Source organism: Pantoea sp. S-LA4 (assembly GCF_054482835.1).
In genome coordinates this window covers 173015-230040 of the sequence record NZ_JBTLRC010000002.1, presented here as the reverse complement: position 1 = coordinate 230040, position 57026 = coordinate 173015, and the positions used below count along the sequence as shown (strand labels likewise).

General features: G+C 56.9%; 57 protein-coding genes and 2 tRNA genes (2 of these 59 running past the window's edge). 21 read left to right on the top strand and 38 right to left on the bottom strand.

From position 1 onward, the window contains the following. On the top strand, positions 1-201 hold the end of the coding sequence (gene nrdG / locus ACX3P5_RS01980) for an anaerobic ribonucleoside-triphosphate reductase-activating protein (protein WP_233985444.1). It extends 267 nt beyond the left edge of the window; the window shows 201 of its 468 coding nt (coding positions 268-468); the start codon falls outside the window, past its left edge; its stop codon occupies positions 199-201. Here the strand turns inward: nrdG and ACX3P5_RS01975 are convergent. Next, complete coding sequence (locus tag ACX3P5_RS01975) at positions 193-828, bottom strand: NAD-dependent epimerase/dehydratase family protein (RefSeq protein WP_233985445.1); 636 nt, start codon at positions 826-828, stop codon at positions 193-195. The two genes, nrdG and ACX3P5_RS01975, sit on opposite strands and share 9 nt — an antisense overlap. Positions 829-972: 144 nt before the next feature. On the opposite strand from ACX3P5_RS01975, the gene ACX3P5_RS01970 reads away from it, so the two are divergent. Then, positions 973-1494: a type 1 glutamine amidotransferase domain-containing protein gene (locus ACX3P5_RS01970; RefSeq protein ID WP_233985446.1), complete on the top strand. Its 522-nt coding sequence runs from the start codon at positions 973-975 to the stop codon at positions 1492-1494. Between the two features lie 34 nt (positions 1495-1528). On the opposite strand, the gene ACX3P5_RS01965 is transcribed toward ACX3P5_RS01970, so the two are convergent. Next, complete coding sequence (locus tag ACX3P5_RS01965) at positions 1529-1957, bottom strand: YhbP family protein (protein WP_233988227.1); 429 nt, start codon at positions 1955-1957, stop codon at positions 1529-1531. An 85-nt stretch (positions 1958-2042) separates the two neighbouring features. Between ACX3P5_RS01965 and ACX3P5_RS01960 the strand changes: the two genes are divergently transcribed. Continuing rightward, positions 2043-2342: a GIY-YIG nuclease family protein gene (locus tag ACX3P5_RS01960; protein ID WP_458968210.1), complete on the top strand. Its 300-nt coding sequence runs from the start codon at positions 2043-2045 to the stop codon at positions 2340-2342. On the opposite strand, the gene ACX3P5_RS01955 is transcribed toward ACX3P5_RS01960, so the two are convergent. Beyond that, positions 2326-2832, bottom strand: coding sequence for a GNAT family N-acetyltransferase (locus ACX3P5_RS01955; RefSeq protein WP_458968209.1), 507 nt, complete (start codon positions 2830-2832; stop codon positions 2326-2328). The two genes, ACX3P5_RS01960 and ACX3P5_RS01955, sit on opposite strands and share 17 nt — an antisense overlap. After that, positions 2826-3350, bottom strand: coding sequence for a ubiquinone anaerobic biosynthesis accessory factor UbiT (gene ubiT, locus ACX3P5_RS01950; RefSeq protein WP_458968208.1), 525 nt, complete (start codon positions 3348-3350; stop codon positions 2826-2828). Before ubiT ends, ACX3P5_RS01955 begins: the two co-directional genes overlap by 7 nt. Positions 3351-3554: 204 nt before the next feature. Between ubiT and ubiU the strand changes: the two genes are divergently transcribed. From ubiU to ACX3P5_RS01935, 3 genes are all read left to right on the top strand, one after another. Beyond that, complete coding sequence (gene ubiU, locus ACX3P5_RS01945; RefSeq protein WP_094122284.1) at positions 3555-4550, top strand: ubiquinone anaerobic biosynthesis protein UbiU; 996 nt, start codon at positions 3555-3557, stop codon at positions 4548-4550. Positions 4551-4559: 9 nt separating this feature from the next. After that, entirely contained in the window at positions 4560-5438 is an 879-nt protein-coding gene (locus tag ACX3P5_RS01940; RefSeq protein ID WP_233988228.1) for a U32 family peptidase, read from the top strand. Positions 5439-5554: 116 nt separating this feature from the next. Then, complete coding sequence (locus ACX3P5_RS01935) at positions 5555-6565, top strand: luciferase-like monooxygenase (RefSeq protein WP_094122282.1); 1011 nt, start codon at positions 5555-5557, stop codon at positions 6563-6565. Here ACX3P5_RS01935 and ACX3P5_RS01930 read toward each other — a convergent pair. Next, positions 6527-7486, bottom strand: coding sequence for an AraC family transcriptional regulator (locus ACX3P5_RS01930; RefSeq protein ID WP_458968207.1), 960 nt, complete (start codon positions 7484-7486; stop codon positions 6527-6529). The genes ACX3P5_RS01935 and ACX3P5_RS01930 overlap by 39 nt on opposite strands. Before the next feature lie 185 nt (positions 7487-7671). Between ACX3P5_RS01930 and ACX3P5_RS01925 the strand changes: the two genes are divergently transcribed. After that, complete coding sequence (locus ACX3P5_RS01925) at positions 7672-8418, top strand: SDR family NAD(P)-dependent oxidoreductase (RefSeq protein ID WP_458968206.1); 747 nt, start codon at positions 7672-7674, stop codon at positions 8416-8418. Between the two features lie 57 nt (positions 8419-8475). On the opposite strand, the gene ACX3P5_RS01920 is transcribed toward ACX3P5_RS01925, so the two are convergent. The 17 genes from ACX3P5_RS01920 to rlmE form a co-directional block, all read right to left on the bottom strand. Next, the gene (locus ACX3P5_RS01920; protein WP_233985453.1) at positions 8476-10392 is read right to left on the bottom strand and encodes a DEAD/DEAH family ATP-dependent RNA helicase; all 1917 of its coding nucleotides are present in this window, start codon (positions 10390-10392) and stop codon (positions 8476-8478) included. A 16-nt stretch (positions 10393-10408) separates the two neighbouring features. After that, positions 10409-10465 carry a protein YrbN gene (yrbN, locus tag ACX3P5_RS01915; RefSeq protein WP_098053093.1) on the bottom strand — a complete coding sequence of 19 codons (57 nt, stop codon included), beginning with the start codon at positions 10463-10465 and terminating at the stop codon, positions 10409-10411. Positions 10466-10570: 105 nt separating this feature from the next. Further along, a complete protein-coding gene (gene nlpI / locus ACX3P5_RS01910; RefSeq protein WP_233985454.1) occupies positions 10571-11455 on the bottom strand; it encodes a lipoprotein NlpI in 885 nt (294 codons plus the stop codon). A gap of 129 nt (positions 11456-11584) precedes the next feature. Beyond that, complete coding sequence (gene pnp, locus ACX3P5_RS01905) at positions 11585-13720, bottom strand: polyribonucleotide nucleotidyltransferase (RefSeq protein WP_094122277.1); 2136 nt, start codon at positions 13718-13720, stop codon at positions 11585-11587. 311 nt (positions 13721-14031) lie between these two features. Then, positions 14032-14301: a 30S ribosomal protein S15 gene (gene rpsO / locus ACX3P5_RS01900; RefSeq protein ID WP_003851063.1), complete on the bottom strand. Its 270-nt coding sequence runs from the start codon at positions 14299-14301 to the stop codon at positions 14032-14034. A 131-nt stretch (positions 14302-14432) separates the two neighbouring features. Further along, on the bottom strand, positions 14433-15377 hold the full coding sequence (truB, locus tag ACX3P5_RS01895) for a tRNA pseudouridine(55) synthase TruB (RefSeq protein ID WP_458968205.1): 945 nt from the start codon (positions 15375-15377) through the stop codon (positions 14433-14435). After that, positions 15377-15784 (bottom strand): 30S ribosome-binding factor RbfA, encoded by a 408-nt coding sequence (rbfA, locus tag ACX3P5_RS01890; RefSeq protein WP_233988229.1) that lies wholly within the window; start codon positions 15782-15784, stop codon positions 15377-15379. The genes truB and rbfA overlap by 1 nt, the downstream gene beginning before the upstream one ends. Positions 15785-15849: 65 nt before the next feature. After that, positions 15850-18543, bottom strand: coding sequence for a translation initiation factor IF-2 (gene infB / locus ACX3P5_RS01885; RefSeq protein WP_233985456.1), 2694 nt, complete (start codon positions 18541-18543; stop codon positions 15850-15852). 17 nt (positions 18544-18560) lie between these two features. Then, the gene (gene nusA / locus ACX3P5_RS01880) at positions 18561-20048 is read right to left on the bottom strand and encodes a transcription termination factor NusA (protein WP_031375412.1); all 1488 of its coding nucleotides are present in this window, start codon (positions 20046-20048) and stop codon (positions 18561-18563) included. 24 nt (positions 20049-20072) lie between these two features. Continuing rightward, positions 20073-20525 (bottom strand): ribosome maturation factor RimP, encoded by a 453-nt coding sequence (gene rimP, locus ACX3P5_RS01875; RefSeq protein ID WP_031375413.1) that lies wholly within the window; start codon positions 20523-20525, stop codon positions 20073-20075. Positions 20526-20736: 211 nt separating this feature from the next. After that, positions 20737-20813: transfer RNA gene (locus tag ACX3P5_RS01870), tRNA-Met, on the bottom strand. Between the two features lie 59 nt (positions 20814-20872). Continuing rightward, positions 20873-20959: transfer RNA gene (locus ACX3P5_RS01865), tRNA-Leu, on the bottom strand. Positions 20960-21008: 49 nt separating this feature from the next. Next, positions 21009-21347 (bottom strand): preprotein translocase subunit SecG, encoded by a 339-nt coding sequence (secG, locus tag ACX3P5_RS01860; RefSeq protein ID WP_233985457.1) that lies wholly within the window; start codon positions 21345-21347, stop codon positions 21009-21011. Between the two features lie 217 nt (positions 21348-21564). Beyond that, positions 21565-22899, bottom strand: a complete 1335-nt coding sequence (gene glmM, locus ACX3P5_RS01855) for a phosphoglucosamine mutase (RefSeq protein ID WP_233985458.1) — start codon at positions 22897-22899, stop codon at positions 21565-21567. After that, on the bottom strand, positions 22896-23735 hold the full coding sequence (gene folP / locus ACX3P5_RS01850; RefSeq protein ID WP_233985459.1) for a dihydropteroate synthase: 840 nt from the start codon (positions 23733-23735) through the stop codon (positions 22896-22898). Before folP ends, glmM begins: the two co-directional genes overlap by 4 nt. A gap of 80 nt (positions 23736-23815) precedes the next feature. Beyond that, the gene (ftsH, locus tag ACX3P5_RS01845) at positions 23816-25744 is read right to left on the bottom strand and encodes an ATP-dependent zinc metalloprotease FtsH (protein WP_094122268.1); all 1929 of its coding nucleotides are present in this window, start codon (positions 25742-25744) and stop codon (positions 23816-23818) included. A gap of 113 nt (positions 25745-25857) precedes the next feature. Further along, complete coding sequence (gene rlmE, locus ACX3P5_RS01840) at positions 25858-26487, bottom strand: 23S rRNA (uridine(2552)-2'-O)-methyltransferase RlmE (RefSeq protein ID WP_031375418.1); 630 nt, start codon at positions 26485-26487, stop codon at positions 25858-25860. Positions 26488-26614: 127 nt separating this feature from the next. On the opposite strand from rlmE, the gene yhbY reads away from it, so the two are divergent. Next, positions 26615-26908: a ribosome assembly RNA-binding protein YhbY gene (gene yhbY / locus ACX3P5_RS01835; protein ID WP_008925418.1), complete on the top strand. Its 294-nt coding sequence runs from the start codon at positions 26615-26617 to the stop codon at positions 26906-26908. A gap of 106 nt (positions 26909-27014) precedes the next feature. On the opposite strand, the gene greA is transcribed toward yhbY, so the two are convergent. Beyond that, positions 27015-27491 (bottom strand): transcription elongation factor GreA, encoded by a 477-nt coding sequence (greA, locus tag ACX3P5_RS01830; protein WP_094122267.1) that lies wholly within the window; start codon positions 27489-27491, stop codon positions 27015-27017. Between the two features lie 248 nt (positions 27492-27739). On the opposite strand from greA, the gene dacB reads away from it, so the two are divergent. Beyond that, the gene (dacB, locus tag ACX3P5_RS01825) at positions 27740-29173 is read left to right on the top strand and encodes a serine-type D-Ala-D-Ala carboxypeptidase (protein ID WP_233985460.1); all 1434 of its coding nucleotides are present in this window, start codon (positions 27740-27742) and stop codon (positions 29171-29173) included. Positions 29174-29424: 251 nt separating this feature from the next. Here the strand turns inward: dacB and ACX3P5_RS01820 are convergent, their stop codons facing one another. Then, positions 29425-31680 carry a TonB-dependent siderophore receptor gene (locus ACX3P5_RS01820; protein WP_233985461.1) on the bottom strand — a complete coding sequence of 752 codons (2256 nt, stop codon included), beginning with the start codon at positions 31678-31680 and terminating at the stop codon, positions 29425-29427. 252 nt (positions 31681-31932) lie between these two features. Here ACX3P5_RS01820 and fes point away from each other — a divergent pair, with 252 nt between their 5' ends. The 3 genes from fes to ACX3P5_RS01805 all read left to right on the top strand — a co-directional run bounded on the left by fes (position 31933) and on the right by ACX3P5_RS01805 (position 37378). Continuing rightward, positions 31933-33150: an enterochelin esterase gene (gene fes, locus ACX3P5_RS01815; RefSeq protein ID WP_336755935.1), complete on the top strand. Its 1218-nt coding sequence runs from the start codon at positions 31933-31935 to the stop codon at positions 33148-33150. Between the two features lie 99 nt (positions 33151-33249). Further along, entirely contained in the window at positions 33250-33459 is a 210-nt protein-coding gene (locus ACX3P5_RS01810) for an MbtH family protein (RefSeq protein ID WP_233985463.1), read from the top strand. Next, the gene (locus ACX3P5_RS01805; RefSeq protein WP_458968204.1) at positions 33452-37378 is read left to right on the top strand and encodes an amino acid adenylation domain-containing protein; all 3927 of its coding nucleotides are present in this window, start codon (positions 33452-33454) and stop codon (positions 37376-37378) included. Before ACX3P5_RS01810 ends, ACX3P5_RS01805 begins: the two co-directional genes overlap by 8 nt. A 53-nt stretch (positions 37379-37431) precedes the next feature. Here the strand turns inward: ACX3P5_RS01805 and ACX3P5_RS01800 are convergent, their stop codons facing one another. The 3 genes from ACX3P5_RS01800 to fepD are packed head-to-tail and all read right to left on the bottom strand — an operon-like array spanning position 37432 to position 40192. Beyond that, positions 37432-38229 carry an ATP-binding cassette domain-containing protein gene (locus tag ACX3P5_RS01800; protein ID WP_458968203.1) on the bottom strand — a complete coding sequence of 266 codons (798 nt, stop codon included), beginning with the start codon at positions 38227-38229 and terminating at the stop codon, positions 37432-37434. Further along, positions 38226-39206 (bottom strand): iron-enterobactin ABC transporter permease, encoded by a 981-nt coding sequence (fepG, locus tag ACX3P5_RS01795; protein ID WP_233985466.1) that lies wholly within the window; start codon positions 39204-39206, stop codon positions 38226-38228. Before fepG ends, ACX3P5_RS01800 begins: the two co-directional genes overlap by 4 nt. After that, on the bottom strand, positions 39203-40192 hold the full coding sequence (fepD, locus tag ACX3P5_RS01790; RefSeq protein ID WP_233985467.1) for a Fe(3+)-siderophore ABC transporter permease: 990 nt from the start codon (positions 40190-40192) through the stop codon (positions 39203-39205). The genes fepG and fepD overlap by 4 nt, the downstream gene beginning before the upstream one ends. Positions 40193-40337: 145 nt before the next feature. Between fepD and entS the strand changes: the two genes are divergently transcribed. Then, entirely contained in the window at positions 40338-41588 is a 1251-nt protein-coding gene (gene entS / locus ACX3P5_RS01785; protein WP_458968202.1) for an enterobactin transporter EntS, read from the top strand. A gap of 30 nt (positions 41589-41618) precedes the next feature. On the opposite strand, the gene fepB is transcribed toward entS, so the two are convergent. Further along, positions 41619-42578, bottom strand: a complete 960-nt coding sequence (gene fepB / locus ACX3P5_RS01780) for a Fe2+-enterobactin ABC transporter substrate-binding protein (protein ID WP_458968201.1) — start codon at positions 42576-42578, stop codon at positions 41619-41621. Positions 42579-42755: 177 nt separating this feature from the next. Here fepB and ACX3P5_RS01775 point away from each other — a divergent pair, with 177 nt between their 5' ends. The 5 genes from ACX3P5_RS01775 to ACX3P5_RS01755 are packed head-to-tail and all read left to right on the top strand — an operon-like array spanning position 42756 to position 47612. Beyond that, entirely contained in the window at positions 42756-43934 is a 1179-nt protein-coding gene (locus tag ACX3P5_RS01775) for an isochorismate synthase (protein ID WP_458968200.1), read from the top strand. Positions 43935-43944: 10 nt separating this feature from the next. Further along, a complete protein-coding gene (locus ACX3P5_RS01770; RefSeq protein ID WP_458968199.1) occupies positions 43945-45561 on the top strand; it encodes a (2,3-dihydroxybenzoyl)adenylate synthase in 1617 nt (538 codons plus the stop codon). Between the two features lie 19 nt (positions 45562-45580). Next, complete coding sequence (locus ACX3P5_RS01765; protein WP_094122259.1) at positions 45581-46435, top strand: isochorismatase family protein; 855 nt, start codon at positions 45581-45583, stop codon at positions 46433-46435. Then, entirely contained in the window at positions 46432-47190 is a 759-nt protein-coding gene (gene dhbA / locus ACX3P5_RS01760) for a 2,3-dihydro-2,3-dihydroxybenzoate dehydrogenase (RefSeq protein ID WP_233985472.1), read from the top strand. The genes ACX3P5_RS01765 and dhbA overlap by 4 nt, the downstream gene beginning before the upstream one ends. Positions 47191-47192: 2 nt before the next feature. Beyond that, positions 47193-47612, top strand: coding sequence for a hotdog fold thioesterase (locus ACX3P5_RS01755; RefSeq protein WP_233985473.1), 420 nt, complete (start codon positions 47193-47195; stop codon positions 47610-47612). A gap of 81 nt (positions 47613-47693) precedes the next feature. Here ACX3P5_RS01755 and cgtA read toward each other — a convergent pair whose 3' ends face one another. The 3 genes from cgtA to rplU form a co-directional block, all read right to left on the bottom strand. Beyond that, entirely contained in the window at positions 47694-48866 is a 1173-nt protein-coding gene (cgtA, locus tag ACX3P5_RS01750) for an Obg family GTPase CgtA (RefSeq protein WP_233985474.1), read from the bottom strand. Between the two features lie 242 nt (positions 48867-49108). Next, on the bottom strand, positions 49109-49366 hold the full coding sequence (gene rpmA / locus ACX3P5_RS01745) for a 50S ribosomal protein L27 (RefSeq protein WP_031375434.1): 258 nt from the start codon (positions 49364-49366) through the stop codon (positions 49109-49111). 15 nt (positions 49367-49381) lie between these two features. Next, positions 49382-49693 (bottom strand): 50S ribosomal protein L21, encoded by a 312-nt coding sequence (gene rplU / locus ACX3P5_RS01740; protein WP_031375435.1) that lies wholly within the window; start codon positions 49691-49693, stop codon positions 49382-49384. A 256-nt stretch (positions 49694-49949) separates the two neighbouring features. Between rplU and ispB the strand changes: the two genes are divergently transcribed. Both ispB and ACX3P5_RS01730 read left to right on the top strand, forming a co-directional pair. Next, complete coding sequence (gene ispB, locus ACX3P5_RS01735; protein WP_458968198.1) at positions 49950-50921, top strand: octaprenyl diphosphate synthase; 972 nt, start codon at positions 49950-49952, stop codon at positions 50919-50921. Positions 50922-51161: 240 nt separating this feature from the next. Beyond that, positions 51162-51455, top strand: coding sequence for a helix-turn-helix domain-containing protein (locus ACX3P5_RS01730; RefSeq protein ID WP_233985476.1), 294 nt, complete (start codon positions 51162-51164; stop codon positions 51453-51455). 66 nt (positions 51456-51521) lie between these two features. Here ACX3P5_RS01730 and murA read toward each other — a convergent pair whose 3' ends face one another. The 7 genes from murA to mlaF all read right to left on the bottom strand — a co-directional run bounded on the left by murA (position 51522) and on the right by mlaF (position 56331). Further along, positions 51522-52784: a UDP-N-acetylglucosamine 1-carboxyvinyltransferase gene (murA, locus tag ACX3P5_RS01725; RefSeq protein ID WP_233985477.1), complete on the bottom strand. Its 1263-nt coding sequence runs from the start codon at positions 52782-52784 to the stop codon at positions 51522-51524. Positions 52785-52851: 67 nt separating this feature from the next. Beyond that, complete coding sequence (ibaG, locus tag ACX3P5_RS01720) at positions 52852-53109, bottom strand: BolA family iron metabolism protein IbaG (protein ID WP_010251880.1); 258 nt, start codon at positions 53107-53109, stop codon at positions 52852-52854. 113 nt (positions 53110-53222) lie between these two features. Beyond that, positions 53223-53528, bottom strand: coding sequence for a lipid asymmetry maintenance protein MlaB (gene mlaB, locus ACX3P5_RS01715; RefSeq protein ID WP_233985478.1), 306 nt, complete (start codon positions 53526-53528; stop codon positions 53223-53225). Further along, positions 53528-54163, bottom strand: coding sequence for a phospholipid-binding protein MlaC (gene mlaC / locus ACX3P5_RS01710; RefSeq protein WP_233985479.1), 636 nt, complete (start codon positions 54161-54163; stop codon positions 53528-53530). Before mlaC ends, mlaB begins: the two co-directional genes overlap by 1 nt. 15 nt (positions 54164-54178) lie before the next feature. Then, entirely contained in the window at positions 54179-54724 is a 546-nt protein-coding gene (gene mlaD / locus ACX3P5_RS01705; protein WP_233985480.1) for an outer membrane lipid asymmetry maintenance protein MlaD, read from the bottom strand. Between the two features lie 4 nt (positions 54725-54728). Beyond that, positions 54729-55511 (bottom strand): lipid asymmetry maintenance ABC transporter permease subunit MlaE, encoded by a 783-nt coding sequence (gene mlaE / locus ACX3P5_RS01700; protein ID WP_233985481.1) that lies wholly within the window; start codon positions 55509-55511, stop codon positions 54729-54731. Positions 55512-55515: 4 nt separating this feature from the next. Continuing rightward, positions 55516-56331: a phospholipid ABC transporter ATP-binding protein MlaF gene (gene mlaF, locus ACX3P5_RS01695; protein WP_233985482.1), complete on the bottom strand. Its 816-nt coding sequence runs from the start codon at positions 56329-56331 to the stop codon at positions 55516-55518. A gap of 227 nt (positions 56332-56558) precedes the next feature. Here mlaF and ACX3P5_RS01690 point away from each other — a divergent pair, with 227 nt between their 5' ends. Beyond that, a protein-coding gene (locus ACX3P5_RS01690) for a calcium/sodium antiporter (RefSeq protein ID WP_336755943.1) crosses the window boundary here: on the top strand, positions 56559-57026 show its start. Its footprint extends 513 nt past the window's final position; 468 of the gene's 981 nt are visible here — the first part of the coding sequence; it begins with the start codon at positions 56559-56561; its stop codon lies off the right edge, out of view.

Below are 57026 nucleotides of genomic sequence, written 5' to 3'. Positions count from 1 at the left end.
GTGAAACGGGTACGGCAGATGTGCGACGGCAAAGATATCTGGCTCTGGACCGGTTACCGGATGCAGGAGCTCAATGCGGCGCAGCGCGAGGTGCTGGATTATCTCGACGTGCTGATTGATGGCCGCTTCGTTGAAGCAGAAAAAGATCTCACTCTGCCCTGGCGCGGCAGCCGCAATCAGCGCATCTGGCAGTTACGCTGAGTGCCGGGGAATATCACCCGACTCGATAACGGTGACGCTGTCGCCGCCCGGCGTAAAGGCCTGCTGATGCAGGCAGCGCGCCACGTCGCGCGCGGTCACGGAACGCCAGTTGCCTGGCAGCAGCCTGAACAGCGGCGCCATCAGACTCTCTCCGGGGCGCGTCTGCGCCCGATCCCCCAGTAACAACGAAGGCCGCACCAGCGTCAGGCGCGGCCAGCCCTGATGCCGCAGCGCATTCTCCATTTCGCCTTTAACCCGATTGTAGAAAAACGGTGAGTGTCGGTTCGCACCGTGTGCGCTGACCACCAGCATCTGCTTTGCCCCCAGCCGTAAACCGCTCAGGCCGCTGTCGACCACCAACGTGTAATCGACATGGATAAAGGCCTGCTTGCTGCCCGCCTGTTTGCGCGTCGTTCCCAGACAGCAAAACACCGTGTCCAACGAGGTCTGCAACGGGCCAAGCACGTCGGTGAGATCGGCTTCAACCGGATTGATCACCTTGCGCATCGCGGGCAGCGCCCGTCGGGTCGGCGCAATGATTTCATCCACCCGCGGGTCGTCAATCAGTAAGCGCAGCAGATGCGATCCGACTAATCCGGTGGCACCAGTCAGTAATACGCGATTCATCTCAGATTCATCCTTATTTCACTGCTCACAGGTTAAAAGATAGCTGATCTACACGGCTCGGCTTGCGTTCTGGCGGTGAGCGGCCAGGCTTAACAGGTTATTGAGGAAAGCGCATCCTGCGCTCCACCGTTTAAGGAGGAAAAGATGAGCAAGAAAGTTGCGGTGTTAATTACCGATGAATTTGAAGACTCAGAATTTACCTCACCGGCCGAAAGTTACAAAGGCGCTGGCTTTGAGGTGATCACCATCGAGAAGCAAGCGGGTAACGTCGTCAAAGGTAAACAGGGCGAAGCGGAAGTGACCATCGATCGCGGTATTGATGAGGTCAGCCCGGCCGAGTTTGACGCACTGCTGCTGCCAGGCGGTCATTCGCCCGACGCGCTGCGCGGCGACGATCGCTTTGTCGCCTTTACCAAAGAATTTGTTGCCAGCGGCAAACCGATCTTTGCGATCTGCCACGGCCCACAGCTGCTGATCAGCGCCAATGGCGTGCGCGGCCGCAAGATGACCAGTGTCAAAGCAATTGCTATTGATCTGATCAATGCCGGTGCTGACTTCCACGATAAAGAAGTCGTGGTGGATGACGATAAGCTGGTGACCAGCCGGACGCCAGACGATCTGCCCGCATTTAATCGCGAATCCCTGCGGATCCTCGAAGCGATTTAAGCTGTTGTGCCCTTCTCCGGCCGGAGAGGGGCGCTTATCCTTGCCGCACCCAGGCAATCTTCTTGCCGAAGCCCAACGCGTTATCCGTCATCTTCACCTCATCCAGCTGGATCTCCCACAACGGGGCTGACACTTTGCGTGCAATCGGGAATCGTCGCTGATAGGCGCTGCGTGCCGCGCTTTCCGCTTCGCCCTCTAACTGCACGATCTGGCCGCGATACTGCACCCCTTTGATCAGTAGCACGCTTCTGGGCTGGCCGTTAACCGTGCCAGCCACCTGCGGGTTTTTCATCACCAGCAGCCCGTGGCGGGTATCCGATTCGGTCATGATCCAGAACGCCATGCGTGTTTCATCGAAAACGTAATAGCAGTTGGCGCACCACAGCTCATCATCGGCGGTACAGCAGAGAGAAAGGACGTGCTGCTTTCTGAGATAGCGGACAAGATGGGCATGGTCGGACAAGGTGATCTCCTGGCTGCGTACCGGATAGCGGCAGGCGGCGAAGCGCGCTACACTGCCCGGCACTGTTTTTCTGGAATCGATTGCGATGAGTCAGCGCTGGCAACTCTACATCGTCCGCACGGCGAAAGGGAGCCTTTACACCGGTATCACCACCGACGTTCCGCGCCGGGTGGATCAGCATCAGCGTGGGCGCGGTGCCCGCGCGCTACGCGGCAAAGGCCCGCTGGATCTGGTCTTTCACTGTGAGGCGGGCGATCGTGCCAGCGCCTCCAGACTGGAGTACCGGGTTAAACAACTGACGCGCCAGCAGAAGTTGCGGTTAGTGGCGAGCCAGCCGGTCAGTCTGGAAAGCTGGCTGGGTGAGCCGGTTAAGGCTGACGGTTAAACGGCTCCGCGAAGTCGATGCGCCCTTCGGCACCCTCGAAAGCATTATCCGCCAGCCGATAAACCTGAAAAGCCGCTTCGCTGCCGGGCCAGCGGCTGTGCAGGCCATAGCGTGCCGCAGGCTCAAAGCCGAAACGGTTAAACAGCGCCGGATCGCCCAGCACCACAACCGCGCTATAGCCAAACTCATTCAGCGTATCCAGCCCTTCATAAATCAGCTGCTTAGCGATGCCCTGACCGCGCAGACTTTCGTCCACCGCCAGCGGTGCCAGCGCCACCCAGCCGCGATCTTCGCCCTGCACGCTGACCGGACTGAAAGCCGCATAGCCCAGCACCTGGCCCTCTTCATCAGTCGCAACCACGCCTAAGGTCAGCAGGCCATCCTCACGCAGCGCCTGGGTCAGCTCAGCTTCGGCTGAACGGTCAAAACAGCGTCGGAGTAAGCTGTCGATGCCAGCGGCATCCACGCCAATCTCGGTACGAATCAACATACAGCACCCGCGCGCGCCTGTGCGGCTTTCGCGTCCTGTTTCATTCCGGCTTCGGCGAACGTCGCCATCTGCTGAATCGCCGTGCGTAATGCGGTGGGCATGGCGTCGAGTTCAATTGCATCCATTACGTTCTTCACCTCCAGTCCCAGCTCGGTGTCACCTTCAATCGCCAGACGGCGCTGAAAGAACAGCATGTCAGGATCTGCTTTGCGTGCTGCCACCAGCAATAAGTCGTTGGCATTGCCCCGAAACCAGACATCCGCTTCGGCGTGCTGCAATACCGCCAGTCGGCCATCCTGCATCGTGGTGATCCATCGCAGATTGACATCCGCAATCTCAATGCCGAGCAGGCGTCCTTCCAGAAAGTCTAACTCACCTTCAGCCAAAGCATGATGAAATTGCCAGTTCAGGAGTTGTTGCAAAAGCAACTTCTTAACCGGGAATGGGGTTAGCGCTACAGGTAAGCCTAAGATTTCAGGCGCCTTTTTCACAATTGTGGCATGTAACCGCTCTAACACTCTCTTCACTCCCTTCAGAAAATTTTACGTATATTGCCATATCCTTTTCTGCGCGCCTCCTCTGAGATCAATAAAAACCGCTGAGCGATGATGAAAAAATCATCACCGGCGAGGATCAATTGGAATTTCACTGCCTCAAATCAACGTTTGCCCGCAGGCAGATGCCTAGACTCGACGCCCATCTGCATGTCGAGAGGATTACCGATGGAACTGCTCTGCCCGGCAGGAAATTTACCCGCAGTGCGCACCGCCGTAGAGAATGGCGCTGATGCGGTCTATGTGGGACTGAAAGATGATACCAATGCCCGCCACTTTGCGGGCCTCAACTTCACCGATAAAAAACTGGCAGAAGCCGCACGCTATCTGCATCAGCATCGCCGCAAACTGCATGTGGCCATCAATACCTTTGCCCATCCGGATGGCATGGGACGCTGGCAGCGGGCGATTGACGTGGCGGCGCAAAACGGCGCAGACGCGCTGATCCTGGCTGATATTGCCACGCTGGAGTATGCCGCGACGCGCTATCCAGAGGTTGAACGCCATCTGTCGGTGCAGGCTTCCGCCACTAACCTTGAGGCGATTCGCTTTTATCACCGTCACTTCAATTTACACCGGGTCGTGCTGCCACGGGTGTTGTCGATTCATCAGGTGAAACAGCTTGCCCGCTCAACGCCGGTGCCGCTGGAGGTGTTCGCTTTCGGCAGCCTGTGCATTATGGCGGAAGGCCGCTGCTATCTCTCATCATGGCTGACCGGTGAATCACCCAACAGCGCCGGCGCCTGCTCGCCCGCGAAGTTTGTGCGCTGGCAGCAGACGCCGCAGGGTATGGAGTCACGGCTGAATGAAGTGCTGATTGACCGCTATGCGCCCGACGAAAGCGCAGGCTATCCCACCTTATGTAAAGGGCGCTATCAGGTTAACGATCAGCGCTATCACGTGCTGGAAGAACCCACCAGCCTCAATACGCTGGAACTGCTGCCGGAACTGCTGCGGGCCGGCATCGCCTCGGTGAAAATCGAAGGCCGTCAGCGCAGCCCGGCCTACGTGGCTGACGTGGCGCGCGTCTGGCGTCAGGCGATCGATCGCTGTCAGGCACAGCCGGAGCAGTTTGGGGTCACGCCGGAGTGGATGCAGACGCTGGGCGATCTGTCCGAAGGCACCCAGACCACGCTGGGCGCCTATCACCGTGAATGGCAATAAGGAGTCATGATGCAATATGCCCTGGGACCGGTGCTCTGGTACTGGCCAACTGACACGCTGGAGCAGTTTTACCAGCAGGCCGCGCGCAGCAGTGCGGATATCATCTACCTTGGCGAAGCGGTATGCAGCAAACGGCGCGCCACCGCCTATGCGGACTGGATGGCACTGGCACGTGAACTGGCGGCCAGTGGTAAACAGGTGGTGCTCAGCACGCTGGCGCTGCTGCAGTCACCGTCAGAACTGAAAGAGCTACAGCGCTACGTCGAAAATGGCGAGTTTCTGATTGAAGCCAATGATATCGGCACGGTGAACATGGCTGCCGAACGTCATCTGCCGTTTGTCGCCGGGCCGACGCTGAATGTCTATAACGCCGAAACGCTGCAGCTGCTGGTCAAAGAAGGCATGACCCGCTGGTGCATGCCGGTCGAGATGTCGCGTGACTGGCTGTTGCAGTTGCTGCAGCAGTGCGAAGAGCGCGGTATCCGCCAGCAGTTTGAGGTGGAGGTGCTGGGATATGGTCATCTGCCGCTGGCGCTGTCGGCACGCTGCTTCACCGCGCGTTCAGAGAATCGGGCTAAAGATGCCTGTGAAACCTGCTGCATCAACTATCCCACAGGTCGTCGCGTCTTATCGCAGGAAGGTCAACAGGTCTTCGTGCTCAACGGCATTCAGACCATGAGCGGCTACTGCTATAACCTCGGCAACGATCTGGTGGGCATGCACAACCGGGTCGATTGCGTACGGCTTTCACCGCAGGATTGCACCACCCTGGCGGAGATCGATCGCTTCCGCGCCAATGAAAATGGTCAGGCACCGCTGATGATGGCCAAAGGCAACGACTGCAACGGCTACTGGCGCAAACTGGCGGGCATGACGCTGGCATCCTGAGTGGAAAGCACATACCGACTATATTCCTGCCGGGGTTAGCAGTTTTAATATAAGGAATGATGCGTAATACTAAAAGGTGCAGATTTTAACGTCTGCGCCTTATAACGGGAGTAGCCATGTCTGAGAAAAAACCTATTCGTTTGTCCGTGCTGGATCTGGCGCCGATTCCCCAGGGGCTGACCGCGCGTGAGGCGTTCCATACCTCGCTGGCGCTGGCGCGTCAGGCTGAAAAGCTGGGATATCAGCGTTACTGGCTGGCTGAACATCACAACATGACGGGCATTGCCAGCGCCGCGACCTCGGTGCTGATAGGTTATCTGGCGGCGAACACCGACACGCTGCAGCTGGGCTCGGGCGGTATTATGCTGCCTAATCATGCGCCGCTGGTGATTGCCGAGCAGTTTGGCACCCTGGCCTCGCTCTATCCCGGCCGTATCGATCTGGGCTTAGGCCGGGCGCCAGGCTCCGACCAGCGCACCATGATGGCCTTACGCCGCCATCTCTCCAGTATGCATGCCGATACCTTCCCGGACGATGTGGCTGAGCTGATTAGCTGGTTCGATGCCGAACCGGGCGATCAGCCGCCGGTGCAACCGGTGCCGGGTCTGGGTCTGAAGATTCCGGTCTGGCTGCTGGGCTCCAGCCTTTACAGCGCTCAGCTGTCAGCCCGAATGGGGCTGCCGTTCGCCTTTGCCTCGCATTTCGCCCCGGACCAGTTGTTCCAGGCGCTGCATGTCTACCGTGAGAATTTCCAGCCTTCGGCGCGCCTCGAAAAACCGTACGCGATGGTCTGCATCAACGTAGTAGCCGCCGACAGCGAGCGCGATGCGCGCTTCCTGTTCACCTCGCAGCAGCAGCAGTTTATTAATCTGCGCCGCGGTAAGCCAGGCCCGTTACCGGCACCGGTAGAGAACATGGATAATCTCTGGTCGCCTTCTGAGCAGTATGGCGTACAGCAGGCGCTCAGCATGTCACTGGTCGGTGACACCGATAAAGTGCGTCACGGACTGGCCTCGCTGATGCGCGAAACCCAGGCTGACGAGATCATGGTCAACGGCCAGATTTTTGATACTGAAGCGCGTCTGCGTTCATTCGCCATTGCGATGGAAGCGGCCCGCAGTCTGTAATCCGGTTTGCGGCGGACGCAACGCCTCTGCGCCCGCCGCCAGCTGCCGACTGTCACGCGCCGGTGAGCAGCCATAAAACCGGCTGTATTCCCGGCTGAACTGCGATGCACTCTGATACCCCACCCGATAGCCCGCCGTACCGGCATCCAGCTTCTCCACCCGCATCAGCCGTCTTGCCTCATTCAGCCGCAGCTGTTTCTGATACTGCATCGGCGTCATGGCGGTGACCGCCTTGAAGTGATGATGCAGCGACGAGACGCTCATCCCCACGCTGCTGGCGAGTTGATCGATCTTCAGCGGCTGATGAAAGTTTTCCCGTAGCCAGCGCGCCGCCTGCGCCACACGGTTGCCGGGTCGCTCAGCCAGCGCCATATTCAGGATGCGCGGCCCTTCCGGTCCGGTCAGTAACCGGTAAAAGATCTCCTGCTCAATCAGCGGTGCCAGTGCGGCGATATCCTGCGGCTGGTCCAGTAAACGCACCAGCCGAATCACCGCATCGACCAGCAGCGGCGACATCTTATGTACCGTAATGCCACGTTCGCTGCCCGCCTGCGCCAGCGGCAGCGTAGGCGGAAACTGTTCGAGATAGCGCATCAGCCGCGATTCATTGATGGCAATACCAATGCCGAGATTAGGCTTTTCCGGCGTGGCAACGGTCACGCAGGAGCGCACCGGCATATCCAGTGTCACCAGCAAGAGATCGCCCGGTCCGTAATGCAGCACCTCATCGCCGATATGCAGCGCCTTGCCGCCCTGCGCCACCAGCGCGAAGCTGGCCCATTGGGCAATGTGCATCGGTTCGCTGGGCGCAGAGCTTCGGCCAAAAAACAGGCAATCAATGGCGCTGTTGTGCCGCCCGTCAGTGGGTGCGTGGCGGTCAATCAACTGCGCCAGCGCCTGCCATCTATCATTTTCTGTCATCAATCTTCCCGCTTCTGCCAGCCGCTACATCAGGCTATCGATATTACCTGAAGTTATTTCCAACGCCCGCCTCGCGCCATCACTTTTGCAGTATTGTGCAAAAAGCTTGCAGGATTGCGCTACCCACATCCGGGGGTCAGCGCGCATAGTCTGGCTACGCGATCATTACGGCAGAGAACAAAATTATGAAAGCACTGGAAAACAGCGTCGCGCTGGTGACGGGTGCGTCAAAAGGGATTGGCGCGGCGATCGCCATCGCTTTTGCCGCCGCTGGCGCGCGCGTGATAGTGAACTATCGACAGGACGAGCCGGGTGCCGCCGATGTGGTGAGTGATATCCGCTCACTGGGCAGCGAAGCCGTGGCGGTTCAGGCGGATGTCTCACAGCCGCGGGATGTGGAGCGGCTGTTTGCCTCCACCGTGGCGCAGTTCGGCGCACCCGATATTGTGGTTAACAATGCCGGCAGTTTTCATCACGGTGATTTTGCCGCCCTGACGCTGGAGGCGATGCGCCAGCAGCTCGACGTCAATCTGCTCGGCACTCTGCTGGTGTGTCAGCAGGCGATTCAACACTTTCCGCCGCACGGCGGCAGCATTATCAATCTCAGCGCCCTGAACAGCAAAAACAGTACGCCGGGCTCGGTACTGTGGGCCGCCACCAAAGGGGCTATCGATACCCTGACTCAAGGTCTGGCGCGTGAACTGGGTCCGAAAAATATCCGGGTCAACGCATTAGCGCCGGGCATGATTCTGACCGAAGGTTTGCTGGCAGCGAAGAAATTCAGCCCGCAGCTAAAGGCGCAAATGCTGGCGGCGACGCCGCTGGGACGTTTTGGTCTGCCGGAGGATGTTGCGCAGGTAGCGCTGTTTCTGGCGTCTGAGGAGTCTGCTTATGTCAGCGGCGAGCGCGTGATGATCAGCGGCGGCGCCTGACAGAGACAAAAAAAGGGAAGCCCGAAGGCTTCCCTTTTTATCACGACTTAGCGTCTGTTATGCGTCACGACGACGTGGTGCTGCGGCACCGCCATCTTCACGACGTGGACCACGACCGCCTTCACGGTTGAAGCTGCGTCCGCCTTCACGACCACCTTCACGGCGTTCTGAAGAGAAGCGACGACCACCTTCACGGTTTGCGCCCGCGCCTGCACCTGCAGGACCACGACGCTCACCACCACCGGCTGGACGACGATCGCCACGGCCTTCGTTCGGCTGTGCATCACCCAGTAACTGCATATTCATCGGCTTGTTCAGAATACGGGTACGGGTGAAGTGCTGCAGCACATCGCCTGGCATGCCTTTCGGCAGCTCGATGGTTGAGTGGGTGCCGAACAGCTTGATGTTACCGATGTAACGGCTGCTGATGTCGCCTTCATTAGCGATAGCGCCAACGATGTGACGAACTTCAACACCATCATCGCGACCCACTTCAATGCGGTAGAGCTGCATTTCGCCAACGTCACGACGTTCGCGACGTGGACGGTCGCCATCACGGCTTTCACGTGGACCACGTGAGTCACGCGCTTCACGGCTGTCACGACGGCCATCACGCTCGTCACGATCGCGGTATTCGCGGCGTGCCGGACGCGGTGCTTCTGGTGGCAGAATCAGAGGACGTTCGCCCTGTGCCATCTTCAGCAGTGCAGCTGCCAGCGTTTCCAGATCCATCTCTTCTTCTGGCTGCATTTTAGCCAGCAGCGCACGGTACTGATCCAGATCGCTGCTTTCCAGCTGCTGCTGAACTTTAGCGGCAAACTTGGCCAGACGACGCTCACCCAGCAGTTCTGCGTTTGGCAGCTCAACTTCAGGGATAGTCAGCTTCATGGTACGTTCGATGTTACGCAGCAGACGACGCTCGCGGTTCTCAACGAACAGCAGGGCGCGACCCGCACGGCCCGCACGACCGGTACGGCCGATACGGTGAACGTAAGATTCTGCATCCATCGGGATGTCGTAGTTAACGACCAGGCTGATACGCTCAACGTCCAGGCCACGGGCCGCAACGTCAGTCGCAATCAGGATGTCGAGACGACCATCTTTCAGGCGCTCCAGCGTCTGCTCACGCAGTGCCTGGTTCATGTCACCGTTCAGCGCGGCGCTGTTATAGCCACTGCGCTCCAGCGCTTCAGCCACTTCCATCGTTGCGTTTTTAGTCCGCACGAAGATGATGGCAGCATCAAAGTCTTCCGCTTCAAGGAAGCGAACCAGCGCATCTGTTTTACGACCGTAAGCGGTCCAGTAGCTCTGGCTGATATCAGGACGCGTCGTCATGCTTGACTGAATACGCACTTCCTGAGGATCTTTCATGAAACGTTTAGTAATGCGGCGAATCGCTTCCGGCATGGTAGCCGAGAACAGCGCCGTCTGATGATCGGCTGGGATCTGCGCCATGATGGTTTCAACGTCTTCGATGAAGCCCATACGCAGCATTTCATCCGCTTCGTCCAGCACCAGGCCGCGCAGGTTAGAGAGATCTAACGTGCCGCGTTTCAGGTGGTCAAGCAGACGACCAGGCGTACCCACGACAACCTGAGGTCCCTGGCGCAGTGCGCGCAGCTGGACGTCATAACGCTGGCCGCCGTACAGGGCAACCACGTTCAGGCCACGCATATGTTTAGAGAATTCGGTAACTGCTTCAGCAACCTGTACCGCCAGTTCGCGGGTCGGTGCCAGCACCAGGATTTGTGGCGCTTTAACAGTAGGATCAATGTTGTGTAACAGCGGCAGCGAGAAGGCCGCAGTTTTACCACTCCCGGTCTGCGCCATGCCTAACACGTCACGGCCCGCCAGCAGGTGAGGAATACACTCAGCCTGGATTGGGGATGGCTTAACGTAGCCCATGCCATTCAGTGATTCAAGGATGTCGGCGTTCAGGCCAAGGTCAGCAAAAGTGGTTTGAATATCAGTCATGTAGTACACGTGCCTCTTAGATTGCGGCGGCCAGTCTACATAACTCGTCGTGAAAACTTTCAGTCATTTTCATCAAAAAGTGTGAACCGGCTCAAATTAGAAGTTTTGACGAACAGAAAAGCCCTCATCCCTGAAGATGATGACTTGACAGGTTTTACAGGCAATTAAAGTTCGTCAGCTATTGCTGGTCAGATTCTGATAAATCGTCTTGTGCCTGGCCGAGTTGCGCCAGTTCCAACAATGCGTATCGGTGTTCAACAAAGTTATTGACGTTGTTGGCCACCGCCAGTTTGAACAACGCTTTCGCGTCGTCCTTCTCCCCCAGACTTAGGTAGTACTTACCTAAATAGAAGTTGGTTTCACTGAGATGTTCAGCGAGCGAGGTGTTATCCGTTGCGTCCGCCTGGAGACTTTCCATCAACGACTTTTCGTTGATGTCACCCAGGTAGAACTCGACAATATTCCATCCCCATTGGTCTCTGACCGCTTTGTCGTGACGCTGTTGAAGCGCGACTTTTGCCTTGTCGACATCCATCTCACGTTCAACGAGATAGAGCCACAGACTGCGGAAAGGATCGTTAGGATCGTCTTGATAAAACGCCAGCAGATCATCTTGCGCTAACTTGTATCGACCGCCGTAATAGAGGGCGATACCACGGTTTAAATGCGCATAGTTGTAAGTTGGATCAAGCTCAAGTACAGAATCAAACGCTTCATAGGCGGCATCAAAGTTGCCCGCCTGCGTTAAATATATGCCTAAGTAGTTAAACACTTCTGGCATATCTGGTCTTATAGACAGCGCTTGCGAAAAATCGTTCCGCGCTAATGCCCGCAGACCTAAACTATCATACAACACTCCGCGCTCATATAACAGCTGTGCGCGTTCATCATCGGTGAGGGCGCGACTGGCAAGAATTTGTTCCATGCGCGCCAGAATCACTTCCTGCTGCAGTGTGGGCTGTAGAGGTACTGCAAGAACTTCGTTCTTACGCCAATTGGAGTTGCTGCATCCTGCCAGCGTCAAAGCTGTCGCAACAAAACACCAGCGCAGAAAAGGCTTCATTTCCCACTCCCGAATACAAACATTGGGATAACCATCCTGTTACCCGCCTGCTGTGCACAAGGATTCCCGCCCTCGCGATGACACAAACGCCTCTCCCTGCCAGGCAAGGAGAGGCAAATCAGCAACGACTTATTCCGCGTCAGGTGTGCTCACCGCTGCAGCTTCTTCAGTCTGCGGCTTAGATTCTGTCGCTTCTTTGATGCTCAGACGGACACGGCCCTGGCGATCAACTTCCATCACCTTAACCGGAACTTCCTGACCCATCTGCAGATAGTCAGTCACTTTCTCAACGCGCTTATCAGCGATCTGAGAAATGTGAACCAGACCTTCTTTACCGCCGCCGATAGCGACGAAGGCACCGAAGTCAACGATGCGGGTCACTTTACCACTGTAAATGCGGCCCACTTCGATCTCTGCGGTGATCTCTTCGATACGACGAATGGCTTCTTTCGCTTTCAGACCATCGGTCGCAGCAATTTTCACTGTGCCATCATCTTCGATTTCGATCGTCGTGCCAGTCTCTTCGGTCAGTGCACGAATCACTGAGCCGCCTTTACCGATCACATCTTTGATCTTGTCAGAGCTGATTTTGATGGTGTAAATGCGTGGCGCAAATTCAGAAATCTCAGTACGCGGCGTGCTGATAGCCTGTTCCATAACGCCGAGAATGTGCAGACGCGCACCCCTGGCCTGGTTCAGCGCTTCCTGCATGATTTCACGCGTGATGCCTTCGATTTTGATGTCCATCTGCAGCGCGGTGATACCTTCACGGCTACCGGCTACTTTGAAGTCCATATCGCCAAGGTGATCTTCGTCGCCGAGGATGTCAGACAGAACCACAAACTTCTCGTCTTCTTTCACCAGACCCATCGCGATACCGGCAACAGCAGCCTTGATCGGAACGCCTGCATCCATCAGCGCCAGTGAGGCACCACAGACAGAGGCCATTGATGAGGAGCCGTTTGACTCGGTGATTTCAGACACCACACGAACGGTGTACGGGAATTCTTCCGCTTTTGGCATCACGGCCAACACGCCGCGCTTCGCCAGACGACCGTGACCAATTTCACGACGCTTAGGCGAGCCAACCATACCGGTCTCACCAACAGAGTACGGAGGGAAGTTGTAGTGGAACAGGAAGCTGTCGGTACGTTCGCCCATCAGCTCATCCAGGTTCTGCGCATCGCGGGTGGTACCCAGCGTTGCGGTGACCAGCGCCTGCGTTTCACCACGGGTGAACAGCGAAGAACCGTGAGTACGTGGCAGCACGCCTGTACGCACATCCAGACCACGGATCATGTCTTTCTCACGACCGTCGATGCGCGGCTCGCCGTTCAGGATGCGGGTACGAACCACATTCTTTTCAAGGCTGTGAACGATATCGCCAATTTCAGCGCTATCCAGTGTTTCATCTTCAGCCAGCAGCGCAGCGATAGTTTCATCTTTGATCACGCCAACCTGGGTATAACGCTCCTGCTTATCCGTGATGCGGTAAGCATCGCTGATACGCGATTCAGCCAGCGCAGCCACGCGAGAAATCAGCGCGGTGTTGGCGGCTTCTGGCTGCCAGTCCCAGCGTGGTTTGCCCGCTTCGGCAACCAGTGCATTAATGTTTTCGATAACAACCTGCTGCTGATCGTGGCCAAAGACCACGGCGCCCAGCATCTGCTCTTCTGACAGGATCTCAGCTTCAGATTCCACCATCAGAACGGCATTCTGCGTACCGGCTACCACCAGATCCAGCCGAGACTGTTTCAGTTCATCGGCCGTTGGGTTCAGCACATATTGATCGTTGATATAGCCGACGCGCGCCGAGCCGATTGGGCCGTTAAATGGCAGGCCAGAAAGTGCCAGCGCAGCAGACGCACCGATCATGGCCACGATGTCCGGGTGAACCTGTGGGTTTACGGAAACCACGGTTGCAATAACCTGAACTTCGTTAACAAAGCCTTCCGGGAACAGCGGACGAATCGGGCGGTCAATCAGACGCGCAATCAGCGTTTCGCCTTCGCTTGGGCGGCCTTCGCGACGGAAGAAGCTACCCGGGATACGACCAGCAGCGTAAGTACGCTCCTGATAGTTTACGGTCAGTGGGAAGAAGTCCTGACCTGGTTTAGATTTTTTCTGACCTACAACGGTGACGAACACCGCGGTATCGTCCATGCTCACCATAACAGCGGCAGTCGCCTGGCGAGCCATCATGCCGGTTTCCAGCGTGACGGTATGTTGACCATATTGGAATTTGCGTACGATCGGATTCAGCAAAATCAAAGTCCTTAACTTCGGGGCACGGCTATCTGAAGCCTGCCATTGATCACCGATCTTCAGTTGCATCCCTCGCGACTAATGACAACCCTTAACCGCCCCTGCGGTAAAGCCTCTCATTAGCCGCGCGAAACTCTGCAAACAAAGATCACACTAAGCAACAATACATGAGTTTGGTCCGGATTGCTGCCGATTGCTCGAAAAAAGGGGCCATAAAGGCCCCCTCTTCACGAAACTCGCACAAATCCGATCGCAAGACACGTCTGGTGCAGAAACTCTGCATAACGCCCCGGCGACCCGATTTTTCAGACTTAGCGACGCAGACCGAGACTTTCGATCAGGCTGCTGTAGCGTGCAACGTCTTTACGCTTCAGGTAGTCCAGCAGCTTACGACGCTGAGATACCATGCGCAGCAGACCGCGGCGGCTGTGGTGGTCTTTTTTGTGCTCAGAGAAGTGACCCTGCAGATGGGTAATCTGCGCGGTCAACAGGGCAACCTGAACTTCAGTTGAACCGCTGTCGTTAGCACCACGGCCATATTTAGCAACGATCTCTGCTTTAGCTTCTACGCTTAGAGACATAATAAACTCCAGTAAAAAATGAATGTATGGGTGCCGATCTCTAATTCAGCATCCCGCTTTAAAGCCGCGCTATTCTACTCTTCGGCTGATAGCAACGCAAATGCGCTATCAGCGAAAAAGCGACACGCCGCTTAATCCTGATATTCAACCACTAAACGCCGCGGTGCCACACGGCCATCGTCGGCGATTTCCGCCATACCGATAAATTTACGCGCTTCACCTTCAGTGACACGCACCAGCCCCTGTGCCGGCACATTGCTGGCCTGCACCGGCTGACCCTGTTTGAAGTATGCCGCAACCGCAGACAACAAATTCACTTCAGGGAAATCTGCGGCAGGACTGTCCATCGGCAGCAGCAGCGGGTCCAGCTGGGTTTCCAGCGGAATCCCGGCTTCGGTCGCCTCAGCCAGTAAGCTATGGAGCTGTTCCAGCGTCACCATCCGCTCATAGGGATAGCGTGCAACCTGCACCCGACGCAGCATGATAACGTGCGCACCACAGCCGAGTTTCTCGCCCAGATCATCAATGATAGTGCGGATATAGGTCCCTTTGGAGCAGTGGATTTCCAGCTCCAGCTCATCACCTTCCCAGCGAATAAATTGCAATTCGTAGACGGTGATGGGACGCGGCTCGCGCGCAATCTCAATGCCCTGGCGCGCATATTCATACAGTGGCCGGCCCTGATGCTTTAACGCGGAAAACATCGACGGCACCTGCAGCGTTTCGCCGCGGAAACCTTCCAGCGCCGTATCCAGTTCTGCCTGGGTAAAGTTCACCGGACGCGTCTGCACCACGTTGCCATCGGCATCAGAGGTATCGGTACGCTCACCAAGGCGAGCGATGACCCGATAACGCTTGTCGGAGTCCAGCAGGTACTGCGAAAACTTAGTCGCTTCACCCAGGCAAATCGGCAACATGCCGGTGGCCAGCGGATCAAGCGCGCCGGTATGTCCTGCGCGGTTGGCGTTAAAAATACGCTTCACTTTCTGCAGCACATCATTCGACGAGACGCCTTGTGGCTTATCCAGCAACAACACGCCATGGACGTCGCGACCGCGACGACGCGGACGACTCATTACGCCTCCTCGTCATCACCGGTGGCGTCAGGGCCACGGCGCTCGGCATCGTTTTTCACGACGCTGCTGACGAGGTTAGACATGCGCATCCCTTCGATCAACGAGTTGTCGTAGAAGAAGGTCAGCTCAGGCACGATACGCAGGCGCATCGCTTTGCCGAGCAGAATGCGGATATAACCTGACGCTTCTTTCAGCGCTTTCAGGCCATTTTTAACCGCTTCTTCATCTTTATCATTCAGGAAGGTCACGAACACTTTGGCGTAGGCCAGGTCACGTGAGACTTCAACCCCGGAGACGGTAACCATCATGCCAAGACGCGGATCTTTAATCTCGCGTTGCAGGATCATCGCAATCTCTTTTTGCAGCTCTTGTGAAACGCGCTGCGGGCGACCAAATTCTTTCGCCATCATTATTTCTCCCAAATAATTCGGGAGGCCAGTGGCCTCCCAAATTGCATCACATCAGCAGTGACTTACGCGATGGTGCGTTTAACTTCAATCACTTCAAAGACTTCGATCATGTCGCCAACGCGGACATCGTTGTAGTTCTTCACGCCGATACCGCACTCCATGCCGTTACGCACTTCGTTGACGTCATCTTTAAAGCGACGGAGTGACTCCAGCTCGCCTTCGTAAATCACCACGTTGTCACGCAGGACGCGGATTGGATTGTGACGCTTGATGTTACCTTCGGTCACCATACAACCTGCCACGGCACCGAATTTCGGTGACTTGAACACGTCGCGGACTTCAGCCAGACCAATGATCTGCTGTTTGTATTCCGGCGCCAGCATACCGCTCATCGCCGCTTTCACTTCGTCAATCAGGTTATAGATGACGGAGTAGTAGCGCAGATCCAGGCTTTCGGCATCGATGACGCGACGCGCAGAGGCATCGGCACGGACGTTAAAGCCCAGAAGGATGGCGTTGGAGGCCGCAGCCAGCGTCGCATCGGTTTCGGTGATCCCGCCCACGCCTGAACCGACAATCTTCACCTTCACTTCGTCGGTGGAGAGTTTCAGCAGGGAGTCGGAGATCGCTTCCACAGAACCCTGAACGTCAGCTTTCAGCACGATGTTCAGTTCAGACACTTCGCCTTCGGTCATGTTAGCAAACATGTTCTCCAGCTTAGATTTCTGCTGGCGAGCCAGTTTAACTTCGCGGAATTTGCCCTGACGATAAAGTGCCACTTCACGCGCTTTCTTCTCGTCACGGACCACGGTCGCTTCATCACCGGCAGCCGGCACGCCGGACAGACCCAGGATCTCAACCGGGATAGATGGACCCGCTTCCATGACTTCGCGACCCAGTTCGTCACGCATAGCACGAACGCGGCCATACTCGAAACCACACAGCACGATATCGCCTTTGTTCAGCGTACCTTCACGCACCAGCACGGTTGCCACCGGACCACGACCTTTGTCGAGGAACGATTCGATCACCACGCCGCTCGCCATACCTTCACGGATAGCGGTCAGTTCCAGTACTTCCGCCTGCAGCAGGATAGCGTTAAGCAGATCGTCAATGCCGGTACCCGCTTTCGCAGAGACGTTAACGAACATGTTTTCGCCGCCCCACTCTTCCGGAATGATACCGTACTGAGTCAGTTCGTTTTTAACGCGATCCGGATCGGCTTCAGGCTTATCACACTTGTTCACCGCAACCACAACCGGCACTTTGGCCGCTTTGGCGTGCTGAATAGCTTCGACAGTCTGTGGCATCACGCCATCGTCTGCTGCCACCACCAGGATAACGATGTCCGTTGCCTGCGCACCACGTGCACGCATCGCGGTAAACGCGGCGTGGCCTGGGGTGTCGAGGAAGGTGACCATGCCGTTATCGGTTTCAACGTGGTAAGCACCGATGTGCTGGGTAATGCCGCCCGCTTCGCCAGAGGCGATTTTGGTTGAGCGGATGTAATCCAGCAGGGAGGTTTTACCGTGGTCGACGTGGCCCATGATGGTCACAACCGGCGCGCGGGATTCCTGCGCTGCATCGGTATCACGATCGTCCATTACCGCTTCTTCCAGCTCGTTTTCACGACGCAGGGTCACTTTGTGGCCCATCTCTTCGGCAACGAGTTGTGCAGTTTCCTGATCGATAACCTGGTTGATGGTCGCCATAGCGCCCATCTTCATCATCGCTTTGATGACCAGAGAACCTTTCACCGCCATTTTGTTCGCCAGTTCGGCTACGGTGATAGTTTCGCCAATCACGACATCGCGGTTAACCGCTTGTGCCGGCTTGTTAAAGCCCTGCTGCAAGGCGCTTGGTTTGCGATGCTTACCGCCTTTACCACCACGAATCTGCGCACGCGCTTCTTCACGGTCAGTTTTGGCTTCAGAATGTTTGTTGCCTTTTTTCGCCGGACGCGCCGCTTTAGCGGTGGTGCGCGCACGCGCACGACCCGCTTCAACCTGACGGTCGTTTTCATCTTCAGCCTGACGGGCATGGGTGGAAGTGGTGACGTGATAGTCGCCTTTATCTTCTTCTTCCGGTTTTTCCCATTCCGCTGATTTCTCTTCGGCCAGACGGCGGGCTTCTTCTGCTACGAGGCGGGCAGCCTCTTCAAGCTTACGGCGGGCTTCTTCTTCAGCTTTACGCTTCAGTTCGGCAGCTTCAGCTTCGCGACGGGCTTTATCGGACTGCGCAGCCTTGGTCACTTCGTCGGTAGGTTGATTTGTCACTTTCTCATTTTCCGCTGCTGCACGTTTGGCCTTGTCAGCGGCTTCGCGCTTGGCTTTCTCTTCGGCTTCACGTTGCGCTTTCTGTTCAGCTTCGCGACGGGCTTTTTCTTCAGCCTCGCGTTGCGCCTGCTCTTCCGCTTCACGCTGCGCCTCGGCTTCTGCTTCGGCCTGAGCTTGCTCAGACTCTGCATCACCTTTCACGTATGTGCGCTTTTTGCGGACTTCGATTTGCACCGACTTACTTTTACCCCCGGTGCCTGGAATATTCAAGGTGCTGCGCGTTTTACGCTGCAGCGTCAGCTTAGCTGAACCGACCTGACCGTGCTCACGATTCAGGTGAGACAATAAGGTTTCTTTCTCGTGCTGGGTCACTGCGTCATTTTCAGACTTAGGGATCCCCGCATCAGCAAATTGCTGTACCAGGCGATCGACCGGAGTCTGAATTTCTGCGGCCAGCGATTTTACGGTTACATCTGTCATGCTGTTCCTTCCTGTTATTACGCGTCATCGCCGAACCAGCAGATATTACGGGCGGCCATAATCAGCGCGCCGGCTTGCTCATCAGACATGCCTTCAATATCCGTCAGATCGTCAACACCTTGCTCAGCGAGATCTTCCAGCGTGCAAACGCCTTTCGACGCCAGGCGGAAAGCCAGAGCACGATCCAGACCTTCAAGATTCAGAAGATCCTCAGCGGGCTGCTGGTTACCAAGGCTCTCTTCTTTCGCCAGTGCCAGGGTGGTTAACGCATTTTTTGCTCGTTCACGCAGGGCTTCAATGGTCTCTTCGTCGAGGCCGTCAATTTCCAACAGCTCGTTGATTGGCACGTAGGCCAGTTCTTCCAGCGAAGAGAAGCCCTCTTCCACCAGTACGGTGGCGAACTCTTCGTCGATGTCGAGATGTTTGGTGAACATATCGATTGCTGCATGGGCTTCAGCCTGATGTTTGGCCTGCAGATCATCGACGGTCATTACGTTCAGCTCCCAGCCACTCAGCTGTGAAGCGAGACGCACGTTTTGGCCGTTACGGCCGATCGCCTGAGCCAGATTGCCAGCTTCTACGGCGATATCCATGGTGTGGTTATCTTCATCAACCACGATTGACGCCACATCAGCCGGCGCCATAGCGTTGATAACAAACTGCGCCGGGTTGTCGTCCCACAGCACGATATCGATACGCTCGCCACCCAGTTCACTGGAAACCGCCTGGACACGCGCGCCGCGCATACCCACACAGGCACCGACCGGATCGATACGTTTGTCGTTGGTCTTGACTGCAATTTTAGCGCGCGAGCCCGGATCACGAGCAGCGGCTTTAATTTCAATCACTTCTTCGCCAATTTCTGGCACTTCAATGCGGAACAGTTCAATCAGCATTTCCGGTTTGGAACGCGTCACGAACAGTTGCGCGCCACGCGCTTCCGGGCGAACAGAATAGAGCACGCCACGAATACGGTCGCCTGGGCGGAAGTTTTCACGCGGCAGCATATCTTCGCGCAGAATCACGGCTTCGGCATTGCTGCCTAAGTCGAGGGAAATATTGTCGCGGTTAACTTTCTTCACCACGCCAGTAATAATTTCGCCTTCCTGCTCACGGAACTGATCAACCACCATAGCGCGCTCAGCTTCACGCACTTTTTGCACGATAACCTGTTTAGCGGTCTGGGTGGTGATACGGTCAAAAGTGACCGATTCAATCTGATCTTCGACATATTCGCCCAGATTGAATGCTTCATCTTCGAAGCGGGCCGCATCCAGCGTGATCTCGCGCGTCGGCTGCGTCACCTCTTCTACGATTTCCCAACGGCGGAACGTATCGAAATCGCCACTTCTGCGATCAATGCTGACGCGTACGTCAATTTCTTGCTCGTACTTTTTCTTGGTCGCAGTCGCCAGCGCGCTCTCCAGCGCTTCGAAGATTTTCTCACGCGGCAGGGCTTTTTCGTTAGAAACGGCTTCTACAACAGCTAAGATCTCTTTGTTCATCCTGGTTAGCCTCAATCCGGACTTTTAAAAGTGGGGGACCAGGTTCGCTTTCTGAATATTACTCAGCGCGAACACTTCATCGTTACCCTCAACGTTCACCGTGATCATCTCGCCATCAACGGACTTGATGATTCCCTGCCATTTACGGCGGTTCTGAACGGCCATACGCAGCACCAGACTCACTTCATCGCCCATAAAACGGACATAGTGTTCTGCAGTGAACAGAGGACGATCGAGTCCCGGTGAGGAGACTTCAAGGTTGTAAGGCACGGTAATGGGATCTTCCACATCCATTACGGCACTTACCTGGTGGCTGACATCGGCGCAATCATCGACATTGATGCCATCTTCACTATCAATATAGATGCGCAGGGTTGATGTGCGACCACGAACGAATTCAATTCCAACCAGTTCGTAGCCCAGCGCTTCTACCGGAGCCGATACCAACTCTGTCAATTTTTGCTCTAATGTGGACAAGCCCACCCCCAAGACATAAAAAAAGGGCCTATAGCCCAGTATTACGATTCGCTAATAACAAAAAACCCCGAATATTCGGGGCTTTTAATCACTGGACCCTGTACGCCGCGATGCGGCCCGGACTCCATCCAAAGAATTTTCTTTCAAAAATGAGCCGTGAATGCGTCCGTCGATGCACACAGTATATTTGAAAAAGAACTCAAAGGGAAAGTGGTTGCGGGGGCCGGATTTGAACCGACGACCTTCGGGTTATGAGCCCGACGAGCTACCAGGCTGCTCCACCCCGCGTCCGAAAACGTGGCGAATAATACGCCAAACCTGCATAAAATGCAAGTAATACTAAGATTTGGTACCGAGGACGGGACTTGAACCCGTAAGCCCAATCGGGCACTACCACCTCAAGGTAGCGTGTCTACCAATTCCACCACCACGGCACTGCTTCTGACACTTCACTGACCACAACGATTCGTTGTGCTGACGATCTTACTTAGGAATATCGCTGCCCGGCGTAACCGGTTGAGCTGGCTTTTCAGTCTGTTGAGAAGACTGCGCCGGCGCAGAAAGATTTTCCCACTCGCTTCCTTTTGACGCTTTATTACTGTTCAGGTTACCGAGAACCAGGCTGATGATGAAGAACAATGCCGCTAAGATGCCGGTAGTACGCGTCATGAAATTGCCTGAACCCGTAGAACCAAACAGCGTACCGGATGCGCCTGCACCGAATGAGGCTCCCATATCAGCGCCTTTGCCTTGCTGCAGCATGATCATACCCACGAGGGCGATAGCTACAATAAGGAAAACAACTAAAAGAGCTTCGTACATATTCAACCTGTTCCTTGCACGATAATCGTACAGTTAAAGCTTCAACCAGTATTGATGGGGAGTCTCGTCATCACCCATCAGAAGCGGGTGTGAATACTAACCAAAGGCGGATACCTCTGCAAGCGCAATTTTCATCACCCCAACCGATTGCAGAAAAAAACGCCATCCCGGTGATTTTACAGGCGGTTCGGTAACCTGCGAACCGCCTGTCAGCGCATTAAAACGCCTTTACCTGGTCGGCAATCCGGTTGGCCAGCTCGGTGACCTGCGCTTCGTTTTCGCCTTCCACCATCACCCGAATCAACGGTTCAGTGCCTGACTTGCGCAGTAACACCCGACCACGACCCGCCAGCGCTTTTTCCACTTCTACCGTTGCGGTCTTCACCGCTTCGCTCTGCAGCGGATCGCCTTCGCCGGTAAAACGCACGTTGACCAGCACCTGAGGCAGCATTTTCATGCCGCTGCACAAGTCATGCAGGCTCATGTGGTTGCGCACCATCGCAGTAAGTACTTGCAAACTTGCCACGATACCGTCGCCGGTGGTGGTTTTATCCAGCAGAATCACATGACCGGAGTTCTCTGCGCCCAGCCGCCAGCCTTTCTCCTGCATCTTCTCCAGCACATAGCGGTCACCCACTTTTGCCCTGGCAAATGGAATACCGAGCTGCTTCAGTGCTAACTCCAGGCCCATATTGCTCATCAGCGTGCCGACGACGCCGCCGCGCAGCTGGCCCTGACGTAGCCCTTCACGCGCGATGATGTAGAGAATCTGGTCGCCATCGACCTTTTCGCCCAGGTGGTCAATCATCATGATGCGATCGCCGTCACCATCATAGGCCAGCCCGATATCCGCTTTTTCCGCCAGCACCCGCTGTTGCAGCATTTTCAGATCGGTCGCGCCGCACTCTTTGTTGATGTTCATCCCATCTGGCTGAGTGGCAATAGCGATGACCGTGGCACCGAGCTCACGCAGCACATTGGGTGCAATGTGGTAGGTCGCGCCGTTGGCACAGTCGACCACGATTTTCAGGCCGTTGAGGTTAAGCTCGCTGGGAAAAGTGCCCTTACAAAATTCAATGTAGCGTCCGGCGGCATCAACGATACGGCTGGCACGGCCCAGCAAGGCGGATTCGACACAGGTAATCGGTTTTTCCATCTCCAGTTCGATCGCCTCTTCAACATCGTCCGGCAACTTGGTGCCTTCAGAGGAGAAGAATTTAATGCCGTTATCGTCGAACGGATTATGCGAGGCCGAAATCACGATCCCCGCTTCTGCGCGGAAGGTCCGGGTCAGATAGGCGATAGCTGGCGTCGGCATCGGCCCGGTAAAGGCCGCGGTCAGGCCAGCGGCAGCCAGACCGGCTTCTAAGGCTGACTCCAGCATGTAGCCGGAGATGCGCGTGTCCTTACCGATAATGATCTTTTTCGAACCGTGACGCGCCAATACTTTCCCTGCGGCCCAGCCCAGCTTCAGGACGAAATCAGGGGTGATTGGCGCTTCACCGACTTTGCCACGAATGCCATCTGTACCGAAATATTTACGATTACTCATGATGCTCCTTTTGCTCTTCGGGTCGCTTCGACCACGCGCATCGCTTCGGCCGTCTCTTTAACATCATGAGCACGGATAATCTGTGCTCCCTGCATGGCAGCGATGACCGCGCAGCTCAGGCTGCCGGTTAAACGCTGTGACGGACCGACATTCAACAACTGACCTATCATCGATTTGCGCGACATGCCTACCAGCAGAGGCAGGCCGAAATGGTGAAAATCGCTGAGGTGAGCCAGCAGTTCATAGTTGTGGCTAAGATTTTTACCGAAACCGAAGCCCGGGTCGAGTATCAGCCGCTCTTTTTTGATTCCTGCCGCTTCGCAACGCGCAATCTGCTGTGCGAAGTAAGTGTCCACTTCGCTCAGGATGTTTTCATAGTGCGGCGCCTGCTGCATGGTGCGGGGTTCGCCCTGCATATGCATTAAACAGACCGGCAGACCGGTCGCAGCGGCAGCTTCCAGCGCACCTGGCTCGGAGAGCGAGCGAACATCATTAATGATGTGAGCGCCCACTCGCGCTGATTCACGAATCACCTCAGCTTTGGAGGTATCAACCGAGATCCAGACCTCGAAACGCTGGGCAATCGCTTCGACCACCGGAATGACGCGCTCCAGCTCCTGCTCGACGCTGACCTCATCTGCCCCTGGACGGGTCGATTCACCGCCGACATCGATGATGGTCGCGCCAGCATTGACCATCTCATTGGTGTGCGTCAGCGCATCGACCAGCGCGTTATGTTTACCGCCATCGGAAAAGGAGTCGGGCGTGACATTTAAAATACCCATCACATGGGGAAAGGATAAATCGAGATGGGAATCACCGGCGAACAACTTCATGGCGAATCACTCCTTGCTGATCAATATCTGGATGTAAAAAACCCCGGACCAGCCGGGGTTTTGTCTGACGAGGTGACGTCTTATTTATCGAACTGCTCTGACATGGTATTGCCTGGGTTTGGCGTACGCGGTTCATCGACCGGACGCGGCGCCTTTGGCGTGCCGTTGCTGTCAGAGTTGCTGCTGCCTGGGTCTTCCCAGCCCGCTGGCGGACGCACTTCGCGGCGCGCCATCAGGTCGTCGATCTGTGGTGCATCAATGGTTTCATACTTCATCAGCGCGTCTTTCATCGCGTGAAGGATGTCCATGTTCTCACCCAGAATGCGGCGAGCACGCTGGTAGTTGCTGTCGATCAGGTGTTTAACTTCCTGGTCGATAATGCGGGCAGTTTCATCGGACATATGTTTCGCTTTCGCGACGGAACGTCCAAGGAACACTTCACCCTCTTCTTCAGCATACAGCAGTGGACCCAGTTTCTCTGAGAAGCCCCACTGCGTCACCATGTTACGCGCCAGGTTAGTCGCGACTTTGATGTCGTTCGACGCACCGGTAGAAACACGTTCCGCACCGTAGATGATCTCTTCGGCCAGACGACCGCCGTACAGCGTTGAAATCTGGCTTTCCAGTTTCTGACGGCTGGCGCTGATCGCGTCGCCTTCAGGCAGGAAGAAGGTCACACCCAGCGCACGACCGCGCGGAATGATGGTCACTTTGTGCACCGGATCGTGCTCTGGCACCAGGCGTCCGATAATGGCATGGCCTGCTTCGTGATACGCGGTTGACTCTTTCTGCGCTTCCGTCATCACCATGGAGCGACGTTCCGCACCCATCATGATTTTGTCTTTCGCTTTCTCAAACTCAACCATCGACACCACACGCTTGTTCGAACGGGCAGCAAACAGCGCCGCTTCGTTGACAAGGTTAGCCAGGTCAGCACCGGAGAAGCCCGGCGTACCACGCGCAATGATTGCTGCATCTATATCGGTCGCCAGCGGCACACGGCGCATATGCACTTTCAGAATCTGCTCACGGCCACGTACGTCTGGCAAGCCCACCACAACCTGACGGTCGAAGCGGCCTGGACGCAGCAGCGCCGGGTCAAGCACGTCAGGACGGTTAGTTGCGGCGATAACGATAATGCCTTCGTTACCTTCGAAACCATCCATCTCAACCAGCATCTGGTTCAGCGTCTGCTCACGTTCATCATGACCACCGCCTAAACCTGCGCCACGCTGACGGCCTACCGCATCGATCTCATCGATAAAGATGATGCACGGCGCGGCTTTTTTGGCCTGTTCGAACATGTCACGCACACGGGATGCGCCGACACCGACAAACATTTCAACGAAGTCAGAACCGGAGATGGTAAAGAAAGGCACCTTCGCTTCACCGGCAATTGCTTTCGCCAGCAGGGTTTTACCGGTACCCGGAGGACCGACCATCAGCACGCCTTTCGGAATCTTACCGCCCAGCTTCTGGAAGCGGCTCGGTTCACGCAGATATTCCACCAGCTCGGCGACTTCCTCTTTCGCTTCGTCACACCCGGCAACGTCGGCGAAAGTGGTTTTAATCTGGTCTTCCGTCAGCATGCGGGCTTTGCTCTTGCCGAAGGACATCGCGCCCTTGCCGCCGCCGCCCTGCATTTGACGCATAAAGAAGATCCACACACCGATCAGCAGCAGCATCGGGAACCACGAAATGAAGATCGAGGCCAGCAGGCTTGGCTCTTCCGGTGGTTCGCCAACCACTTTGACGTTTTTGGTCAAGAGGTTATCGAGCAACTTGGGATCATTGACAGGAATGTAGGTGGTATATTTATTGCTGTCTTTTTTAATAACGTTAATTTCACGCCCGTTAATACGTGCCTCGCGGACCTGATCCTGGTTCACTTCCGACAGGAAGGTTGAATAATCAACCCTACGGCCATTCGACTCGCTGGGCCCAAAGCTCTGGAATACTGACATCAGCACGACCGCGATGACTAACCAGAGAATCAGGTTTTTCGCCATGTCACTCAAGGGATTAACCTCATATTACAACGGTGTTAACAGATAGCGTAGGGTACTATAGATCCTTCATACATGGAATCGCAGCAAAACTGCGGACTTCTCCAGCAATTTGGTTATAGTTTGCGCCCAGTCGCCACAATGTACACTTCACGTGAACGTGACCGTGAAGCGTCCGGCTTACGAATTTTCACTTTCGTAAACAGGGAGCGAATTTCCCGCAGGTATTCATCGAAGCCATCTCCCTGAAACACTTTCACTACAAAGCTGCCGCCAGGTGCCAGGATATCCCGACACATTTCCAGCGCCAGCTCGACTAAATACATCGACCGGGGAATATCTACGGCAGGTGTACCACTCATGTTCGGTGCCATATCGGACATGACAACCTGAACTTTCTGATCGCCGACGCGCTCAAGCAGCGCATTGATCACCGATTCTTCACGAAAATCGCCCTGAAGGAAATCGACACCGACAATCGGATCCATAGGCAGGATATCACAGGCAATAACGCGCCCTTTGTTCCCAATTTGCTGTACCACATATTGTGACCAGCCACCGGGTGCAGCACCCAGATCTACCACGGTCATGCCGGGTTTGAAAAGCTTGTCACCCTGTTGTATTTCATCAAGTTTAAACCAGGCGCGCGAACGCAACCCTTTTTTCTGCGCCTGAAGCACATATTTATCGCTAAAGTGTTCCTGGAGCCAGCGGCTGGAGCTGGCCGAACGCTTTTTACCCGTCATAATATTTCCAACTAAATCGTCATCGTAGCGATAAACCTGCACGCAATGGGTTGCGTCGATTTGGTGATATACCCGAGATGGCGGTAGAATGAACCGTTTTCAATCCCTGAGTAAGTAAAAAACTACGATGAATCTAAGTACCAAACAAAAACAGCACCTCAAGGGCCTCGCCCATCCGCTCAAGCCAGTGGTTATGCTGGGTGGTAATGGCCTGACCGAAGGCGTGCTGGCCGAAATCGAGCAGGCTCTGGCCCATCACGAACTGATCAAGGTGAAAATTGCCTCAGAAGATCGTGAAACAAAGCAGCTGATCGTTGAGGCTATCGTGCGTGAAACCGGCGCCAGCAACGTACAGGTGATCGGCAAAACGCTGGTGCTGTATCGCCCTTCTAAAGAGAGCAAAATTTCTCTGCCACGTTAAGTGGGCAAAGAAAGTGCCATGCTCTTACCTCAGATAAAAGGCCGCAATGCGGCCTTTTTCCTTTCTTTACATTGTGCTTTAACGCTTTTCAAAGCGTAGCAACATCTTAAAGGTATTCCACCTTCAGGATTTCATATTCAACATCGCCGCCAGGGGTTTTGATAATGGCCACATCATCGGCCTCTTTACCCACCAGGCCACGTGCCATCGGTGAATTGACCGAAATCAGATTTTGCTTAAAATCCGCTTCGTCATCACCCACGATACGATAGGTCGACTCTTCATCGGTCTCGATATTCAGCACGGTAACCGTCGCGCCGAAAATCACGCGGCCGGTTTTTGGCATCTGGGTCACGTCAATGACCTGCGCATTGGAGAGTTTGGCTTCAATCTCCTGAATGCGGCCTTCACAGAAACCCTGTTCTTCACGTGCGGCATGGTATTCCGCATTCTCTTTCAGGTCGCCATGCTCGCGCGCGTCAGCGATAGAGGCAATAATGCGCGGACGCTTCACGGTTTTCAGCTCGTTCAGCTCTTCGCGCAATCTTTCAGCGCCTCTTAACGTCATCGGAATCTGATTCATTTAAGCTCCTCGTCATCTATCCTGTTTAACGGTGTCATCCTGACCGGTGACTGCAGAAAAAAGCGTTCTGCGACGCATTAGCCCGTTTTGCAAACAAAAGAATCCTGACCCAGAAAGCATTCCGGGCCAGAAAAGGGTTTTGCAATTTGATACGTATTTTACCCCAGAGTTCACTGCGGGTCATCGTTTACTTTCCACCGTCCAGCGACGTAGTATTGACGGCTTCACCTGCCAGTTACCGCGAGATTATGCGATTTTCACGACTTGTTACCGGATTAACCTGTGCATTTATGCTGCAGGCACAAGCAGCGCCAGTTGATGAATACATGCAGTATCTGCCAGACGGCGCCAATCTGGCGCTGATGGTGCAGAAAGTGGGTGCATCAACGCCGATTATTGATTACCACGGAAAACAGATGGCGTTACCCGCCAGTACCATGAAGGTGGTGACAGCGCTGGCGGCCTTACTGGAACTGGGCGGAGATTACCGTTTTCAGACCACCTTTGAGACCAAAGGCGCGCTGGTCGATGGCACGCTGAACGGCGATTTAGTGGCGCGTTTTGCCGGCGATCCCACATTAAGTCGCCAGGATCTGCGCAACATGGTGGCAGCGTTAAAGAAACAGGGCATCACCCATATTAAAGGCAATCTGGTGATTGATACCTCGGTTTTTGCCAGCCATGACATGGCGCCAGGCTGGCCGTGGAACGATCTGACCCAGTGCTTTAGCGCGCCGCCAGGTGCCGCTATCGTGGATAAAAACTGTTTTTCTGTCTCGCTCTACAGCGCGAATACGCCGGGCGAGAATGCGTTTGTTCGTATCGCCTCCTATTATCCGGCGCACATGTACAGCCAGGTACGCACCATCGGCCGCAACAGCGGCGAAGGACAATATTGCGAACTGGACGTGGTGCCGGGCGAACTCAATCGCTACACCCTGACCGGCTGTATGCGTCAACGCGCCGAACCGTTGCCGCTGGCCTTTGCCGTACAGGATGGCGCGGCCTGGGCGGGCGAAATCCTGAAAGCGGAACTGCGGGCGGCGGAGATCGATTACAGCGGGCATCTGGTACGTCAGTCGCAGGCCACCGAGCCAGGCACGGTGCTGGCCTCGACCCAGTCGGCGCCGCTGCATACTCTGTTGCACACCATGCTGAAGAAGTCGGACAACATGATTGCGGATACGGTGTTCCGTACCATTGGTCATCACTACTTCAACGTGCCGGGGACGTTCCGTGCCGGACAGGACGCGATTCGTCGTATCCTGAAAGCCAAAGCCAATATCGACATGGGTAATAGCATTCAGGTTGACGGTTCGGGCCTGTCGCGTCACGACCTGATTTCGCCGCAAACCATGATGCAGGTGTTGCAATACATTGCAAAGAATGACAGCACGCTGGATTACATCTCGATGCTGCCGCTGGCCGGTTATGACGGCACGCTGCAGTACCGTGGCGGTCTGCATGAGGCGGGACTGGATGGCAAAGTGTCGGCGAAAACCGGTTCACTGCAGGGGGTTTATAACCTGGCGGGCTTTATCACCACCTCCAGCGGCGCGCGGGTGGCATTCGTTCAGTTCCTTTCCGGTTATGCGGTCCCGCCGGAAGATCAGCGTACCCGCCGTATTCCGCTGGTGCGATTTGAGAGCCGGCTCTACCGCGATATCAATCAGAACAACTGATAAAGCAGAGATAAAAAATGCAGCAGGCGATCGACCTGCTGCATTTTTTTGATAAAGTCCGGTCACGTCAGCGATAAGACCGAGCCTGCACGGGAAACAGCGGCAGATCGGAAAGACGTTTAAGCCAATTTCTGGCCGCTCAGCCCGTGCCGTCCGTGGCGCGGGACGCTTCCCTTCCCTGCCCCTGTTCCCTGCGCGTGGAGCATATTAACTGCGGCAGAGTCATCCGGGTCTGGTTATCGCTAACTCCATCAGAAGCGGGTGTTGACACTCATATAGTAAGTGCGGCCCGATTCGTTAAAGGTATTGGCACCGGCACCGTAGAGATAAGCGCCCGTCGTGGCGTTACCGGTGGTCTGCGCATTGCCTTCGCGGAAGTGGCGTTTATCGAACAGGTTGTCGATCCCGACGGTGACGCTGGCATATTTATTAACGTCATAGGTGCCGCTCATGCCCACTACTGAGTAAGGGCTGACTTCATCGGTGGCGCTGCCAGTGACCGGATTGCCTTTGTAGTCATACTTTTTCGGCGTCTGTTTGCCATACCAGGTCAGCGTGGTTTGCAGCGACAGATCCTGCGTTGCCTGCCAGCTCAGCGTCGAGTTAAGCGTATATTCCGGGATCACCGACAGCCGATCGCCGGTCTCTTTGTTCTTGCTTTGCAGCATGTAGGTGAAGTTATTGTTCCAGCTTACGCTCTCTGAGAACGGCACGTTGACCGTCCCTTCCAGCCCTTCCACCACCGCTTTCGGCACGTTTTCCCATTTATAGATGTCGGTTTTACCGTTCGAAGCGGTACCGGTTGGCAGCGTGCCCGCCTCAATCTTATTGCGGTAGTCGTTGCGGAACCAGGTCAGACCGGCCTGATAACCCTCATGCTTCCACTCCAGCCCAATCTCTTTATTGATGCTGTTTTCCGCTTTTAAATCGTCGTTGCCCATCAGATAACAGGCGCCGGTGCTGGCGGCGCAGCCCTGGCCGTTGCTGTAAAGCAGGTAGTTAGGGTTGGTCTGATACAGACTCGGTGCTTTGTAGGCACGGGCTATCCCCATTTTCAGCGTGAAGTCATCGCCTAATCCTTGTGACAGGTTAAGTGACGGGCTCCAGTTATTGCCCACGATGGAGTGATGATCGAAACGCAGCGCTGGCGTCAGCATGGTGCTGTCGGTCAGTTCAATGTTGTCTTCAGCAAACAGCGAGAAGATTTCCGCCTGCGAATAGGGGCTGCGTCCGGTGGTAGCGACGCCGGGGATTGAACCGTAATTGGCCGCCTGGGTCGTCGAGGAGGGGTCCTTCATCCGCTGCTGGTTCCACTCGGTGCCGAGAGTCGCGGTCTGGTTGACCAGCCATTCGAACGGAATACTGATTTCGCTGTGCAGCAGCACATCATCCAGCTGGATGGTATTAAAGTTGCTGTTGGAGAAGATCCCTTCGGTGCCGCCCGCCAGCCCTTCATTCAGGCGCGAGTTACGGGTGTTCTCGTACTGCGCATAGGTATCGGTGCTGATGCCGTTATCCCACGCGCCGGTCCACTTCAGCGAGAAGTTCTGACGATAGAGGCGGTTGGTCTCTTCACCATATTTACTTTTCACCAGCGCATTGGTGTTGGTGTTCTGGGTATCACCGGCGTACAGGTTGCCCTGACGGCTATAGCCAGCGCCAAACTCCAGCGCCTGCATCGGCGCAAAGGCCCAGCGCAGTAAGGCGTGAACATCTTTATTCACCGAACCTTCACGGCCTGACGGGTAAGAACCGGCATAGTTGCCGGTACGCTCAGCGGCATGACCTTCATTAATGTCGTAAGCATCAGCCTGGGTTTTTGCCAGCCCGCCATACAGCCGGAAGCTAAAGTCGTCGCCTAACGGCCCTTCGAGGCTAAAGTTTGTACGCCTGGTTGCGCCTTCATCCTTATGCTGCGGCACGTTGTAATAGCCGCTCCAGGAGCCGTGCCATTGATTATCCATCTGTTTTTTGGTGATGATGTTCACTACCCCGCCTGCGGCACCGTTACCGTAACGGGCGGCGGCCGGACCGCGAATGACATCAATCCGCTCAATAAGCTCTGGCGGAACCCAGTTCGTGTCGCCGCGTGTATCACGCTCGCCCCGCCAGCCAAGACGCACCGAGTTGCGGCTGGTGACCGGCAGGCCATCGATTAAAATCAGGGTATTTTCCGGGCCCATGCCGCGAATATCGATCTGGCGATTGTTACCGCGCTGGCCACTGGTGGAGTTCCCGGTCAGGTTAACGCCGGGCATGGTACGAATGATTTCAGAGACGTCGCGCGCAGGCGGATGTTTTTTAATTTCGTCCGCGGTGATGGTGGAGACACCGGGCGCCTGAAGCGTCTGCTGAGCGGCCGTCACCGTCATGGTGGTTTCGCTGGCGGTATCGGAGGCGTTGCTGGTGATGCCTGGCTCAGCGGCTGCTGCACCGGTAGAAATGAGAGAGGTGGTGAAACCCAGTTCAATCATAATGGCTAAAGAAAGCCGGGATAACGTTTTCATTTTTTTATTCCTGGATTGCCAGCGAAAGGCTACTGCCGGCGCGCCGGTGAAAAGGTAAGTACCTTGCCTGCAACGCATTCCAGTTCTCTGCGGACCCTTATCAGGCGACCTTACACCTGGTCCAAAGCCCGATACGGCAGAGAGGATGCGCGCGCTCCCTGTAGAGCGGAAACACCCTATTGCAAATGAAAATAATTATCAATACTATTATTCCTAACATGCATGACCCTAATCAAGTGCAGTGATCAACTGATGGCGCGTATGACGTGGTTAAATGAAGTGACCGGCAGTGACGCTTGGTGGCAACAGCAGCAGCAACAGGGCATTCCCCTGATTGAACCCGGTGAAGAAGGCACCTGCCAGGTCACCTTCTTCTGGCGTGATCCGCAGGGCGATGAGTCACACTCAGCCACGCGCCGCGTCTGGATCAATATCACCGGCGTGACCGATCATCATCAATCCGCTGCGCCCTCCTCCTTAATACGCGTTCCCCATACCGATGTCTGGTGGTGGCAAACCACTCTGCCCGCTGACTGGCGCGGCAGCTACTGCCTGATGCCCGATAGCCAGGCGCAGACCTTCGACGGTCAGACCGATATGCAGGCGCTGCGGCAATGGTGGCGCGAAAAATTCCCAGCGGCACAGGCTGATCCGCTTAATCCACTGCGCGGCTGGGCAGGCGGCCGTGGGATGGCGGTTTCACCGCTGCATCTGCCGCAGGCGCCCGATCAGTCGCTGTGGCGCGATGTTGATCGCGGCCATCCGGCGGATATTCCGCTGCAATCACTGTTGTGGCGCAGCGAACGGCTGGGCAATCAGCGTAACGTCTGGATTTACTGTAGCGGTGAGGCGCATCCCGCTGAACGTCCACTGGCGTTACTGCTGGATGGTCAGTTCTGGGCGCAAACCATGCCGGTTGCCGGTCCGCTCCGGCAGCTCACCGCCGCCGGCGAACTGCCACCAGCGGTCTATGTGATGATCGATATCATCGATCGCGAACACCGCAGTCGTGAACTGCCCTGCAATCCCGATTTCTGGCTGGCGGTTCAGCACGAGCTGCTGCCGCTGATTCAGCAAACCCTCTCCTGTCGGGTGGCGGACGGCAGCACGCTGGTGGCGGGACAGAGTTTTGGCGGGCTCTCCGCAGCCTACGCCACCTTAAACTGGCCGGAGACCTTTGGTGCCGCCATCAGCCTTTCCGGCTCCTTCTGGTGGCCGGAACGCGGTAACCCCAACGGCTGGCTACCGCAACAACTACAACAAGGTTTGCTGCAGGCAGCGCCGCGCCGCTTTTACCTCGAAGCAGGACGGCGTGAGCGGCTGATTCTGTCAGCGAATCAACAATTTGAGCGTGATTTAATCGCGGCCGGACATCAGGTCAGCTATCACCCGGTTGAAGGGGGACACGATGCGCTGTGCTGGCGCGGCGGCCTGCTGGCCGGACTTAAAGCAATGTGGCAATACCCCTGATTCGCTTATCTCCCCGCCTGCACGCAGCAGACCGATCGCGGTCAGCTGCGTGCAGGACGAGGCGAGATCTCGCCCGCACTGCATGGGCAGGAGACCGATATGCAACAACTCAACCCCTTTGACGATCCGCAGCAGGAATGTCGCGTACTGATTAATAATCAGCAGCAGTACAGCCTGTGGCCCGCCTTCCGGGCCGTTCCGGCAGGCTGGCAGCCGGTGTTTGGACCGCAGCCACAGGCACTTTGCCTGAGCTGGCTGAATGAAAACTGGCACGATATTCGCCCGAAGCGCGGGAGCGACGATGTCTGAGATCACCATGACCCCGAATCTGACTGAACAGAAAACGTTACCGCTGGTGGCCGCTCAGCCTGGCATCTGGATAGCAGACCAGCTCTCACCGCACGCCAATGCCTACGCGGTGGCGCACTTTGTCGAGCTGCGCGGGGCGATCAACAGCGCGCTGCTGGCCAAAGCCATCGTTGCCGGTATGCAGGAAGCGGACACGCTGAATATGGCGTTCGGCGAGCAGGAGGGCGAACCCCTGCAGTGGCCTGCGCCGCAGCGCTTTGCTGAGCCGCAGGTGATTGACCTGCGCAGTTCAGCCGATCCAGCAGCTGCGGCACGGGCGCTGATGCAGCAGGATATGTCCGGTGACCTGCGGGTGCTGAGCGGCGCGCCGCTTTATCATCACAGCCTGCTGCGGTTAAGTGACGATCACTGGTACTGGTATCAGCGTTATCACCATCTGGTGGTCGATGGCTTCAGTTTTACCGCCCTGACCCGCCGTATCGCCAATCTCTACAGCGCCTGGCAGCGCGATGAAGCGCCGGAGCCGACGCCCTTTACCCCGTTCAGTGAGGTGGTTGACGAGTACCTGCGCTATCAGCAATCCACCGGCTGGCAGCGTGATGCGCAGTTCTGGCGTGAAAAAGGCGCACAGCTCCCCGCGCCCGCCTCGCTGTCCGATCTGCCGCTGGCCGGTCAGAGCGCCAGTACCGATCTGCTGCGACATACCTTTGCGCTGGATCGCAGCGCATTTCAGACGTTGCTGGCGCATACCCGACAGCAGCAGCTCAGCGCGGCGGACACCGCCATTGCGCTGGTCTCGCTGTGGCTGGCGCGTCTCAGCGGGCAAAACGACTTTGCGGCAGGTTTCATCTTTATGCGCCGCATCGGTTCCGCGGCACTGTGCGCCACCGGTCCGGTGATCAATGTGCTGCCGATGGCGGTACACAGCGACCCGGCCCAGCCGCTGAGCGTACTGGCAGCGCAGCTGGCGGGCGAAATAAAGAAAATGCGTCGTCATCAGCGCTACGATGCCGAGCAGGTGCAGCGTGATCTTGGCCGCTCTGGCGACAGCGATCCGCTCTACGGACCGGTCATCAACCTCAAGATGTTCGATTACCAGCTCGATTTTGCCGGTATTGAAGGCGTAACCCACCAGCTCGCCTCCGGCCCGGTGCGCGATCTGGAAATTGCTATCTACCTCAGCGAACAGGGCGATGTGACGCTGGAGCTGCTGGCAAACGCAGAGCGCTACCGCGAAACGACCCTGAAGCAGCACGCCAGCCGCTTTGCGCTGATGCTGTCACAGCTGGCCGCCAGTCCCGACGCTCCGTGCGGCGAACTGGATATGCTGACGCCCGCTGAACATCAGCAGTTAGCGGCTCTCAATAACACCACGATGCCATTGCCGGCGGAGACGCTGAGCAGCCTGCTGTTCAGCCAGGCACAGCGTACTCCGCTGGCACCGGCGCTGGCGGATGAGGCGCATCAGCTCAGTTATCAGCAGATGCAGCAGCAGGTCGCGGCGCTGGCGCAGCAGTTGGTTGCGCAGGGCGTGGCGCCGGGCGATATCGTCGCCGTCGCACTGCCGCGCTCGATCTTCCTGTCGCTGGCGCTGCAGGCCATCGTCAGCGCAGGCGCCACTTATCTGCCGCTCGACACCGGCTATCCCGACGACCGCCTGCAGATGATGCTGGAAGATGCCGCGCCGAAAACCCTGATCACCTGCCGTGAACTGGCTGACCGGCTGGCGGCCCTTTCACCGGTCACGCCGCTGTTTTACGACGCGCTGCTCACGCCGGTCCGGACGGCAATCGGACAGCAGCCGCATCCACAGGATGGCGCTTACCTGATCTATACCTCCGGCTCCACCGGTCGGCCAAAAGGAGTGCTGGTCAGCCATCAGGCGATCGTCAACCGCCTGCTGTGGATGCAGGATCACTATCCACTCAGCAACGATGATGTGGTATTGCAGAAAACCCCGAGCAGCTTCGACGTGTCGGTCTGGGAATTTTTCTGGCCGCTGATAACTGGCGCACAACTGGTGATGGCCCCGCCAGACGCGCATCGCGATCCGGAGGCGCTGCAACAGCTGTTCGCCCGCCACCGCGTTACAACGACCCATTTTGTTCCGTCGATGCTGGCTGCCTTTGTCGCCACGCTGCAGGATGATGATGCCGTGGCGCGCTGCGCGACGCTGCGCCAGGTATTCTGCAGCGGCGAAGCGTTACCGGCCGATCTGTCACGTCAGTGGCAAACGCTGACCCAGGTCGCCCTGCACAATCTCTACGGTCCGACCGAAGCAGCGGTGGATGTCAGCTACTACCCGGCATCGGGTGAGGAACTGGCGGCGGTCGAAGGTGCCAGCGTGCCGATTGGCTTCCCGGTGTGGAATACCGGCTTACGGATTCTGGATGCCGGTCTGCAACCGGTGCCGCCTGGCGTGGCCGGCGATCTCTATCTGACCGGCGTACAGCTGGCACACGGTTATCTGGATCGTCCCGACCTGACCGCCAGCCGTTTTGTTGCTGACCCATATGGCGACGGCAGCCGGATGTATCGCACCGGTGATGTTGCTCGCTGGCTGAGTAACGGTGCCGTTGAATACCTTGGCCGCAGCGATGATCAGCTCAAAATTCGCGGCCAGCGCATTGAACTGAATGAGATCGATCACGCCCTGGCTGCCCTGCCCGGCGTGGCGCAGGCGGTAACGCACGCACGGGTGCTGGGCGGCGGAAACGATCAGCAGGGTGATGCCCGTCAGCTGGTGGGCTATGTGGTGGCGGATCAGCCGATTGATGCCGCAGCGATGCGGCAGGCACTGGCGACGCAGTTACCGGCACATATGGTGCCGGTCGCCATTGTCCAGCTGGCCGCGTTACCGCTCAGCAGCAACGGCAAGCTGGATCGTAAAGCGCTGCCGCTGCCAGCAACGCAAACCGCAGACGCCGGGCGCGCCCCGCATCCGGGGCTGGAAACCACGCTGGCGCAGGCGTTTGCCACCCTGCTGGAGCGGGAGTCGGTCAGCGCCCAGGATGATTTCTTCGCTCTCGGCGGCCATTCGTTACTGGCGATGCGGCTGGCGGCACAGTTGCGGCGTCGCCTCAATCAGCCGGTTTCGGTCGGCCAGATTATGGTTGCCGCCACGGTGGAAAAACTGGCGGCCTTGCTGAGCAGTGAACCGGCTGAGGCCAGCCGTGCCGGTTTTGAAGCGGTGCTGCCGCTGCGGCGCGGCAACGGGCCGACGCTGTTCTGCTTCCATCCGGCATCCGGCTTTGCCTGGCAGTTCAGCGTGCTGCAACGCTATCTCGATGCGCGCTGGTCGCTGCTGGGTATTCAGTCGCCAGACCTCGCCAGTCCGCTCAACCAGGCACCGCATCTCGATGCGGTGTGTGAAGCGCACCTGGCAACGATTCGTCAGCAGCAGCCGCACGGTCCTTACTATTTCCTCGGCTATTCGCTGGGCGGAACGCTGGCGCAGGGTATCGCGGCGCGGCTGGAAGCAGCAGGTGAAACCGTCGCCTTCCTCGGCCTGCTGGACACCTGGCCACCGGAGACGCAGAACTGGGATGAGAAACGCGGGGAAAACGTGCTGGACCCGGCGGTACTGGAAGAGGTGAACCGGGAGCGCGAACAGTTTATCGCCGCGCAGCGCCAGCAGGCGGGCGAAGGGATGGAGGCGCTGTTTACCACCATCGAAGCCAACTACGCCAGCTCGGTGCGACTGCTGGCCACCGCCCGCAGCGCGCACTTTACCGGTCGTGCCACCCTGTTCCTGGCGCAGCAGACGCAGCAGCCCGGTCAGGATGCCCGTCGCGCCTGGTCGCCCTACGTCGCCGAACTGGAGATCTGGCCGCTGGATTGCGCCCACGTCGAGATCATTTCGCCGCGGATGTTTGAGCAGATTGGGCCACGTCTGCAGCAGTTGCTGTCAGCGTTTTAATCTGTCGGCGCGCGGCTGAGTGCTGCGCGCCTTCCCAACGGCTGAAGGCCGGATCAGCGGGCTGCGCGTCCCAGCGGCACAATCATTGGGGTATGCGCCACCGGATCGTCAACAATCATGCAGCGCAGGCCGTAAATGGCCTCAATCAGCGCCGGCGTTACAATATCAGCCGGTTTGCCTTCCGCGATAATCTCTCCATCACGCATGGCGATCAAATGGCTGGCGTAGCGACACGCCTGATTAAGGTCGTGCAGCACCACCACCAGCGTACGACCATGCTGCTGATTAAGATCCTGCATGAGTTCCAGCAGCTCAATCTGATGGGCGATATCCAGCCAGGTGGTCGGTTCATCCAGCAACAGCAGCGGCGTTTGCTGCGCCAGCACCATCGCAATCCAGACCCGCTGCCGCTGCCCGCCGGACAGCGTATCGACCTGCTGCTGTGCCAGATCGGCCACGCCGGTCGCCAGCATCGCCTGCTGCACCGCCGCTTCATCTTCCTGACGCCAGCGGCCAAACAGCGGCTGATGCGGATAACGCCCGCGCGCCACCAGTTCACTGACGCTGATGCCGACAGGCGCATTCGAGCTTTGCGGCAGCAACCCGAGACGGCGCGCCACCTCTTTGGTGGAGTAACGGGCGATTGCATTGCCATCCAGCAGTACCTCACCCCGTAACGGCGCGGCCAGCCGGCTCAGAGTGCGCAACAGCGTCGATTTCCCGCAGGCGTTGGGGCCAATAATTACCGTCAGTTCTCCGTCAGGGATGGTGACCGACAGATTCTCCGCCACGATCTTTTTGTCGTAACCGAGCGTCAGCGCGTCGCCCTGCAAACGTGTTGTCACTGTCATTGGCGTCGCGCCTCCCGCACCAGTAGAGCAATCAGATAAAGTCCGCCCAGGCTGACCGTGATGACGCCAACCGGCAGCTGATAGGGCAGGAAAAAGTGCTGCGCGGCGTAGTCAGCAGCGGTGAGCAGCAGCGCGCCGCACAGCGCCGCCAGCGGCAAGGCACCTTTGATGCCGCCGCACAACCGGCGGGCGATCTGCGGTGCCAGCAGGGCGATAAACGAAATCGGCCCGACCAGCGCGGTTGACGCCGCCGTCAGGATCACCCCGACCAGCATCAGCAAAATACGACTGCGCTCAACCGGAACGCCCAGCGCGCAGGCGGTATCATCGCCCATCTCCAGCAGCCGCATGCGCCGCGCCAGCAGCGCCGTCGCCAGCAGCGCCAGCAGCAGCACGCTGATCACCGGCGTGGTTTTCGCCCAGCTGATGCCGTTCAGCGAGCCAGCACTCCACAACCCGGCGCTCAGTGCCGCTTCCAGTGAAGCGCTGATAATCAGCCAGCTATTCAGCGCCATCAGCAATGCCCGCACGCTGATACCCACAATAATCAGGCGAAAAGTCTCAACACCGTTGCGCCAGCTAAACAGCCAGACCACACCCGCGGTCAGCAAGCCGCCGGTCAATGCCGCCAGCGTCATACCTTCCATATTCTGCTGAAACAACACCAGCGCCACCAGCACACCGCTGTAAGCCCCGGTGTTAAAACCCAGAATGTCCGGACTGCCGAGCGGGTTGCGCAGCAGCGACTGAAAAATAGCGCCGCTGACGCCCAGCGCACCACCAATCAGCAGTGCCATCATCACCCGCGGCAGACGCCATTCCAGCACGATCAGCTGAATATTGCGTGCCGCCTCACCGTTGATCACCTGCCAAAGCTGAGCCGCCGGGATCGGCAAGGTGCCGCGCGTCACGCCGAGAAAGGCCAGCGCCAGACAGGCCAGCAGCAGCCAGGTGCCATTGAGTACGACGCGTTTCATACCGCACCTCTGCCAGCCTTGCGGCGCACCAGCACAATCAGCATCGGGGCACCGAGAATCGCCGTCACAATCGACACGCGCAGCTCGCCCGGCACCAGCACCCGGCCGAGAATATCGGCGGCCAGCAGCAGACAGGGCGTGATAAGAAGGGTACCCGGCAGCATCCAGCGATGATCGTTGCCGAGCAGCCAGCGTGCCAGATGCGGCGTCATTAATCCGACAAAGGCAATCGGGCCTACCGCGGCCGTCGCGGCCCCGCTCAGCAAGGCAATCGCCAGCAGTCCAATCAGTTGGGTGCGGACAACGCGGGTCCCGAGCGCCGTCGCCATATCACCGCCCATGCTGAGGCTGTTGAGCGACCGGGCCAGCAGCAGCGCCAGCAGAGAGCCGACCACCACCGCGGGAAACGTCGTGCGCAGAATGGCAAAATTGCGGATATCCAGCGACCCGCTGTGCCAGAAACGCAGGTGGTCGTAGATGTCAGGATTAAGCAGCGACAAGCCGGAGGTTAAGCCTTCCAGCACCGCGCCCAGCGCGACCCCGGCCAGCGTCAGCCGTACCGGATTGACCCGCCCGCCACCGACCGCCCCGGTCAGCGCCACCAGCAACGACGCCAGCAGCGCGCCGCCAAAGGCAAAACCGAGCCAGTCAATCGGGGAATCCGCACCATAGAGCGCAATGCCGATCACTACCGCAAAACCTGCACCGGCATTAATCCCCAGGATTCCGGGATCGGCCAGCGGGTTGCGTGTCAGGCTCTGCATCAGCGCGCCCGCCACGCCCAGACCTGCGCCCGCCAGCAGCCCGGCCAGGGTACGCGGCAGCCGGGCATCACGCACAATGATGCAGTCTGCGCTGGAGCAGTTGGTCAGCAGTGCCTGGGTGACATCATGGAAGGCTATGGATTTGGCCCCCAGCATCAGGCTGAGCGCGAGGAGCAGCAACAGCAGCATCCCTGAGCCTGCTATTACATGGAATTGACGCATCACAGTTAAACCTTTACGGATTCAATGGCATCGGGATGGAAACCATTATGATAATGATACTTGTTATCGTTATTACGCATTTTTTGTATGTTACCATGACTCGCAAACTCAATGATGAGGAAAATGGGTGCAAAAAGGCGACGTTATGAACAAACCCTCCCACTTTATCGATCTCAGCCTGCTGAAAACCCATCCCGCTTTTCGCGCCGTGTTTATTGCTCGCTTCATCTCGATTGTCGCGCTCGGTATGCTGGCGGTCGCCGTCCCGGTGCAGATTCAGCAGTTAACGCAATCGCCGTTGCTGGTGGGTCTGGCGGTCACGCTGGCCGGTGCCGGTATGTTTATTGGCCTGCTCACCGGTGGCGTACTGGCCGATCGCTATGAGCGCCGCCGCCTGATCCTGTTTGCCCGTTCAACCTGCGGCCTCGGTTTTGTCGCCCTGTGTGTGAATGCGCTGCTGCCTGCTCCGTCGGTGATCGCGGTGTTTGTGCTGGGCCTGTGGGATGGCTTTTTTGGGGCGATCGGCGTGACCGCGCTGCTGGCCGCCACACCAGCGCTGGTCGGCCGCGAAAACATTATGAAAGCGGGCGCGATCACCATGCTGACGGTGCGCTTTGGCGCCATTCTGTCACCGGCGATTGCCGGGCTGGTGATCGCCCACGGCGGCGTGGCCTGGAACTACGGACTGGCGGCGCTCGGCACCTTGCTGACGGTACTCACTCTGCTGCGCCTGCCGACGCTGGCCCCACCGCCACAGCCGCGTGAACATCCGCTGACCGCCTTATCCGCCGGAATGGGTTTCCTGTTTGCCAGCCCGATAGTCGGTATGGCGGCGCTGGTTGGCGCGCTGGTGACCTTAGCCAGTGCGGTACGCGTACTCTATCCGGCACTGGCGCCGCACTGGCAGGTCGGGCTGGAGCAGCTGGGGCTGATGTATGCCGCCGTGCCGCTCGGGGCCGCGGTCGGAGCCTTAACCAGCGGCCGGCTGGCGCAGTCAGCGCAGCCGGGCCGCCTGATTCTGGCCAGCGCCATTGCCGCCTTTATTGCCCTTACCCTGTTCAGCCTGATGCCGTGGTTCAGCCTGAGCCTGGTCTGCCTCGCCGCGTTTGGCTATTTCAGCGCCATCAACAGCCTGGTGCAATATGCTCTGATCCAGACGCTGACCCCGGATGCGCTGCTTGGCCGGATCAACAGCCTGTGGACAGCGCAGAACGTCACCGGTGACGCGATTGGCGCGGCGATGATTGGTGCGATGGGGTCACTGCTGCTGCCGCAACAGGCGGCAGGCCTGTTGGGACTGGCCGCCACCGTGCTGGGGATGGTGATGTGGCTACTGATGGCGCGTTTGCGCCGCTATCAGCCGCCTGCTGCTGAGCAGGCGGAATCCACCGGTTAGAAGCCGCCTGCCCTGCGCAGACGGCGGATATCAGGATTTAACGAACAGCGTTTCCAGCCGCGTCAGCAAATTACTGGCGCTGTAGAAATCAAGCCGGAAGGTATCCAGCCCCAGCGCATAAACCGCGTTGGCACGCACCGCTGGGGTCTGCGCCAGGAAAGGGTTCTTCATCACCTGCTCTGCGGTCTGCGGCTCAGCGGCAAACAGCAGATAGGTGTGGCCATTCAGTCCCGCCGCCAGATTTTCCCCTGACAGCTGAATAATGTCTTTACGCTGCCCCATGCTGTGACCGTGCTGCATGTCGGCTGGCGGCGTGGCCAGGGTGAACCCCAGTTGCTGCAGCAATTTTCCCTGCGCCGATGCCTCGGTCCAGAGATTAACGGCGCGACCGTCACCGTTCCAGACCAGGGCGGAAACCGGCTGCGGCGGCAGCGTTAAGGCGGATTTAAGCGCTTTTTCCTGGGCATCAAACGCGCTGATGCGGGCGGCGGCGTCAGATTCATGACCGGTTGCCTCACCCAGTAGCGTCACCAGCTGCTGCCAGCTCTTATCGTCATAGTTGATCACCAGAACCGGTGCGATAGCGGTCAGCTGATCGACCAGTTTGATCGCCGAATCATTGCCGGTGGCGCTGACCACAATCAGGTCCGGTGCTTCCGCCGCAATCGCTTCAGCATTGGGCTCGCCAATATAGAGACGTTTTACGCCGCGCTGTTTTGCCACCTCGCCCCACTGACGGAAGAACCCCTGCCCATCGGCCAGCCGGCTGTTGGGTGCCGTTGCGCCACTGGCGATCACCGGAGCATTGATCGCCAGCAGCGATCCGGTCAGGGTGACGCTGGTCGAGACAATGCGGGTTGGCGCCTGGGATAAGGTCACACTGCCTTTTGCGCCGGCTATCGTGCGCGGCCAGCCGTTGTGAGCCGCCGCCGCGAAACTGATACAGAAGAAAAACAGCGCGATTGCCGCCTTTACACCACGTTTAGTCATAAATTTCAGTCCACTTTTCTGCTGGCAATTTGCCCTGCTGTTTGTGCTGATTTAACAGGAAAACGCAGCCGAAACACCGCGTATTTATTGACACTTCCGGCTAATCAACGTAGGTTACTGGGCCACAATACAAATGATAATCATTATTAATTATCTTATCATTTATAGGTGAAAATTATGGTGGAATCGTTGACGTTTGAACATCCCTTGTTGCAGGATTTCTCCGCGTTGTGCCGCGGTTTCCTGTTTACCTCTCCCTGGCAAAGCCTGACCACGCAAGGCTGTTTCACCACGCTGACCACCCCGGTCAACGATGGCGATGCGCTGACAGGGGATTTTCAGCAACAATTGCAGCACCATTTCGCCTCGGCCAGAAAACAGGGCATTACCCATCCGATTCTGGTAGGTGCGATTCCGTTTGACGTCAATCAGCCCTCGGCGCTGTTTATCCCTGAGTCCTGGCAAACCTTTAACCGCGCCGATCTGCACGCGGCAACCGCAATCCGTGAAAACGATCTGCCGCAGGTACGCCGCCGCACGGCGGTACCGGATCATGACATTTTCACCGATATGGTGGCGCAGGCGGTCTCTGCCACGCAGCGTGGCGAGCTGGATAAAGTAGTGCTGTCGCGGCTGATGGATATCACCGCTGAACAGCCGGTGGATACCGCGGCCCTGATGCAACGCATCGTGGCGCAGAACCCGAACAGCTACCACTTTCATCTGCCGCTGTCGGAAGGCGGTGCGCTGGTCGGAGCCAGCCCGGAACTGATGATCCGCAAACAGGGCCACAGTTTCAGTTCCTGTCCGCTGGCCGGTTCGGCCCGCCGTGATGCCGACCCACAGCTGGACCAGGCGGCAGGCGATAGCCTGATGCGCTCAGACAAAGATCGCCATGAGCATAAGCTGGTGACCGATGCGATGCGCAATACGCTGCAAGCGCGCAGCCGGGTGCTGTCGGTGCCAGAGGTGCCGTCGCTGATCACCACCGCAACCCTATGGCATCTCGCCACCCTGATTGAGGGCGAGGTGCTCGACTCTCGTGAAAATGCGCTGTCGCTGGCCTGTCTGCTCCATCCGACCCCCGCCCTGAGCGGCTTCCCGCATCAGCGCGCCCAACAGCTGATTCGGCAACTCGAACCGTTCGAACGTCAGCTGTTTGGCGGCATTGTCGGCTGGTGCGACGATCAGGGCAATGGCGAATGGGTCGTGACCATTCGCTGCGGCACGGTGCATGGCCCGCGCGTGCGACTGTTTGCTGGCGCTGGCATCGTAGCTGACTCACAACCCGAATCAGAATGGCGCGAAACCGGCGTCAAACTCGACACCATGCTTCGCGCTTTTGGACTGCAATAAAGGAACCTGTATGACCCTTTCCTACAGCCGCTGGCCTGACGATCTGGCCGCGCGTTACCGCGAAAAAGGTTACTGGCTGGATCTGCCGATGACCGACATCCTCGAACGCCACCAGCAGCGCGACAGCGTGGCGGTTATTGATGGCGATCGACAGCTCACTTACCGCCAGCTGGCCCGTTTAAGTGACAACCTGGCGGCGGCGTTGCAGCGTCGTGGCCTGAAACCGGGTGATACCGCGCTGGTGCAACTCGGCAACGTGGCGGAGTTTTACCTGACGCTGTTTGCGCTGTTTAAAATTGGTGTTGCGCCGGTTAACGCGCTGTTCAGTCATCAGCGTACTGAGCTGACGGCGTACGCCAGCCAGATTGCGCCCCGCCTGCTGATTGCCGATCGCAGCCACGCGCTGTTCGCCGATGATGCGTTTATTGACCAGCTGTGCTGCGATCATAACGGGCTACAGCAGGTGATCCTGCGCGGCAACGGCCAGGCTGAAAACAGCCTTGAAGCGCTGCTGGCCGAACCGGCGGGTGATTTTGTCGCTACGCCGACTGCGGGCGATGAAGTGGCCTTTTTCCAGCTGTCAGGCGGCAGCACCGGCACGCCAAAACTGATCCCGCGCACCCATAACGATTACTATTACAGCATCCGCGAAAGTGACGTGATCTGTGGCGTGACCGCTGACACCCGTTATCTGATCGCCCTGCCCGCAGCGCATAATTTTCCAATGAGCTCTCCGGGCGCGCTGGGGGTGTTTTACGCAGGCGGACAGGTGATTCTGGCCGCCGATCCCAGCGCCACGCTCTGCTTCCCGCTGATTGAAAAGCATCAGGTGACCGATACCGGTCTGGTTCCGCCCGCCGTGAGTCTGTGGCTGCAGGCGATTCAGGAATGGGGCAGCAATGCCGCACTGGCGTCGCTGCAACGCATTCAGGTTGGCGGCGCGAAGCTGGGCGAGACGCTGGCGGCGCGTATTCAGACCGAGATCGGCTGCAAGCTGCAGCAGGTGTTCGGCATGGCGGAAGGCCTGGTGAACTACACCCGCCTTGATGATGATGAAACCACCATTCTGACCACCCAGGGTCGCCCGATCTCGCCGGATGATGAAGTGTGGGTCGCCGATGAACAAGGTAATCCGCTGCCGACCGGTGCCATTGGTCGACTGATGACGCGCGGGCCTTATACCTTCCGCGGCTACTACAACAGCCCGGAACATAACGCCGCCAGCTTTGATCAACAGGGTTTTTACTGCTCCGGCGATCTGATTGAGATCACCCCGCAAGGTAACATCATCGTTCAGGGCCGGGAGAAAGATCAGATCAACCGCGGCGGCGAGAAGATCGCGGCAGAAGAGATCGAGAATCTGCTGCAACGTCATCCGGATGTGATCCACGCGGCGCTGGTGTCGATGAATGATGAGCTGATGGGTGAGAAAAGCTGCGCCTTTATTGTGGCCCGTCAGCCGGTTAAACCGGTGGCGCTGCGTCGTCACCTGCGTGAATTAGGGGTAGCAGAATTCAAACTGCCCGACCGTATAACCTGCGTAGATGCCCTGCCGCTGACCCACGTCGGCAAGGTGGATAAAAAACGTCTGCGCCAACAACTTGCCGATCAACAAGCGCAAGCCTGATCTGTCCGGAGATTTTTCTATGGCTATTCCAAAACTGACCTCTTATCCGCTGCCAGCCGCCACTGAGTTGCCGACCAACAAGGTAAAATGGGCGCTGGAGTCCGGTCGCGCCGCGCTGCTGATCCACGATATGCAGCGTTATTTCCTGAATTTCTGGGGCGAAAACAGCCCGCTGGTGGAGCAGGTGGTCGACAATATTGCCCGCCTGCGTCGTTACTGCAAAGCACAGGGGATTCCGGTGTTCTACACCGCCCAGCCCAATGCGCAGAGCGATGAAGATCGTGCACTGCTCAACGATATGTGGGGACCAGGACTGAATAAGCATCCCGATCAGCAGAAGATCGTGGACGCGCTGGCACCGGATGCCGACGATCAGGTGCTGACCAAATGGCGCTACAGCGCCTTCCATCGCTCGCCGCTGGAGTCGATCCTGCAGGAGATGGGCCGCGATCAGCTGATTATCACCGGCGTTTATGCCCACATCGGCTGCCTGACCACCGCCACCGATGCGTTTATGCGCAACATTCAGCCGTTTATGGTGGCCGATGCGCTGGCGGATTTCAGCCGCGAAGAGCACATGATGGCGCTGACCTACACCGCAGGCCGCAGTGGCAAAGTGGTGATGACCGCCGACCTGATGCCGCTGCCGCTGAGCAAAGACGATTTGCGGGCGCTGATTCTGCCGCTGCTGGAAGATGATGACGTGCCGGAAGATGATGAAAACCTGATCGATTACGGTCTCGATTCGGTGCGGGTCATGGCGCTGGCGGCCCGCTGGCGTCAGGTGCACGGCGATATCGACTTTGTCAGCCTGGCCAAAAACCCAAGTATTGATGGCTGGTGGGCGCTGCTGTCACGGGAGCCTGCACAATGAGCCACGCATTCGACTTCAGCGGAAAAATTGTCTGGATAACCGGTGCCGGCCAGGGAATTGGTTATCATACCGCGCTGGCGTTTCATCAGGCGGGCGCGCAGGTTGAAGCCTTCGATCAGCGTTTTCACGGCCACGACTACCCGTTTCCCTGTCATACGCTGGACGTCTCCGAGCCGGAGCAGGTGAAAACCCTTTGCCAGCGTTTGCTGGCGGTTCAGCCGCGCATTGATGTGCTGGTTAACGCCGCCGGTATTCTGCGGATTGGTGCCACCGATGAGCTGTCGTTTACCGACTGGCAGGCCTGTCTTAACGTCAATGCCGGTGGCGCGTTTAACCTGTTCCAGCAGACCCTGCCAGTGTTCCGGCAGCAGCGGGCGGGCGCGATTGTCACCGTCGCCTCAAACTCAGCGCACGCGCCGCGGATTGGCATGTCCGCCTACGGCGCATCAAAAGCGGCGCTGCGCAGCCTCTGCCTGACCGTGGGTCTGGAGATGGCGCCGTATGGCGTGCGCTGCAACATCGTCTCACCCGGCTCCACCGACACAGAGATGCAGCGCAGCCTGTGGCATACGCCGACCGGTGAGCAGGAGATGATCGCGGGCTTCCCGGATCAGTTTAAGCTCGGCATCCCGCTCGGAAAGATTGCGCAGCCGCAGGAAATTGCCGCCAGCGTGCTGTTTCTTGCCTCCGATCTCGCCAGCCATGTGACCTTACAGGATATCGTGGTGGATGGCGGCGCAACGCTGGGAGCCTGATGATGTCAGCGATCTGGAAACGATCCATCGATCTTGCGGAGCTGAATGCGCTGGGTGAGAACTCGCTGGTGGCGCATCTGGGGATCATTTTTACCCTGATCGGTGATGATTATCTGGAAGCGACCATGCCGGTCGATGCCCGAACGCATCAGCCTTTTGGCCTGCTGCACGGCGGCGCGTCGGTGGTACTGGCGGAATCGATGGGTTCAATTGCGGGCTATCTGGCAACAGAGGAAGGCAGCAGCGTGGTGGGCGTGGAAGTGAATGCCAGCCATCATCGTGCGGTATCAAGCGGTGTGGTGCGCGGGATTTGTCGTCCGTTGCATCTGGGTAAGCGCAGCCAGAGCTGGCAGATAGAGATTCGTAATAGTCGGGATCAGTTGTGTTGCAGTGCCCGTCTGGGCGTGGCGGTGATGCGCTAACGCCGGTGTGATGCTCCCTTTTCAACCCGAAAAGGGAGCATCACGCATCAGCTATTGTCTGCTGATGATGCGCGCAGAGGGTTAGCGCTGATAGATGATTTCGACGCCTTCGTCGTCTTCATCATCCCACTCCTCATCCCACTCTTCATCTTCCACTTCAACCGCGTTTTCAATGGCTTCTTTGTGGTAATCGTCCCACATGAACTCCACTTTCTCCGGCTGTTTCTCTTCGAGCTCGGCTTCTTTCGGATTCGCGTTGATGAAGCTCATCACGTCCCAGCAGAGTTCGTTGACGCCGGTACGGCTGGCGGCAGAGATCAGGTAATACTTCCCTTCCCAGCCCAGCGCATCAGCAACGGCTTTAGCACGTGACTGCGCCTCTTCTTCACTGATCAGATCAATTTTGTTGAACACCAGCCAGCGTGGCTTGTTGAACAGCTTCTCGCTGTACTTTTCCAGCTCGCCGAGAATGATGCGGGCATTTTCAACCGGATCGCTTTCATCAATCGGGTCGATGTCGATCAGGTGCAGTAATACGCGGCAGCGCTCAAGGTGCTTCAGGAAGCGAATACCGAGGCCTGCGCCATCAGCTGCGCCTTCGATCAGGCCAGGGATATCGGCCACCACGAAGCTCTGCTCACTGTCCATACGCACCACGCCCAGGCTTGGTACCAGGGTGGTAAACGGATAGTCAGCCACTTTCGGTTTGGCTGCCGAGACGGCGCGGATAAAGGTCGATTTACCGGCGTTTGGCAAGCCCAGCATACCGACGTCAGCCAGCAGCATCAGCTCCAGTTGCAGGTCGCGTTTTTCACCGGGCGTACCCATGGTTTTCTGACGCGGACTACGGTTAACCGACGATTTGAAACGGGTGTTGCCCAGGCCATGCCAGCCGCCCTTGCCGACCATCAGTTTCTGGCCGTGACGCGTCATGTCGCCTAAGGTCTCACCGGTACCCTGGTCGATAACCCGGGTGCCGACCGGCACTTTCACCACAATGTCTTTACCGCGTTTGCCGGTACAGTCACGGCTCTGGCCGTTCTGTCCACGCTCGGCGCGGAAGGATTTCTCGAAACGATAATCGATCAGGGTGTTAAGGTTTTCGTCAGCGATCAGATAAACGTCACCGCCGTCACCGCCATCACCGCCGTCCGGGCCGCCCTTCGGGATATATTTTTCGCGGCGGAAGCTAACGCAACCATTACCGCCATCACCGGCGACGACCAATATTGTCGCTTCATCAACAAACTTCATTTTCTATCTCCGTCACACAATCGTCTGCAGCACTCTGCAAACGGGTCCGCCAGGGTCTTCTGCGCTGACCAGCGGCGGATAAATCAGGATTGGCTTTCGCCAGTGCGTACATAAAGTGTACAGCAAACTTTTGTGATGCGTCGCCTTTACGGCAACCGAGCGCAGAATGTAAAAAGCCCCGCAGCAGTTGCGGGGCCTTTAATTCGTGCGTTCAGACGTTAAACGTCTGCGTCACGACAACCTTACTCAGCAACGATGCTGATGTATTTACGGTTGTTCGGACCTTTAATTTCGAATTTTACTTTGCCGTCTGCGGTAGCAAACAGGGTATGGTCACGACCACAACCTACGTTGTTACCGGCGTGGAATTTGGTGCCACGCTGACGAACGATGATGCTACCTGCCAGAACAGATTCGCCACCGAAACGTTTTACACCCAGACGTTTTGCGTTGGAGTCACGACCATTTCGAGTCGAACCACCAGCCTTTTTATGTGCCATTTGTCAGATCTCCTCTTAGGCAGTGATGCCAGTGATTTTCACATCAGTGAACCACTGACGGTGGCCCTGCTGCTTACGGTAGTGTTTACGACGACGAAACTTAACGATCTTAATTTTCTCGCCACGACCATGAGCAACAACTTCCGCCTTGATCATACCGCCTGAAACCAGTGGCGCGCCGATTTTCACGTCTTCGCCATTGGCAATCATCAGAACCTGGTCAAACTCAATGGTTTCACCGGTTGCGATGTCCAGCTTTTCCAGGCGAACGGTCTGACCTTCGCTTACTCGGTGTTGTTTACCACCACTTTGGAAAACCGCGTACATATAAAACTCCGCTTCTGCGCTTGCCTTTTAGTTCATCAGGCGGCGCGCTAAATATTCACAATAGGGCGCGAATTCTACGCAAAACTCCAGGAGAAGACAAGAGCACTTTGCACTCTCTTGCAGAAAAAAAACACAGGCTGAACGCAAACGTTCCTCAACCAGAAAATTCAAGTACAATCAGTAACAGATTACCTGAACGCTGGCTGGGTAAAAGCACTTACCATGGCAGAGAAACGAGTCATAGCTGAAAAGACGAATGAACTTAGAACAGATTAATGAATTAACCGCACAGGATATGGCTGCCGTTAACCAGACCATCCTCGACCAGCTGAATTCAGATGTCTCGCTCATCAACCAGTTGGGCTATTACATCATCAGTGGTGGGGGCAAGCGTATCCGCCCCATGATCGCCGTGCTTTCCGCACGCGCCATGGGTTACAAGGGCGATCTGCACGTCACCAATGCGGCGCTAATCGAATTTATCCATACCGCCACGCTGTTGCATGACGATGTGGTGGATGAATCCGATATGCGTCGTGGCAAAGCGACCGCCAATGCGGCGTTCGGCAATGCGGCGAGCGTGCTGGTCGGTGATTTTATTTATACCCGTGCTTTCCAGATGATGACCAGTATGGGCTCATTGCGCATTCTGGCGCTGATGTCGGAAGCGGTGAACGTGATCGCGGAAGGCGAAGTCCTGCAGCTGATGAACGTAAACGATCCGGACATCACCGAAGAGAGCTACATGCGGGTGATTTACAGTAAAACCGCGCGCCTGTTCGAAGCCGCCTCACAGGCCTCTGCGATTCTGGCTGAGGCGACGCCTGAAGAAGAGAAAGCGCTGCAGGATTATGGGCGCTATCTGGGCACGGCTTTCCAGTTAATTGACGATTTACTGGATTACAGCGCCGACGGTGAAACGCTGGGTAAGAATACCGGCGATGACCTGAGCGAAGGGAAACCGACGCTGCCGCTGCTGCATGCCATGCAGCATGGCTCGCCCGATCAGGCAAAGATGATCAGAGAAGCGATTGAACAAGGCAATGGCCGGCATCTGCTGGAACCGGTGCTGGAAGCAATGAATCAGTGTGGTTCGCTGGAATGGACGCGCAAGCGCGCGGAACAGGAAGCGGATAAAGCGATTGCAGCCCTGAAAATTCTGCCGGTAACGCCGTGGCGCAGCGCGCTGGAATCACTGGCGCATATGTCTGTTCAGCGCGATTTTTAACCCCTGACGGAGCCAGCTCTGGCTCCGTTTTGTTTATCTGCCTCACTTCCTTCTCCCCTGTTTCTGTTGTTGCATCGCTTTTGCGTGGGTTCACGCAGATCTGGATTAAGATCCAAATTTTACTGGAAACATACGGAACCTATTTGCTATAAAAACCGTCAACTTTCCAGATAATACTGAAAAAAGGAAAGTCAGCGCCCGCCTGGGTGACGCAATAACAAGGACAAGGAGAACAGGTTTATGCAGAAAAGGATTGAGGACTGGCATCCCGCCGATATTATCGCCGCCTTGCACAAACGCGGTACCACGCTGGCCGCTCTGTCACGGGCGGCAGGCCTGAGTTCATCAACGCTGGCGAATGCACTGTCGCGGCCCTGGCCCAAAGGTGAATGGCTGATCGCGGAGGCGATCAAGGTACATCCTTCGGAGATCTGGCCCAGCCGCTACTACGATCCCGATACACACTGCCTGCTGGATCGTAAGCAGCGGATTCGATCCTCGCTCGATCAACCCGATGACCACAACGATCTCTAGCCTTCACCCGGCAAAAAAAACCAGCCCTGTTATGGGGCTGGCTCTTTTCCGGACCGTTCAGCAGACTTACTCTTCGCCGCTGACGCGCTCAATATTGGCGCCCATCGCTTTCAGTTTATCTTCGATGTGTTCGTAGCCACGATCGATATGATAAATACGATCGACCAGCGTGGTGCCTTCTGCGATGCAACCCGCCAGTACCAGGCTGGCAGAGGCGCGTAAATCGGTTGCCATCACCTGGGCGCCAGACAGCGTTTCTACGCCGTGGCAGATTGCGGTATTGCTCTCGATTTCCGCGTGCGCACCCATACGAATTAATTCCGGGATGTGCATAAAGCGGTTTTCAAAGATGGTTTCAGTGATCAGGCCAGTACCTTCCGCGACCAGGTTAAGCAGCGTGAACTGCGCCTGCATATCGGTTGGGAAACCCGGATGCGGTGCGGTGCGGACATTGACCGCTTTCGGTCGCTTGCCGTGCATATCCAGGCTGATCCAGTCTTCACCGGTTTCGATATCTGCACCGGCATCACGCAGCTTGGCCAGTACGGCATCCAGCGTATCGGGCTGCGTTTTGTGACAGACCACTTTGCCACCTGAAATGGCTGCCGCCACCAGGAAGGTGCCGGTTTCAATACGGTCCGGCAGCACACGGTAAACCCCACCGCCCAGACGCTCAACGCCTTCGATGGTAATTTTATCGGTGCCTGCGCCACTGATTTTCGCGCCGAGGGTATTGAGGAAGTTGGCGGTATCGACAATTTCTGGCTCACGGGCAGCATTCTCAATCACCGTGGTACCGGTCGCCAGGGTCGCAGCGCTCATGATCGTCACGGTCGCACCGACGCTGATTTTATCCATCACGATCAGCGCGCCTTTCAGACGGCCATTGACGGAGGCTTTAACATAGCCCTCTTCCAGCTTGATCTCGGCACCCAGTTGCTCAAGGCCGGTAATATGGAGATCGACCGGACGCGCGCCAATCGCACAGCCACCCGGCAGTGAAACCTGACCCTGACCAAAACGCGCCACCAGCGGACCCAGCGCCCAGATCGAAGCACGCATGGTTTTGACCAGATCGTAAGGGGCACAGAAGACATCCACCGCGCTGGCATCGACATGCACAGAACCGTTACGCTCCACCTTCGCACCCAGCTGGCTCAGCAGCTTCATGGTGGTATCGATATCGCGCAGCTTGGGCACATTCTGGATCTCGACCGGCTCTTCAGCCAGCAGGGCAGCAAACAGAATAGGCAGCGCGGCGTTCTTCGCCCCGGAAATGGTTACTTCACCACTTAAGCGGGTGGGGCCTTGCACACGAAATTTGTCCATTAACACGGCTCTCAATTAACTAGCTAAAGGTCGGACTCGCGCACGGCGAGTTCACCAGGCTGACGGATCAGAAACCGTTGAGTTTACGGTCACGCGCCCATTCAGCGGGAGTATAGGTTTTGATGGAGACAGCATGAATGCGGTTATCCGCGATGAATTCCATCAGCGGCGCGTAAACAGCCTGCTGCTTCTTAACGCGGCTCAGCTCACCAAACAGTTCGCCTACGGCGATCACCTGAAAATGGCTGCCATCATTGCTCATCACATGCACTTCATCTAAAGGCAATGCTGCCATCAGCACGGCCTGAATTTCACTGTTTTCCATTGCGCTTAACTTCACCTGATAATAATAAGGGGGACATCTTAGAGGAAAGCGGCTGACTCTTAAATACGCAAAAGCCCCTGTGTAAAACAGGGGCTTAGCATAACAACCGGAAATCAGGCGCTTTTATCCGCAGAAACAATAATCTGTTGCAGATTGTAAAGGGTAATCAGCGACTGCAGTTTGTCGCTGATACCGGCAAACCTTGGGGTAATGCCCTGCGCCCGGGCGATTTCACGCAGATGCACCAGCAGGGCTAATCCGGAAGAGTCGACCCGCTCCAGCGCCGCGACGTCAATAATATCCACGTCTTTGATCAACGTGTCACGCTGCTGCCACAGGCTCAGCAGCGTATCGCGGTCCAGCTCACCTTTCAGTGACAGTGTGCTGGCTTCACGCTGCCAGCTTAACGATTCGCGCATTATTGCTGTTTATCCAGCGTGATCGGCTGCGCGGCGGAGGATTTCAGCTGCGCCGTCAGGCCGTCGATCCCTTTAGTGCGTAACAGATCGCTCCACTCATTTTGTTTGGTGGTGATCATGCTGACGCCTTCGGCGATCATGTCATACGCCTGCCAGTTGCCGCTCTGGCTGTTCTTACGCCACTGAAAATCGAGGCGAACCGGCGGACGGCCATTCGGATCGATAATTGAGACGCGAATCGCGATAATTTTCGCATCGCCTAGCGGCTGCTCAGGCTGAATCTGATAGGTCTGACCGTGATAGAGCGCCAGGGCCTGGCCGTAAGCCTGTGCCAGATAGTCACCGAACGCGCTGAAATAGGCTTCGCGCTGCGCAGGCGTTGAGTCACGGTAGTAGCGTCCCAGCACCAGAGCACCGGCATATTTAATCTGCACATACGGCAGCAGTTCCTGACGCACAATCTCACGCAGGTAATTCGGGTCCTGCTTGATTTTCGGCTGCTCATTTTTAAGACGGGTAAAGGTCTTCTGCGCCGCTTCGTTCATCAGTTTGTAGGGATTGCTCTGATCGGCCGCATTCGCCGTCAATGGCACTGCCACGACCAGCATGGCAATCATCAGTAAACGTTTAAACATATATACCCTCTTGTTTTAAGGTTGAGCCGGTGCCGCAGGGGCAGCGTTGCTGTCCTCCTGCGCATCCTTACTGTCATTATTCTGTTTATTATCGCCGCTCTTGTAGAGGAACTGACCAATCAGGTCTTCCAGTACCATCGCCGACTTGGTATCACGTAAGGTGTCGCCATCTTTCAGCATTGCCGATCCCAGCTCGGGATCGTCAAAACCTAAGTTTAGCGCCAGAAATTGTTCGCCCAGCAATCCCTGGGTGCGGATCGCCAGCGAACTGGTGTCTGAAATCTTATTGGCGTACTGATCGCTGATCTCCATAGTGACGCGTGGCAGCAGCGTTTTTGGCTCCAGCTCAATGTCGGTCACCCGGCCAATCACCACGCCGCCAATTTTTACCGGCGAACTGGCTTTCAGGCCGCCAATATTGTCAAAGGTGGCGTAGAGCTTCCACGTCGGTTCCGTGCCCATCGACTTCAAATCGGCGACGCGCAACGCGAGAAACAGCGCTGCCAGTAACGCCATAATCATGAAAATGCCAACCCAGATTTCGCTTTTTTTGCTTTGCATTGCATCAGTTCCCAAACATCAGTGCTGTCAGCACAAAATCCAATCCGAGCACCGCCAGTGACGCGTGCACCACGGTACGCGTCGTCGCGCGACTGATCCCTTCAGAAGTTGGAATCGCATCGTAGCCGTTAAACAGCGCAATCCACGTTACGGTAACGGCAAATACCGCGCTTTTAATCAGGCAGTTCACTACATCGGAACGAAAATCAACGGCATTCTGCATCGCCGACCAGAAGAAACCGGGATCGATCCCTTTCCAGCTCACGCCGACCAGCGCTCCGCCAGCGATACCCACCGCGGTAAAAATCAGCGCCAGCAACGGCATGCTGATAAACCCCGCCCAGAAGCGCGGCGATACCACCCGGCGTAACGGGTCAACCGCCATCATCTCCATGCTGGAGAGCTGTTCGGTCGCTTTCATCAGGCCGATTTCGGCGGTCAGTGCGGAGCCTGCCCGTCCGGCGAACAACAGCGCGGTCACTACCGGCCCCAGTTCGCGCAGCAACGACAGCGCCACCAGCATACCCAGACTGGTTTCAGCCCCGTAAGTGGTTAAGACCAGATACCCCTGAAGGCCAAGCACCATGCCGATAAACAGACCGGAAACCACGATGATCAGCAGCGACAGCACGCCGACGCTATACAGTTGTTTAATCAGTAGCGGCGTGTGTCTGCGGAACGCTGGTTTGCCGACCAGCGCATGAAACAGCATGAGTCCTGCGCGTCCAAAACTGGCGCACGTTTCAATTCCCTGACGACCTAATGCCGCCAGCGCCTTCAACACCATCAGTTTAGTTACTCCCTGAGCCGGTTAAATCCGCGAGATAGTCGCCGGCAGGAAAACGGAATGGAACCGGACCATCCGCTTCTCCATCAATAAACTGGCGGACACGCGGATCGTTGTTTTCTCGCAGTTCCGGCGTGGTGCCGTGTGCGATAATTTTCTGTCCGGCCACGATATAGGCGTAGTCCGCAATACTTAATACTTCCGGTACGTCGTGCGACACCACAATACAGGTCAGCCCCAGCGCGTGGTTAAGTTCATCAATCAGTTTAACCAGCACGCCCATGGTAATCGGGTCCTGTCCGACAAAGGGTTCGTCGAACATTATCAGTTCTGGTTCCAGTGCTATAGCGCGTGCCAGCGCCACGCGACGCGCCATCCCGCCCGACAGCTCAGCCGGTTTCAGCTGCGCCGCGCCGCGCAGGCCGACCGCTTCCAGCTTCATTAATACCGTGCTGTGCAGTAACGGGGCTGGCAGTTGGGTGTGTTCACGCAGCGGCCAGGCAACATTTTCATACACCGTTAAGTCAGTAAACAGCGCGCCAGACTGGAACAGCATGCTCATTTTTTTACGCGCTTCATACAACTTAGCGCGTGATAGTGACGGGATGTTTTCGCCACGAAAAAAGATTTCGCCGCGGGTCGGCTGAAGCTGACCCCCAATCAAGCGTAGCAGAGTGGTTTTGCCGATCCCGGAGGGTCCCATTATCGCCGTCACCTTGCCTTTCGGTACGGTCAGCGAAATGTCATCGAAGATTTGGCGATCTCCGCGCGCGAAACTCACGCCACGAACCTCAACCAGATTCGTCTGCTGCTGGATCATTATTACCTCTTGTAAGGATCGGGCGTAAACATGGGTTACGATGGTAGCCTGTTCGCTCCTGATTCACGATAGCTTTACAGAAACTTATCGGTAAGATTTGGCGAAAACGGCCATTAAATTTACTTTTGCCTTTCAGACGGTCAAAATCAGCGCCTGATTCATCGCACAGAACCTGAAACCCGTCAGATAAGGCGTGCCGGCCTGGGGTTTTTACGCAAGGATTTTTCATGTTCGTAGCTTCTGCACTGCTGATTATCGGTTTGCTTTTACTGGCTTATGGTGCCGATCGTCTGGTGTTTAGCGCCTCGATACTCTGTCGATCATTTGGCATTCCGCCGTTAATCATCGGTATGACGGTGGTCAGCATCGGCACGTCGCTGCCCGAGATGATCCTCTCCTTCTCCGCCGCGCAGCATGGCCAGATGGATCTTGCTGTCGGCACCGCACTCGGCTCGAATATTACCAACATTTTACTGATTCTGGGTGCCGCTGCGTTAATGCATCCGCTCAGCGTACACTCAAACCTGATTCGCCGGGAACTGCCATTAATGCTACTGGTGACGCTGCTCAGTGGTTTTATGCTGTTTGATAATCAGCTAAGCCGACTGGATGGCATCGGGTTGATCGCCATCGCCGCCATTTATCTGATGGTGGTGATCCGCATCGCGCGCAAAGCGGAACGGGATAACAACGAT

Coding starts and splice junctions, on each gene's coding strand:
- ACX3P5_RS01975 (WP_233985445.1), bottom strand. CDS start 828: ATGAATCGCGTATTACTGACTGGTGCCACCGGATTAGTCGGATCGCAT.
- ACX3P5_RS01970 (WP_233985446.1), top strand. CDS start 973: ATGAGCAAGAAAGTTGCGGTGTTAATTACCGATGAATTTGAAGACTCA.
- ACX3P5_RS01960 (WP_458968210.1), top strand. CDS start 2,043: ATGAGTCAGCGCTGGCAACTCTACATCGTCCGCACGGCGAAAGGGAGC.
- ACX3P5_RS01955 (WP_458968209.1), bottom strand. CDS start 2,832: ATGTTGATTCGTACCGAGATTGGCGTGGATGCCGCTGGCATCGACAGC.
- ubiU (WP_094122284.1), top strand. CDS start 3,555: ATGGAACTGCTCTGCCCGGCAGGAAATTTACCCGCAGTGCGCACCGCC.
- ACX3P5_RS01940 (WP_233988228.1), top strand. CDS start 4,560: ATGCAATATGCCCTGGGACCGGTGCTCTGGTACTGGCCAACTGACACG.
- ACX3P5_RS01935 (WP_094122282.1), top strand. CDS start 5,555: ATGTCTGAGAAAAAACCTATTCGTTTGTCCGTGCTGGATCTGGCGCCG.
- ACX3P5_RS01930 (WP_458968207.1), bottom strand. CDS start 7,486: ATGACAGAAAATGATAGATGGCAGGCGCTGGCGCAGTTGATTGACCGC.
- ACX3P5_RS01925 (WP_458968206.1), top strand. CDS start 7,672: ATGAAAGCACTGGAAAACAGCGTCGCGCTGGTGACGGGTGCGTCAAAA.
- ACX3P5_RS01920 (WP_233985453.1), bottom strand. CDS start 10,392: ATGACTGATATTCAAACCACTTTTGCTGACCTTGGCCTGAACGCCGAC.
- nlpI (WP_233985454.1), bottom strand. CDS start 11,455: ATGAAGCCTTTTCTGCGCTGGTGTTTTGTTGCGACAGCTTTGACGCTG.
- rpsO (WP_003851063.1), bottom strand. CDS start 14,301: ATGTCTCTAAGCGTAGAAGCTAAAGCAGAGATCGTTGCTAAATATGGC.
- truB (WP_458968205.1), bottom strand. CDS start 15,377: ATGAGTCGTCCGCGTCGTCGCGGTCGCGACGTCCATGGCGTGTTGTTG.
- rbfA (WP_233988229.1), bottom strand. CDS start 15,784: ATGGCGAAAGAATTTGGTCGCCCGCAGCGCGTTTCACAAGAGCTGCAA.
- infB (WP_233985456.1), bottom strand. CDS start 18,543: ATGACAGATGTAACCGTAAAATCGCTGGCCGCAGAAATTCAGACTCCG.
- nusA (WP_031375412.1), bottom strand. CDS start 20,048: ATGAACAAAGAGATCTTAGCTGTTGTAGAAGCCGTTTCTAACGAAAAA.
- secG (WP_233985457.1), bottom strand. CDS start 21,347: ATGTACGAAGCTCTTTTAGTTGTTTTCCTTATTGTAGCTATCGCCCTC.
- glmM (WP_233985458.1), bottom strand. CDS start 22,899: ATGAGTAATCGTAAATATTTCGGTACAGATGGCATTCGTGGCAAAGTC.
- folP (WP_233985459.1), bottom strand. CDS start 23,735: ATGAAGTTGTTCGCCGGTGATTCCCATCTCGATTTATCCTTTCCCCAT.
- ftsH (WP_094122268.1), bottom strand. CDS start 25,744: ATGGCGAAAAACCTGATTCTCTGGTTAGTCATCGCGGTCGTGCTGATG.
- rlmE (WP_031375418.1), bottom strand. CDS start 26,487: ATGACGGGTAAAAAGCGTTCGGCCAGCTCCAGCCGCTGGCTCCAGGAA.
- yhbY (WP_008925418.1), top strand. CDS start 26,615: ATGAATCTAAGTACCAAACAAAAACAGCACCTCAAGGGCCTCGCCCAT.
- greA (WP_094122267.1), bottom strand. CDS start 27,491: ATGAATCAGATTCCGATGACGTTAAGAGGCGCTGAAAGATTGCGCGAA.
- dacB (WP_233985460.1), top strand. CDS start 27,740: ATGCGATTTTCACGACTTGTTACCGGATTAACCTGTGCATTTATGCTG.
- ACX3P5_RS01820 (WP_233985461.1), bottom strand. CDS start 31,680: ATGAAAACGTTATCCCGGCTTTCTTTAGCCATTATGATTGAACTGGGT.
- fes (WP_336755935.1), top strand. CDS start 31,933: ATGGCGCGTATGACGTGGTTAAATGAAGTGACCGGCAGTGACGCTTGG.
- ACX3P5_RS01810 (WP_233985463.1), top strand. CDS start 33,250: ATGCAACAACTCAACCCCTTTGACGATCCGCAGCAGGAATGTCGCGTA.
- ACX3P5_RS01805 (WP_458968204.1), top strand. CDS start 33,452: ATGTCTGAGATCACCATGACCCCGAATCTGACTGAACAGAAAACGTTA.
- ACX3P5_RS01800 (WP_458968203.1), bottom strand. CDS start 38,229: ATGACAGTGACAACACGTTTGCAGGGCGACGCGCTGACGCTCGGTTAC.
- fepG (WP_233985466.1), bottom strand. CDS start 39,206: ATGAAACGCGTCGTACTCAATGGCACCTGGCTGCTGCTGGCCTGTCTG.
- fepD (WP_233985467.1), bottom strand. CDS start 40,192: ATGCGTCAATTCCATGTAATAGCAGGCTCAGGGATGCTGCTGTTGCTG.
- entS (WP_458968202.1), top strand. CDS start 40,338: ATGAACAAACCCTCCCACTTTATCGATCTCAGCCTGCTGAAAACCCAT.
- fepB (WP_458968201.1), bottom strand. CDS start 42,578: ATGACTAAACGTGGTGTAAAGGCGGCAATCGCGCTGTTTTTCTTCTGT.
- ACX3P5_RS01775 (WP_458968200.1), top strand. CDS start 42,756: ATGGTGGAATCGTTGACGTTTGAACATCCCTTGTTGCAGGATTTCTCC.
- ACX3P5_RS01770 (WP_458968199.1), top strand. CDS start 43,945: ATGACCCTTTCCTACAGCCGCTGGCCTGACGATCTGGCCGCGCGTTAC.
- ACX3P5_RS01765 (WP_094122259.1), top strand. CDS start 45,581: ATGGCTATTCCAAAACTGACCTCTTATCCGCTGCCAGCCGCCACTGAG.
- dhbA (WP_233985472.1), top strand. CDS start 46,432: ATGAGCCACGCATTCGACTTCAGCGGAAAAATTGTCTGGATAACCGGT.
- ACX3P5_RS01755 (WP_233985473.1), top strand. CDS start 47,193: ATGTCAGCGATCTGGAAACGATCCATCGATCTTGCGGAGCTGAATGCG.
- cgtA (WP_233985474.1), bottom strand. CDS start 48,866: ATGAAGTTTGTTGATGAAGCGACAATATTGGTCGTCGCCGGTGATGGC.
- rpmA (WP_031375434.1), bottom strand. CDS start 49,366: ATGGCACATAAAAAGGCTGGTGGTTCGACTCGAAATGGTCGTGACTCC.
- rplU (WP_031375435.1), bottom strand. CDS start 49,693: ATGTACGCGGTTTTCCAAAGTGGTGGTAAACAACACCGAGTAAGCGAA.
- ispB (WP_458968198.1), top strand. CDS start 49,950: ATGAACTTAGAACAGATTAATGAATTAACCGCACAGGATATGGCTGCC.
- ACX3P5_RS01730 (WP_233985476.1), top strand. CDS start 51,162: ATGCAGAAAAGGATTGAGGACTGGCATCCCGCCGATATTATCGCCGCC.
- murA (WP_233985477.1), bottom strand. CDS start 52,784: ATGGACAAATTTCGTGTGCAAGGCCCCACCCGCTTAAGTGGTGAAGTA.
- ibaG (WP_010251880.1), bottom strand. CDS start 53,109: ATGGAAAACAGTGAAATTCAGGCCGTGCTGATGGCAGCATTGCCTTTA.
- mlaB (WP_233985478.1), bottom strand. CDS start 53,528: ATGCGCGAATCGTTAAGCTGGCAGCGTGAAGCCAGCACACTGTCACTG.
- mlaC (WP_233985479.1), bottom strand. CDS start 54,163: ATGTTTAAACGTTTACTGATGATTGCCATGCTGGTCGTGGCAGTGCCA.
- mlaD (WP_233985480.1), bottom strand. CDS start 54,724: ATGCAAAGCAAAAAAAGCGAAATCTGGGTTGGCATTTTCATGATTATG.
- mlaE (WP_233985481.1), bottom strand. CDS start 55,511: ATGGTGTTGAAGGCGCTGGCGGCATTAGGTCGTCAGGGAATTGAAACG.
- mlaF (WP_233985482.1), bottom strand. CDS start 56,331: ATGATCCAGCAGCAGACGAATCTGGTTGAGGTTCGTGGCGTGAGTTTC.